The organism is Streptomyces sp. NPDC059989, from assembly GCF_042736975.1.
Lineage (GTDB): Bacteria > Actinomycetota > Actinomycetes > Streptomycetales > Streptomycetaceae > Streptomyces.
Genome location: NZ_JBHWUO010000007.1, coordinates 54,378 through 110,087 on the forward strand (window position 1 = coordinate 54,378; position 55,710 = coordinate 110,087).

Consider the following 55,710-nt stretch of genomic DNA (forward strand, 5'->3'; position numbering starts at 1 on the left):
CCCTCGACGCCGAGATCCGCAGGCTGACCCGACTGCGTGAGAGCCTCGCGCGGCGGGTAGCCGGAGGCTGATCCGACCGCTTTCCTCGCGTCACCCGTGTCCTGTCGCAGGGCATCTGTCAGATGGTGAGCCGTTGACCTGCTGGGATGCCAGGTCGTTCGAGAAGGCGGAGGCCCGGGGTTCTCGAACGACCTGGCATTCGCGGAAGTCGCGGGAGCACGCGCCGCCTGCGCGGTCTCGGACTGCCGGCTCAGACGAGGGCGGCGGCCAGCAGGGCGAAGGCGGCGACGATGACGGCGACGCGGACATAGTGGAAGCGGTCCCAGCGGTTGCTCTGCTGCTTCCAGTCCTCGGGCCGGTTCTCGGGGGTCCACGTCTTGCTCCGGTTGTTGATCGGTACGAGCAGCAGGATCGACATGATCACGCTGACGATCAGCAGCGCGCCGGCGGTGACGACGAGTCCGGCGCCGGGGCGGTGCCATCCGGCGATGGCCCAGACCGCGGCGAGGACGAGCGAGCCGATGTACCAGACCGGCATCACGGCGCCGAGCATCCGGCCCCCGTGGGCGCGGCCGAGCTGGCCGTTGTCGCCGGGGAGTGCGTCGAGGATCCGGTTGATGACGAAGGCGACGGAGAACTCCACCCCCACCATCACTCCGACGACCACGATGGTGACGACCTTGAGTGCGTCGAGCATGATGACCCCTCCTGGGATCTAGCGCCGCTAGCTGATGAGGCAACGCTAGTACTACTGCCGCTCGGTTGTCTAGCGGTGCTAGGATCGAATCATGTCGGTACAGCAACGCAAGGAACGCGAACGGGCGGACCGCGAGCGCCTCATCGTGGCGACGGCCCGCGAACTCGCCGAGCAGCAGGGCTGGGACGCAGTCACCACCCGCCGGCTCGCCGAGCGCATCGAGTACAGCCAGCCCGTCCTCTACAGCCACTTCCGCGGCAAGCGCGAGATCATCGGCGCCGTCGCCCTCGAAGGCGCCGCCGAGATGGCATCGGCGCTGCGGGCCGCAACCTCCGCCGCGGACGGCCCGCACGCCCGGGTCACCGCCCTCGCCCGCGCCTACCTCGACTTCGCCGAACGCAACCCGGCGGTCTACGACGCCATGTTCCAGCTCGACGGCGGCCTGGCGTTCGCGCAGGAGGACACCCCGGAGCCGCTGAAGAACGCCTTCGCCGTCCTTCTGGAGAACCTCGCCGAGGTCGCCGGGGACGGCGTCCACCCGGGGCTGTTCACCGAGGTGTTCTGGGCGGCCCTGCACGGGCTGGCCACCCTGACCCGGGCGGGACGGCTGCCGCCGTCGGAAGCCGAGCGGAGGATGGAGCTGCTGGTGGACCGGCTCGCCGTGGTCTGACACACCGTCCGGGCAGCCGTCGTCTTCCTGTCCCGTCGCAGTTCACCTGGCGGGTAGACGGCTGCTGACCTGCTCGCGTGCCATGTCGTTCGAGAACGTTGCCCCGCGGCATTCTCCAACGACATGGCTTTCGCGGAAGACTTGATGGTGAGGGATGTCAGCCCAGCCGTCCTGCTCGTCGGCCAGGCTGCCCGTGGTCGCCCGGAGGCGGTGCCGTAGTCGGTACACCTGTAAGGGAAACCGATGGCCCGGCGTCCATAGCGTGCGCCTCTGGCGGCGCGGGCCGACGCGATCATCTTCGGGGCCGGCGCGTCCTGGTGGTGGAAGCGGTGGGGGCTCTAGGAGCGCCATGCCGGAAAATGCGTGGGGAAAGGCCCTCCGGCTTCGCCGAGAACGCCGCCTCGGGAGCCTTCGGCGGGGCCTTCGCGCTGCTCCGCCCCCCGCGGCGGCCCTCCGGAACGGCGGCTTTGGCAAAGCCGTGGACGCGGCCACCGGGGACCTCGTCATACATGGCCTGACCTGCGCATTTACCTTCAGATGCCTAGGATGGGCACACATGGGCGACGCCGCGAAAGCAGCGTAGGCGCCTTCGGCGACCTCCGCCCGCAAACGTGCTCAGGACGGCCCAGGGAGGGTGCTTCATGACCGAGTCCGGCAACCCCAGTCAGCCCGCGAACGTGAACGAGTACGCCGGCACTCACATCCAGGTACTCGAAGACCGCGAGGCGGTACGCAGGCGCCCCGGCATGTACATCGGCTCGACCGGCGAACGCGGCCTGCACCACCTGGTGTACGAAGTCGTCTCGTACGCCGTCGACGAGCACCTGGCCGGCCACGCCGACGCCATCGGCGTCACGATCACCGCGGACGGCGGCATTCGCGTCGTGGACAACGGGCGGGGCCTGCCCGTCGAGGTGGAGGAGCCCACCGGCAAGTCGGCCGTCGAACTCGAACTGACGGAGCTGTCCTTCGGCTCAAAGAACCACACCGGCTATGGGGTCTCCGGCGGCCTCACCGGCCTGGGCCTGTGCGTGGTCAACGCGCTGTCGAGCCGCCTCACGGTCGAGGTCCACCGAGCCGGCCACCGTTGGACCCAGCAGTACGAGAAGGGCATCCCGGTCACCCCCTTGACGAGGCACGAGGAGACGAGCGAACACGGCACCACGATCGAGTTCCTGCCCGACGCCGACATCTTCGAGACCAGCCGGTTCTCGTTCGCCACGCTGTCGGAGCGCTTCCAGGAACTGGCCTTCCTCAACGGGGGCCTGGCCGTCTCCCTCACCGATGAGCGTCCGGAGCGCCCGGTTCGCCACCACCACGCGGACGGCCTTCGGGCCTTCGTCGCCCGGCTCAACCCCTACCCCGCGAGCCTCGTCCACTCTCCCTCCATCGCCTTCGAGTCGGAGAACGAGAGCAAGACGATCCTCGTGCAGGTCGCCATGCAGTGGAACACCTGGTCCCCGGGCGAGCTCCACTCCTTCGCGAACAGCACCCGCACCCGCGAGGGCGGAGCTCACGAAGAGGGCTTCCGTACTGCGCTCACGCACATCGTCAACGAATACGCGCGCCGGCAGGGGCAACTGTCCGCGGACGACGAGGACATCACGGCCGGGGCCGTCCACGAGGGCCTGACCGCGATCGTCTCCGTAAAACTCGCCCATCCCGTCTTCGAGGGCCCCACCAGGACCAGGCTCAGGAATCCCGAAGCGGACGCCTACGTCCAGGAGGTCGTCCGCGAACACCTCACCGACTGGCTGGACAACCATCAGAACGAGGCCACGTCCATCGTCCGCCACGTACTCCTCCATGCCCCTACCGGACGTCGGAGGTGCTGACGAAGGATGCCGGTCCACGGGGAGTCACGTCCCGGCTGAGCGGTGCACCGTCCTGCGTATCCGGTACGTCCGGCGGCAGCGGCCGCAGCGGCCCCGGGGGCCGCTCCGTGAGATCCTCCCCGCCGTTCCCACTCTCAGGCGGCGTGCCCCGTCGGGGTGCGTGGCGTGGGCCGCGCAGAGCCGGCCGGCGCCCTCGGGGTGACGTATGCCCACCCTCCAGGGGCCGCCGGCGGCGACGATGTCGCCGCCGGCGTTCAGGCAGAACCGCCGTACCCCGGCCGCCGTCAGCAGCTCGGCGGCGCGCTGCACCGACCATCCCTTGACGACGGCGCACGGGTCGAGTCCCCGGCCCCGCAGCCGTATGTCGAAGGCCCCGCCGCTCGCCCTGCGGTACTCCTCGCACAGCTCCAGGACATGGGCGAGGTCGGCGCTGACGCCGCCGGTGCTCAGCTCGCCCCGGTCCAGGCGGGACACCTCGCTGTCGGGCTTGAACGGGCTGAACCGGGCGTCGACTTCGCGCAGCCACGCGAAGACCGCGTCCGCGGCCCCCTCGGGGAGGTGTGCGTCGTCGATGCGATCTGCTCACCAACGCGGCCGTCCACACGCCCGCGGGGACGCGCGTGTCCGTGACGGTGGACGTGACGCGGGGGCCGCCCGGGTGGTCGTGGCCGACACGGGGCCCGGCATCACGGACGCCGACCAGCGCCGGATATTCGACCGGTTCTACCGCGTGGACAAGGCCCGCAGCCGCGAGAACGGCGGCAGCGGCCTCGGCCTCGCGGTGGCCCGCTCCCTGGTGAACGCGCACGGCGGCACCCTGACCCTGCGTAGCGAGCCGGGCGCCACCGCCTTCGTGTTGGAACTGCCGCGGTGATCATTTCGAAGGCTCCCCGGGCTCCGCTGCTACAGTGAGTAGCGGTTCTTTCCCTCTGAGTGTTCACTGGATGATCGACTACGTCTTCCCGTGCCCTGCTTGAGGTGCGCGGTCGACACTGCGGTCCCGGTCACCGGAAGGCGCGGTTCATGTCAGGTGGGTTCGGCGGGGCGTCCGTCATGGGCCGCATGGGCCGGCGGCGCTTCCTGGTCGTGTCGACGGCTGCCGTGGGGGTGCCCCTGCAGTTTTCCGGGGGCGCGTCCGGCGCTTCCCCGGGCCTGGTCCCGCTGGGCGCCGCCACGACGACGACGGTCGGGCTGACCGTCAACGGGGAGCGGCGGTCCGCGGTGGTGGACAACAGAACGTCGCTCCTCGACCTCCTGCGGGAGCACCTGGGGCTGCCCGGCACGAAGAAGGGCTGCGACCAGGGAGCCTGCGGGGCGTGCACGGTCCTGGTGGACGACCGCAGGGTGAACTCCTGCCTCACCTTCGCCGTCATGCACGACGGTGCGCGCGTCACCACCATCGAGGGACTCTCGCGCGGCGACCGCCTGCACCCCCTCCAGCAGGCGTTCATCGACCACGACGGGTTGCAATGCGGGTACTGCACACCGGGCCAAATCGTCTCGGGGGTGGCTTGCATCGCGGAAGGGCACGCCCGCTCCCGGGAGGAGGTCCGCGAGTGGATGAGCGGCAACCTCTGCCGCTGCGGCGCCTATACGAACATCGTCACGGCGATCGAGCAGACAACGGTCTCCCGTACCGGGACATCACCGTGTCCTCCGAAGGGCTACGGGTGGGTGCCCTGGTCCGGATGAGCGAACTCGCCGCGCACCCGGACGTACGCTCCCAATACCCCGTCATCGCACAGTCACTGGAACTGGGCGCCTCCGCGCAGCTGCGCAACATGGCCTCCATCGGCGGGAACCTCATGCAGCGCCCCCGGTGGCCCTACTTCCGGGACGTGCACTCGGCGTGCAACAGGCGGTCCCCCGGCACGGGGTGCGACGCCATCGACGGCGACAACCGGATGCAAGCGGTCCTGGGGGGCAGCGCGCACTGCCTGGCCACGCACCCATCGGACCTCGCCGTGGCGCTGGCGGCCCTGGACGCCGTCGTCCATCTGCGGGGCACGGACGGCGCCCGGGCGGTCCCGGTCGCGGAGTTCTTCCTGCGGCCGGGGAACACCCCGTACCGGGAACAGGATCTGAGGCCGGGTGAACTCATCACCTCCGTACACGTCCCCGCCGGCCCCCATACCCGGCGGTCGGGGTACCTGAAGGTCAGGGACCGCCAGTCGTACGAATTCGCCCTCGCGTCGGCGGCGGTGGCGCTGGACATCAGGGGCGGGGTGATCCGGGGCGCTCGCGTGGCCGTCGGCGGCGTCGCCACCGTGCCGTGGCGGCTGCCGCGGGTGGAACGGGCGCTGGTGGGCGGGCGTCCCGGCCGCGCGACGTGGACCGAGGCCGCCTCGCGCGCCGCTGACGGCGCACGGGCACTGTCCGGCAACGCGTTCAAGATCCAGCTCCTGGAGCGGACCGTGCGCCGCCAGTTGACGACGATCGGAGGCCGGTGATGGCCGGCGACGTCGCGGGGCAGCCGTTCTCACGCGGCGACGCCCGGCTCAAGGTCACGGGCGCCGCGACGTACGCCGCCGAGCACCGTCCGGAAGGTCTGCTGTACGGCGTCATCGTCAACGCCGCCGCGGCTCGCGGCAAGGTCTCCGCCATCGCCACGGACGCGGCCCGCGCCCATCCCGGCGTCCTGCACGTCCTCACCGACTTCAGCTCCTTGAACCTCGCCCACTCGGTGACCGAGCTGACGTTCTACGGCCAGCCGATCGCCGTCGTGCTGGCCACGACGGCGGAGGCCGCGGCCCACGGCGCCTCCCTCGTCGAAGCGGCCTACGACCGGCGGCCGACCCTCACCGACTTCGACGACCCCCGCGCAATGTCCGTCACGGCGCCGTCGAACCCGGACTACAGCCGCGGCGACCCTGACGGCGCCCTCGGATCCGCACACGCCAAGGTGGACCTCGAATTCACCATCAGCCGGGAGAACCACAACCCGATCGAGCTGCCCTCGACCATCGCGAGGTGGGAGGGCGACAAGCTCACGCTCTGGGACAAGTCCCAGTGGGTCCAGGGCGCGGCCCGCTCCGTGGCCGGCGCGCTCGGCATCTCCGAACAGGACGTCCGGGTGCACTGCGAGTACGTCGGCGGCGGGTTCGGCAGCGCCATCCGTGCCTACGACCACGTCGTCCTGGCCGCGTTCGCGGCGCGGCACGCCAGACGGCCCGTCAAGGTAGTGCTGTCGAGGCGCCAGTCCTACTACGGCACCGGCTACCGGCCCGCCAGCCGGCAGCGCCTCGCGCTCGGGGCGGGCACGACGGGACGCATCGAGAGCCTCATCTACGAGGTCCGCACGGAGACTTCGCGCTACGAGCAGTACGAGGAAGGCCTCACCGACCTGCCGAAGTTCTTCTACGGTGTCCCCCACACGAGGACCCGGTACCGGCTCACCGCCATCGACACCCAGTCACCCGCGTCCATGCGCGGCCCGGGCGTCGTCAGCAGCGCCTTCGCCCTCGAAACCGCCGTGGACCAACTGGCGCACGACCTGGGCATCGATCCCATCGAGCTACGGCTCCGCAACGAACCCACCCGCGACGAGGTGACCCGCCTGCCCTTCTCCACCCGCAGGCTGCGCGAGTGCTACGACCTCGGAGCCCGCCGCTTCGGATGGTCGCGGCGCGCTGCGGCACCCGGCGACCGCAGGGACGGCGACCTGCTGATCGGCATGGGCATGGCCACCGCCTCGTACCACAACAACCGCCGCCAGGTCGGGTCGCGCGCCCGGGTCGCGGTGGCGGACCCCGCCTCGCCCCTGTACCGAGCTGACCCCGCCAAGATCACCGTCCGCGACGGCCGGCTCAGCACCGGGGCGAACGGCGCCGCCGACAGCTACCGCGAGATCCTAGGCCGCGCCGGCCTGCCCGGCCTGGAGGCCACCGCCACCTGGGGTCCCGGCGACACCGACCAGAGGATCTCCAGCTACGGCTACGGCGCCGTCTTCGCCGAAGTGTCGGTCGACCCGCTCCTCGGGCTCGTCCGGATCCGCCGCATGTTCGCGGCCTACGACGTGGGCCGCGTGATCAGCCCCAAACTGGCCCACAGCCAGGCCATCGGAGGCATGGTGGGCGGGATCGGCATGGCCCTGCTGGAGGGCACGGCCACGGACCACCGCGACGGCCGGATCGTCAACGCGGGCCTGGCCGACTACCTGGTCCCGGTCAACGCCGACGTTCCCGAACTGGACGCCGCGTTCATCGACACCGAGGACCCCCTGGCAGATCCCATCGGGGTCAAGGGGCTGGGGGAGATCACCATCGTGGGAGTCCCGGCAGCCATCGGGAACGCGGTGTTCAACGCCACCGGCAAGCGTCTGACGGACCTGCCCATCAGGCTGGAGGCGCTGCTCTGAGCGGCGGAGGCGATGTGACGGAGCTCGACCCCTTCACCGACGTTCTCGACGGCCCGATGTACGTGGTCACTGCCGCATCCGGCGGCGAGCGGGCGGGCTGCCTCGTGGGATTCGCCTCGCAGTGTTCCATCGACCCTCCGAGGTTCGCCGTCTGGCTGTCGATCGCCAACCACACCTACCGCGTCGCGCGCGAGGCCGAGTACCTCACCGTGCACCTGCTCCACCGGGACGACCGGGCGTTGGCGGAGCTCTTCGGAGGGGAGACGGGCGACCGGGTGGACAAGTTCGCAACGGTCGTCTGGCATCCGGGAGAGGCAGGCAGTCCGGTTCTGGAGCAGCTCTCCACGTGGTTCACCGGCCGGATCGAAGGGCGGATCGAGGGCGGCGACCACGTGGGCTTCCTCCTGGCACCCGTGGCAGTGTGCCCGCAGAACGAGGGCCCGCCGCCCCCGCTGCTCCGGTACCGGGAGCTGCGTCATCTGGAGCCCGGTCACCCGGCCTGAGGCCACGGGCGGGGCTGTGATCGGGAGGGCACCAGCGCGATCCGCCGGACCGATCACGAGCCGCAACCTCGCCTCACCCGGACGGGTCGCAACGTTTCAACGGGGCCGAAGCGGTAAGGCGCCCCGTATGGTGCAAATCGGGTACACGATGATGACCGAGCAGGCCGGGCCCCGGGAACTGGTCGACCACGTGGTGGGTGCCGAGCGGGCCGGGTTCGACTTCTCCGTCATCTCCGACCACTCCTTCCCCTGGCTGGAGGCCCAAGGGCACGCGCCCTACGCGTGGAGCGTCCTGGGCGCCGCCGCGCAGGCCACCTCCCGGATCCCGCTCATGACGTACGTGACCTGCCCGACCTTCCGCTACCACCCCGCGGTGATCGCCCAGAAGGCGGCCACGATGCAGCTCCTGTCCCAGGGGCGCTTCCGGCTGGGCCTCGGCTCGGGCGAGAACCTCAACGAGCACATCGTCGGCGCGGGCTGGCCCGCCGCGCACGTCCGCCTGGACATGCTCGAGGAAGCGGTGGGGATCATCCGCTCCCTGTTCGCCGGTGGGTACGTCAGCCACCACGGCGCCCATTTCGACGTCGAGAACGCCAGACTCTGGGACCTCCCCGACGATCCGCCCCCGATCGGGATCGCCGTCTCCGGAGACCGCTCCTGCGAGATCGCGGGCCGCTACGGTGACCTGCTCATCGCCACCGAACCGAAGAAGGAGCTGCTGACCGCGTTCGGCGCGTACGGAGGCTCCGGCAAACCAGGGGTGGGCCAGCTCCCCGTCTCCTACGACCCCGACCGCGACGCGGCCGTGGCCCGGGCGCACGACCAGTTCCGCTGGGCGCTCGGCGGCTGGAAGGTCAACGCGGAACTCCCCGGTCCCGCGGGCTTCGCCCAGGCCTCGCAGCACACCCGGCCCGAGGACGTCGCGCATGCCATCCCCTGCGGCGACGACGTGGACGCCTTCGTCGATGCGGTACGCCCCTACGTCGATGCCGGATTCACCGAGATCGCCCTCGTCCAGATCGGCGGCGACCAGCAGGAACCCTTCCTGGACTGGTCGGCGACGAAGCTGCTGCCCGCCCTGGGGGAGCTGTGAGAACGGCCTTCTCCGCGAACGGGGCCGAGCGCAAGCAACGCTCGGCCGCTGAGCCCTGCGGGAGGCGGACATGAACCGTGCCGCTCTGTTCGACGTCGACGGCACCCTGGCCGATACCAATCACCTGCATGTCGTCTGCTGGTGGGAGGCCCTGCGACAGGCGGGCCACGACGTCGCGATGCACGACATCCACCGCGCGATCGGACTCCCCGGCGAGGACCTCCTCGCGCACCTGCTGGGCGAGGACCGGGACACGAGCGAGGACGACACGCTGAGCGCCGCCCACACCACCCTCTACGGCACGTACTTCGACCGGCTGCCCCCGCTGGACTCGGCAGCCGAGCTGCTGCGCGCGCTGGACCGACGGGGTTGGCGGGTCGTGCTCGTGACCTCGGCGAAGGATGCCGAGCTCGACGCTCTCAGAAGGGCCGTCGGCGCCGATGACGCCATTACCGCGACGTCGAGTTCCGACGACGTCGACGAGGGCAAGCCCGCACCGGACCCGGTGCAGCACGCCCTCGGCCTCGCAGACGCTCCCGCGCATGGCGCCGTATTCGTCGGCGACACCGTCTGGGACATGGAGGCGGGCTCCCGCGCCGGCGTCGCGTGCGTGGGACTCCTCTGCGGCGGCATCCCGCGGCGCGACCTCGAAGAGGCCGGGGCCCGAGCGGTATACCGGCACCCGGCCGACCTGCTCGCGCACATCGACACCAGCCCGTTCGCCGACAACCCCGACAAGCCCGACAACCCCGATGTGAATGAAGCCAGATGAGGCCCAGGATGGAGGCCAACCATGTCAACCAGCACGCTCATAGTCGTCATTGCCATCGCAGCCGTCGTCGTGATCGCGCTCGTGGCCGGATTGTGGATGGCGGCGCGCCGACGCCATCTGCAGAACCAGTTCGGACCCGAGTACAACCGCACGGTCGAGGCGGAGGGCGGCCGCATGGCAGCCGACCGCGAGCTGAGGGCACGCGAGGAACGCCACGACAAGCTTGAGATCAAGGAGCTGCCCGCTGAGCGGCGAGACCAGTACGCCGTCGAATGGAGCAGCGTCCAAGAGCATTTCGTAGACCGACCGGAAGGCTCCGTGGAGGAGGCCGACGCACTGGTGTCGCGACTCATGGCGGAGCGGGGGTATCCCACGGACGACTACCGCGGTCAGCTGCGTGACCTCTCGGTCGAACACGGCCGCACCCTGGAGCACTACCGGGCCGCCCACGACGTCAAGGTGCGCAGCGCTGATCAACGGACGACGACCGAGGAACTCCGAGGGGCGATGGTGCACTACCGCGCCCTGTTCGACGACCTACTGAGTGACCAGAGGAGCCGGTGAGATGCAGAACCACGCAAGCAGCAACGATCGAGTCGGAGACGCCGGCATCACGACGGAGGACATCGCCCATCCGGTGTCGGCTTCGGAGGCCGGCACAGGCACCGGCACAGGCACCGGCACAGGCACCGGCACGGACGCCGAATTCGGCGCGCCGGCCGACGGGCGGACGCCGCCCGTGTACCCGGGGGAGGCCACCGCGGAGGCGGCTGGCGAGGAGCGCGAGACCCGCGAAAGCGGGGAGGGTCTCCCGGCGGACAGCGGATCGGAGACCGGCTCAGGGCAGGCCGGTGTCGATGAGCCACTGCTGGGTGCCGAGGAGACCGCGGAGTACCACAAGGCATGGAGCGAGATCCAGGGCCGGTTCGTCGACGACCCGCAGGAGGCCGTCAGGTCGGCGGACGCCCTGGTCGCCGAGGTGATGCAGACCCTTGCCCGTTCGTTCTCCGCCCACAAGCAGGGGTTGGAGGAGCAGTGGAGCCAGGGCGAACAGGTCGCGACCGAAGACCTGCGACTGGCGCTGCAGCACTACCGGTCGTTCTTCAACCGCCTCCTGAACACCTGACCTACGTAGGCCCCGGGCCCGGCTTCCCTGCCGCGTGTTCGGTCAGGCCCGCTGCGCTTCACGGCGGGCTGTGCGCGCCGCGGGGGCCGGGGGCGGGTTGTCTTCGAAGAGGGCGAGGAGGCCGGCGATGTCGCGCCCCGCTTCGGCGGGGTGGCGGAACTTGGCTCCGGGAGTGATCCGGTAGTGATTGCGGCGCCCGGTGCGTACCCGGGTGAGGTATCCCTCCTGCTCCAGGTCGGCGACGATCGTCTGCACGGTCCGCTCGGTCAGTACGCAGGTCGCGGCGACCTCCCTCAGGCGGACCTCCGGATCCTTGGCGAGGACCAGCAGGACGCGCGCGTGGCTGGTCAGGAACGTCCAGGGGGCTCTGGGAAGTGCTTCGGCAGCCATGACTCCAGCATGCCTCGTTTTTGTATATACGTCCTGTTTTTCACGTAATTCTTGACGTATGCCCGTTCGGTGTCGACGATGCTGATGGAAGCACCAGCAGCCCCAGAGCGTGTGGGGAGGCAGCCATGGCCGCCATCGTGTGCGCCGGCCGACCGGACACCCCGGAAGCCGCCGGCCTGGAAGTCGTAGTGACGCCCGGTTCGCCATCAGGGACCGTCCGCGTCCGGGTGAGCGGCGAGATCGACTTCGACGACGCCGCACTCCTGCGCGAGGCCCTCCAGACCGCGCTCGTCTCCCACCGCGGCACCCTCCTCCTCGACCTGAGCCGGGTCACGTTCTGCGACTGCGCAGGCCTCAACGTCCTCTTGGCCGCCAGTGCGGCCGCGCTGAGTGCCGGCCGCCGCATGCGCATCACCCGGGCCGGCCGAGCCGTCGAACGGCTCCTCGATCTGACCGCAACCCGTCCCTTCCTCACATGACCGGGCCCACCCGAAAGCAGGTGGTCACCGTTCTGAATGAGGTGGCCCTCGACGGGAAGGCGCAGGGCGGGCCCAGCGGCCCGGCCACCGCGCACAACACGAGCTGAGGAGGTCGTCATGCCTCGTGGTTCCAGCCCCAAGCGGGAACGGCAGTACGAGCACATCAAGGAGAGTGCCGAGCAGCGCGGCGAGAGCACGAAGCGTGCCAAGGAGATCGCGGCCCGCACGGTCAGCAAGGAACGTGCCCGCTCCGGTGAGTCGAAGACGGCGAGCCGGTCCTCCACCCACGACATGTCGTCTTCCAAGCGCGGTGGGCAGCGCTCGCACAGCGGTGCGCAGGGTCCCACCAAGGAACAGCTGTACAACGAGGCCAAGCAGCGGGGTATCGAGGGCCGTTCGAAGATGGACAAGGCAGAGCTGAAGCGCGCCCTCGGCCACTGAAACGGCAGGGCGCGCATGATGAAGGAGGTCTGCTGTGACGGAGTTCGACATCTGGGGGTACCGTCCGGAGACGGGATACCAGCGCGGCACTGACATCGTCGGCTACAAGGTCGAGGCCACGGACGGCGGCATCGGCAAGATCAGCAAGCATTCGGAGGAGGTCGGTGCCTCCTACGTGGTCGTGGACACCGGGGTGTGGATCTTCGGCAAGCACGTCCTGCTGCCCGCCGGCACGATCAGGGTGATCGACATGGTGGAGGAGAAGGTCTACGTCGACCGGACCAAGGACCAGATCAAGGACGCTCCCGAGTTCGAGGAGTCCAAACACGGCGGCGAGCCGTCCTACCTGGAACAGTTCGGCCGGTACTACAACCAGCCGCACATGTAGGTCCTGTCCCGTTCGGGGTGTGCGCGGTCGGCGCGGATGGCCCTGAGGGGTCGGGGCCATCCGCGCCGCTTCTGGTGGTGCCGGGCATACGGTGGTGTCAGGCGTCGAGGCGGCGCTTGGCGAGCCAGTCGACCATCTCGGGGTCGTGGTGGTCGAAGAAGAGGGTGCTGCCGGTGTCGAGGGTGGCGATGGCCGCCATCTGCTCGTCGGTGAGTTCGAAGTCGAAGATGTCGATGTTCTCGGCCATGCGCTCGGCGCGGACGGACTTGGGGATGGCGACGACGCCGCGCTGGGTCAGCCAGCGCAGCACGGCCTGCGCGACGGACTTGTCGTACTCCCGGCCGATCCCGGCCAGGAGCGGGTTGCCGAACAGGTCGTTCTTGCCCTCGGCGAAGCCGCCCCAGGACTGCGTCTGCACCCCCCGTTCGCGCATGAGGTCCTGGTAGCCGGCGCGCTGGAAGAAGGGGTGGGTCTCGATCTGGTTGACCGCGGGCGTGACCTCGTTGTTGAGGACCAGGTCGATCAGCCGGTCGGGGTAGAAGTTGGCGACGCCGATCGCCTTCGCCAGGCCCTCACCGTTGAGGGCCTCCATGGCGCGCCACTGGCCGTACACGTCGCCGAAGGGCTGGTGCATCAGATACAGGTCGAGGTGGTCGAGACCGAGCCCGGTCAGGGAGGTCTCGAAGGCGCGCCGGGTGTTGTCCTCGGCGGGAGCGTCCTGGACCCACAGCTTGGTGGTGACGAAGAGTTCCTCGCGCGGGATGCCGCTCTTCTTGATCGCGCGGCCGACCGCCTCCTCGTTGCCGTAGGCGGCGGCCGTGTCCAGCAGGCGGTAGCCCGCGGCGAGGGCCTCGGTGACGGCCTGCTCGGTCTGCTCCGGCGGGATCTGGTAGACGCCGAAGCCGAGGATGGGCATCTGGACGCCGTTGTTGAGGGTGACGTACTGCATCGTTCTTCCGTTCTGCGGAGGTGCGGGAGCCTGGTACATCGACGACATCGAGCATCTCCGCAAGCGAGGGGAGGCTGGCGTTCCACCACCTTCGCGCCGTTTCCCGCTCCGTGGCAGGCCGGGCTGTTCGGGGGAGTGACGGGGCCCCCCACCGCGCTGCCGCCCAGGTCACAGCGGTGTGACACTGAACCCATGGCACACGAGCCCACCACCCCCGGCAACGAAGGCGGCGGCACGGAACTGGGCCGCTTCCTGCGGGCCCGCCGTACCCGGACACGCCCCGAACAGGTCGGCCTCGCCATCGGCGCGGGCCTGCGCCGCACCCCGGGCCTGCGCCGGGAAGAGCTCGCGACCCTGGCGGGGATCAGCATCGACTACTACGTGCGCCTGGAGCGCGGCAAGGAGACCCGTCCCAGCCCCGCCGTCCTCGACGCCCTCGCCCGCGCGCTCCGCCTCGACGACCAGGAACACCAGCACCTGCGCGACCTCGCCGTCCACGCCGCGCGCTACGCCCCCGAGCCGCCGCCCCCGCCCAGCCGTACGGTACGACCCCATCTCAAGCTGCTGCTGGAGACGATGCGCCCCAACCCCGCGTACATCGTCAGCCGCAGCATGGACTTCCTCGCCTCCAACCCCGGCGGGCTCGCCCTCTACGCGGGCCTGGCCGACTGGCCGGTCAAGCAGCGCAACCTCGCCCGCTACCTCTTCCTCCACCCCACCTCGCGCGAGCTGTTCCCCGACTGGGACCGTCAGGTCCGCGCCTGCGTCGTCCGCCTGCGCGCCACCGCCGGCACCATCCCCGACGCCCCCGACCTGACCAGCCTCGTAGGCGAACTCCTCGTCAAAAGCCCCGACTTCGCGCGGCTCTGGGAACGCTACGAGGTCACCGGCGACAAGCCCGCCCGCAAGACCTTCCACCACCCTCAGGTCGGCACCATGAACCTCACAGGCCAGTCCATGTTCCTCGACGGCACGCCCGGCCAACGCCTCGGCGTCTACACCGCCGAACCCGGCACCCCCGATCACGACGCCATGGTCCTCCTCGACATGGCCACACCCATGGCGGCCCCGCCCTCACAGGACGCACACCGCCGGCAGGCGTGACCACTTGTCGGACTTCTTCGAGGTCAGGGCACCTGACGGCGAAGCGGAAGGCTGTCCACCCGCACCCGGAGCTGTTCGCCTCCCTGCTCGACGGCTCGGCCTGGGGGCGGGGCGGGGTGCTCCCGGTCCGGGTCCGGGGCCCGGTCTCGGGAGCACCCCGTCGGCGTCAGGTCAGGGGCAGCCGGGGCCCGTTCCGGGGTTGGCGCAGACGTCGGTGCCGGGACCGCCGTTGTTGGTGTTCGTACCCGGGCCGCCGTCGAGGTTGTCGTTGCCGACGTCGCCGAACAGGAAGTCGTCGCCGGGGCCGCCGGTGATGGTGTCATTGCCCGGGGAGCCGCGGAGGACGTCGTCGCCCGCGCCGCCCGCGATGCGGTCGCTGCCGGGCCCGCCGGTGACCCGGTCCGCCCCGGGGCCGCCGCACACGAGGTCGTCGCCCGCGAGGCCGTTGATGGTGTCGTCGCCGCCGTGGGCGAGGATGACATCGCGTGCGGGCGTGCCGTTGATGTTGTCGTTGCCGGGGGTGCCGGTGATGGTGGGCTGTTGGCCGAAGCAGGTGACCGCGTCGACGGTGGTGGTCTCCGTCGCGATGTCGTTGGCCGGGGCCGGGTCGGAGACCGCACCGGCCACGCCCGCCGTGTCGACGGCGATGTCCTCGGTCGTGGCCGTGGCGGTGATGGTCCGCGCGGCGCTCGCTCCGGCGGTGAGGGCGCCGATGCCACAGGTGACGACGTCCGGGGTGGTGCCGGACGCGGTGCACCCGGGGGACGCCGAGACGAACTGCAGCCCGGCCGGGAGGGTGTCCTGGAGGACGACCCCCTCGGCCGTCTGCGGGCCGTTGTTCGTCGCGGTGAGCGTGTACGTCACGTTCTGGCCCTCCACGACGGGGTCGGAGCCCGCGTCGGACTTCGCGACGGCCAGGTCGGCGTCGCTCAGGTGGAGGTGCCCGATGAAGCTGGACGTCTCGGCGAACCAGATGTCGTCGTCCGGGCCCTTGGTGATGCCCCAGGGGCCGCGCTCCGAGGAGGGCAGGGGGAACATGGCGATGACGCCGGACGTGCTGATCCGCCCGATCTGCCCGCTGTTGCGTTCGGTGAACCACAGGCTGTCGTCCGGTCCGGCGACGATGTCCTGGGGCTGGGGCGCGAGGCCGTTGTCCGGTACGGCGTACTGGGTGATCACGCCGGACGGGGTGATCCGGCCGATCCGGTTGCCGCCGAACACGGTGAACCAGAGGTTCCCGTCAGGGCCGGCGGTGATGTCGGTCGGGCCTCCGCCGCCGGGGACCGGGAACTCGGTGACGACGCCGGACGGGGTCATGCGGCCGATGAGGTTGTCGCCGATCTCGGTGAACCAGAGGTTCCCGTCCGGCCCGGTGGTGATGTAGGACGGCTGGCCGGAGCCGGCCGGCAGCGGGTACTCGGTGACGGCGCCGGCGGTGGTGATGCGGGCGATCCGGTGGGCGTTCTGCTCGGTGAACCACATGGCCCCGTCCGGGCCGGTGGTGATGCCGGTGGGCTCGACGAACTGGTCGGGGAGGGGGTATTCGGTGACCGTGCCGTTCGTGTCGATCTTCCCGACCCGGGAGTCGAAGTGCTGCATGGTGAACCAGACGTTCCCGTCCGGGCCGGTGGTGATGTCGTGCGGGGTGCTGAACTCGCCGGGCAGCGGGTACTCGGCGATGAGGGTGCCCGTCGGGCTCATCCGGCCGATCTTGTTGCCGACCGCCTCGGTGAACCACAGGTTGCCGTCCGGGCCGGTGGTGATGCCGACCGGGGTGCTGGGGGTGGGTACGGGGTATTCGTCGATCCCGACGGCGGCCCGGGCCTGCGGGGCCCCGGCGACCAGAGGCAGCGCGGCGGCCATCAGGAGTCCGGTGAGCAGCACCCCCAGACCGCGCCGACGGCGGGGTTTCGGCTGCTGGGGCGTCCCTGGCTCTGGCGCGTTGCAGGTTGTGCGAAGCATGGCGAGCACCTTTCGGTCGCGTGGGAACGCGCCCGTCGTACCAAGGCCCGATCGTTTCTTCAGATGCGGCGGCACCTGCGGCGCGCCGGAGCTTCACCCGTATTTCACCCGATCGGAGCCATGCCGGCCGGTGGGGACGGCGAGTGGCTCCGCTGCATCCGACCAAGGAGCCGCCGCCCCAAAACCCGTTTGGCGGACCACGGCGACCGCTGCTACCTTCCCCAAGGCCGTGCTGGAGAACGAGGAGGTGGTACCCGTGAACGTATCGACATGGGTGCTCTCCTCCGGGGTCACGGTCGGGCGATAGGTCGTCCGGGAGCGCCGTTCAAGAGCACTCCCGAAGGGCACGACCATGCGATTCACTTCCGAACAGCGCCTCGACGACGGCGTCCTCGAACGCGAATTCACCCTCGGCGAGATCCCCGGCATCCTGTGGACGCCCGGATCCGCGCCGGCCCCGCTGATCCTGATCGGCCACAACGGCGGCTTGCACAAGCAGGAACCGCGGCTGGTGGCCCGGGCCCGGCACCTCGCGGCGGAGCACGGCTTCGCGGTGGCCGCCATCGACCATCCCGGGCACGGTGGCCGGCCCCGTTCCACCATCGATGAGCAGGCCCGAGCCGACCTCCGCCGGGCGATGGCGGCCGGCGAGCCGGTCGACGAGATCTTCGAGTCCTTCATCGTCCCGCTGGTCGAGAAGGCGGTGCCGGAATGGCGGACCACCCTCGACGCCCTCCTGTCGCTGCCCGAAATCAGCGGCCCGGTCGGGTACTCGGGGATGACCGCCATCGGCATCCGGCTGGCGGTGGTCGAACCGCGCATCCAGGCCGCCGGCTTCTTCGCCGGGGGATACGTGCCCCGCGCCCAGCGCGAGGAAGCCCGGCAGGTCACCGTTCCGCTGCAGTTCCTGCTGCAGTGGGACGACGAAGGGAACCCCCGGCAGCGGGCCCTGGACCTGTTCGACGCCTTCGGCACCAGGGAGAAGACGCTGCACGCCAATCTGGGCGGGCACGCCGGCACCCCCTGGTTCGAGGTGGACGACGGCGCCCGATTCTTCGTCCGGCACCTGAAGTGAGGCGGGGTCGTCACGCCGGCGGCCGACGCTAGTCGGTCCGGCCGGGATGCCGCCCATCGAGGACGGGTCCCGGCTGGGCCCGGCACCTGAAACGTTCCAGGTCAGATACGGTGCGGGCATGACGCTAGGGTTGCCCTCCGATGTTGCCGACGCACTCGACGTCCTTCTGGGGACGGAGGACGCGATCCACCTCGCGCTCCGCCGACAAATACCGCACCTACGGGTGTCCGGACGCTGCACATGCGGCTGCGGTACGACGTACTTCGACCTGGATTCGGACGCCGTAGCGGCCGCGCCGTCTCCCGCCGGCACGGTGGTGGCGGCCGAGGCGCAGCTCTACGACGCGGAAGAGCACTGCATTGGCGAGGTCCTGGCGTTCGCTCGGAACGGGTACCTGTCTTGGCTGGAGGTCTGCTCAATGAGCGACAGCACCGTGACGTTGGCTGACGCGCTGCGGCAGCTGCGCTCGTAGATGGCGGACGGCCGCGGTGATTCGATCGACGTCGGCGCGTTCCGCGGTGGGAAGCGGCAAGCCGACGGCCTCGCGTGTCGCGGCCGCCGTATCCAGCAGCCGGGCGGCTGTTTCGTGGTCGCCTGTGAGGGCGTAGGCGCCGGCGAGGCCTTCGAAGGCGCGTGCGAGAGTCCGTCGGTCGCCGGTGCGCTGGGCGTACTCCAGGCCTTCCTGGTGCAACGTCAGCGCGGTGTCGGCTTCGCCCCGCTGTTCGGCGATGAAACCCAGTTCGGCCAGGATGAACGCGACTCCGAGGTCGCCGTCCCAGCGGCGGCACCATTCGAGCCACGCGCGCAGGTGGGTTTCGGCGTCGTCCAGCCTGCCCTGGCGCCGCGCTACCAGAGCCAGGCCGACCTCCGCGAATTCCTCGCCGCGCTGGTAGGAATGCGCGGCCGCGAGCTGCTTGGCCTGTCTGTGAAGGGTTTCGGCGTGGTCGAGGTCGCCGATGAGCAGCGCGGTACGTCCCAGCCGCGCCAGCAATTTGGACGTCTCGTTCCACAGCTTCAGATGTTCCGCCAGCCCGAGCCCCTCCCGGCGCAGGTGTTCTGCCGTGTCGTAGTCGCCGGTGAATTCGGCAAGGTCGCCGAGGGTGACGATGGTCTGCAGCTCGCCCCAGCTGTCGCCGAGTTTCCGGAACAGCCTGCCGGCGTGCTCCGCGTCGGCACGCGCGGTGTCCGGCTTCCCCTGGTACAGGGCGACTTCGGCCCGGACGGAGAGGGCGGCGGCCGTTCCCCAGGGGTCGTCCAGGGCGCGGAATTCGGCATGGGCCTGGTCGGCGAGGGCGAATGTCGCCTCCGGGTCGCCGAACCCTACCTTGCTCAACGCGACGAACCACCGGGCCCGGGCCCGTCCGGCGGGATCGTCGCCCTGGTCGTAGAGGTCGAGCACGGGTTGGCTCTCGTTGTCGGGAGCGTCGAAGAGCAGCAGTGACATGCCGGCCCGCCAGGCGCGGGCCGAAGTCCTGAGCCTGGAGTCGCCCCCGGTCGACAGGGCGAGGTCGAGTGAGCGTCTGGCTTCGGCGAAGCGGCCGCGCAGGAACCAGAACCACCCGGTCGCGTTCACCAGCCGAAGGGTCGCGTCCGCACGGTCCCTGCGGACGCCGTGTGCGAGGGCGGCACGCAGGTTGGCGGCCTCGGCGTCCATGCGGTCCAGCCAGAGCCGCTGGTGGTGGCCCCGCAACCGGGGGGCGGCGTGTTCGGCGAAGTCGACGTAGCAGGCGAGGTGGCGGTCACGGACGCGCTGTTCGTCGCCGGACTCGACGAGCCGTTCCAGGCAGTAGGCCGCGACCGACTCCAGGAGCCGGTACCGGCCGTCGTGGTGGACGACCAGGGACCGGTCGACGAGCCGTCCGATCAGACCGAGGACGTCTTCGGTCCGCACGTTCTCGCCCGCGCACACCGCCTCGGCGGCCTGCAGGGTGCAGCCGTCCGCGGGCACGGCCAGTCGGCGCAGCACCACCTGCTCGGTCTCGGTGAGCAGTCCCCAGCTCCAGTCGATCATCGCGCGCAGTGTGCGCTGCCGGGCCGGTACTCCGCGTAGGTGCGCCGCGAGAACCCGGAAGCGGTCGTCGAGGCGGTCGGCGAGGTCTCCCACGTGCATGACGCGTACCCGGGCGGCGGCCATCTCCAGCGCGAGCGGGATTCCGTCCAGGCGGCGGCAGATCGCCGCTATGGCCTCCGTGTTGTCGGGCTCCAGGGCGAAGCCGGGGACGGCGGCCGCGGCGCGGGCCACGAACAGCCGCACGGCGTTCGACTCTTCCGGCCGGTCGGCGCCGGGTTCGGGCAGGTCCAGCGGAGGGACGGGCCAGGCGTGCTCGCCGGTGACCGCCAGCGGTTCCTGGCTCGTGGCCAGGATGCGGAGTCCAGGTGCGGCGCGGAGCAGCCGCGCGGCCAGCTCGGCGACCGGCTCCACGATGTGCTCGCAGTTGTCGAGTACGAGCAGCATGCGCCGCCCCGCGACGGCGTCGGTGAGCCGGTCGGCGAGCGGCCGGGCCGCGGCGTGGACGTCGTCCCGCAGTTCGAGCACCGCCGCGACGGCCTCGTGTAAGTCGGCGCCGTTGCGTGCGGCAGCGAGCTCCACCAGCCAGGCGCCGTCCGGGAGGGCCTTGGCCCGGCGCGCAGCCGTTTCCAGTGCCAGCCGGGTCTTGCCGACCCCGCCGATTCCGGTCAGCGTCACCAGCCGCTCGGATTCGAGCAGTTCGCCGATCCGGCGCACCTCCTCGGTGCGGCCTATCAAGTCCGTGAGCGGGGCGGGAAGGTTGCCTCGTGGCCGCTGTGCCGGAACCCCGGGGGCCAGGGCGGCGTCCTGCCGCACGATCGCCTGCTGCAGTTCGGCCAGTTCGCGGCCGGGGTCGAGGCCGAGGTCGTCGCGGAGCCGGTCGCGGAGCTCACCGAGGCTCGCCAGCGCCGCGTCCTGCCGGCCCGACCGGTACAGGGCGCGGACATGCGCCGAGCGCAGCCCCTCGTGCAGCGGATGGGCCGTGACCAGTTCCCCCAACTCGGCTGCCAGCAGACCGTGCTCGCCCAGCTCGAGGCGCGCCTCGGCGAGCTCTTCGAGCGCGACCAGTCGCTGTTCTTCAAGTCGGCGGGCCTCGGCCTGGACGAACTGCTCGTCCGCGCAATCCGCGAAGGCCGACGGCCCCCGCCACAGCGCCAGCGCCTCGGTGAGCAGCCCGGCCTTCGCGCGAGGATCGCCGGCGAGGGCCTGAGCCCGTATCAGGAGCGCTTCGAAACGCCCGGCGTCAACCGCGTCGCCGTCGACTCGGAGCAGGTATCCAGGCGGTCTGGACACCACCAGGTCACGGGAGCCCGGCTCGGCGTCCTGCAGGGTCCGCCTGAGCAGCGACACCTTGGACCGCAACGTGCGGACGTCGCCGGCCGGGGGCGCGTCGCCCCACAGGTCATCGATCAGCCGGTCCACCGAGACGACGTGCCCGCGCCGCACCAGCAGAGCCGTGAGCAGCGTACGGATCCTGGTTTCGCGCACCCGGACGAGTTGCCCGCCCTCCGTCCACACCTCCAGCGGACCCAGCACCCCGAAATGCATACGGCCACGTTACCCGTGAGCCGGCCGCAACCTTTCCGGAGACCGAGCGGAACCTCCCTCGCGCACAGTCGTCCCATGAACAACGAACCCGTCACTGTCATCGGGCTGGGGCTGATGGGCAAGGCCCTCGCCACCGCCTTCCTCACGTCCGGCCATCCGACGACCGTCTGGAACCGCACTCCCGCCAAGGCCCAGGACCTGGCGGCCCAGGGAGCCACCGTCGCTCCCACCATCGGCGACGCCATCCGGGCGAGCTCATTGATCGTCGTCTGCCTGACCGACTCCGCCGCCGTCCGCGACACGATCGGCCCGAACCAGGCCGAACTGGCCGGCCGAACCCTGGTCAACCTGACCTCCGGCACCTCGGACGAAGCCCGCGAGACCGCAACGTGGGCCACCAACTACCTGGACGGCGCGATCATGGCCATCCCCGAGGTGATCGGCCGCCCCGAGGCCTTCCTGCTGTTCAGCGGATCATCCGACGCGTTCGCCAACCACGAGGACACCCTGGGGCGTCTCGGCAACGCGGTCTTCTTCGGCGAGGACCCCGGCTTGGCCTCCCTCTACGACGTGGCACTGCTCGGCGTCATGTGGGGCACGCTGAACGCCTTCCTGCACGGGGCCGCCCTGCTGAGCGCCGCGAAGGTCGACGCGTCCGCCTTCGCGCCATTCGCCAACCAGTGGCTCTCCAGCGTGACGGAGTTCATCAGCGCCTACGCCGACCAGATCGATCGCGGCGCCTACCCGGCCGAGGACGCGGCCCTTGAAACCCATCTGGCCACGATGAAGTACCTGGTACGGGAGAGCGCGGCGGCGGGCATCGACACCGACTGGCCCGCCCGCATCCAGGCCCTGACCGAACGCGCCATCGACGCCGGCCGCAGCCCTGCCAGTTACGCGAGCCTCATCGAGGTCTTCCGAGGCCAGGCGTAACCCACGCTGGCAAGAGGCACGTGAGAGCAGGGGCCAGCGCGGGCGTGAGGGCGTCCGCGTCCCGTGCCCGCCACGGCGGCCCATGTGGTGGCGGACGGTGTGGCGGATGACGGGCCTGGGCCGGCCGCCGCTCATCTGACGGTCACGCGGACCTGGACGCGCCTTCGCCGCCACGCGGGAGCGCCTGCGGGCGTTTCCCGTCAACCCGTTTGTGCGGGGTACGCCCGGTCGAGTTCACGAGGTCTCGTTTACAGCCAGTGACGAGACCAACCGTGTGAGTATCCAGCGTGGCCCAAAGGCACATCTGTACGCGCCTTGGACCGGAAACCGACGTACGGAAGGAAGCGGTGTGGACTGGACAGGCTGTCGCACGGTCAGGAACCCCCGGCCACCTGGCGTTGACACCCTCCACTACACCCCGCGGAGCGGCCTCGAGATCGTCCCCGATCCGCGCCACCGCGCCATGGTTGCCAGTGTCCTCGCCTCCGGTCTCGTCGACGAGATGATCGCCCTCACCGAACCCTTCGACCCGCTCGTCGACCTCGACCAGGCCCGCGCCGACGCCGCGCTGCTCACCATCGAGTTCGCGGCGTTCGGCGTCACTGTCCCCGCCGCCACCACCAACAACATCACACTGATGCGCGCCCTGATGGTGCCCATCGCCGACGATGCGCTCGCGCTCGCCCTCGATCGCATCTGGGTATTCACCACCAATGTCGATGACGTGTGCTGCCACGACCCCGCAGAGGCCGAAGTCATCCTGCGGGGTGGCATGCTGCCCGGGCCATGCGCATCCTCGCCGAACGCCCGGTACATCAGGCATATGTTCGACGAGGTCGCGCGGTTCTGCGATCCGACGTTCCTCGCCGCCTTCAAGACCTTCTTCTACAACGCGATCACCGGCGTCCTCATGGAGGCGGAGTTCACGCCGGAGGCGTCCGACGAGATCGACAGCGACTTCGTCCGCGTCTTCAACGGCTTCTCCCAGTTCTGGTTCACCTCACTTCATTTCGCCGGCCCCTGCCTGAGCGCCCCCCGGAATCGGGCATTCTGGTCGGCGGCGCTGAGCTCCTGTGTCGCGTTCCTCAACGACGCCAACGACGTCCTGTCCTTCTACAAGGAGGCGGTGCACGGCGAGGACTTCCTCGCCAGCCGGATCTACCGCCGCTCGGTGAGCGAGAACATCCCCTACCTCGCCGCCTACCGCCGGAGCCTCGACAGCGGCCTGGCCGCCTACCGCCGCGTCCTGGACCTTGCCACGGACGAGCAGCGCCCGCACCTCAACCGCTATATGACGGCCTTCGCCTACTGGCACTTCCACTGCCGTCGCTACCGCTGGCACGACATCTACCCTGGGCTGACCCAGATCGACATCTGATCCGGTGGGGACTGGCAGTACGCCCACAACGTGATCATTCCTGCCCATTCCCTCTCATTGGACGAGGTACGGGAGCGCGCTCGGCGCAACCACCTGGAGATCGCGTATCTCGATGACGAGCTTGTGGGCTGCAGCACGGTACGCCCGCCGACGGACGAAACACCGGCGGCCACTGTCATCGCCCGCGTGCTCGCCGCTCACCGCAGGCGGGGGTTCGGCGAGGAACTCTATGCGCGCGGGCTCACCCGGGCCCGGCAACTGGGGGCCGAGGTGATCGAGACCGTCGTCCGGTCCTCCAACGAGGACGGACTGCGGTTCGCGCTCAAGCACGGCTTCGTTGAGACCGAGCGGTACCTGCTGCCCGGAGACACCATTCCCTGGATCGACTTGCGGCTCGCCTGACCGGGACAGACCGCGCCCTCACCGTCTGCGCAACAGACCGCTGCACCGGTACGCCGACACCAGAGCCGTGCCCCGTGCGTGTGGAGAGCCCTCCCGGCTGATTCCCGTCCTTCTGCGGCATCCGAGCTGCCAAGTGACGCCGAGGATCCTGCTGCTCCGCATATGCGCTGGCCCCGTTGGGCTGAAGGCGTGGAGACTCAGCTGCTGTGAACATGGGAATCTCTGGTTTCAAGCCGTCCTTCCTGGTCGGGATCAAGGCGGCTCAGCACGCGCACGCATCACGTCTGGCGACGCTCGCCGGTAGGCGGCTGACGGGGTTCGCCTTGGTGCGCTTCGCCGAGGACGGAGACTGGTTCGCCGACTGCCCGGTGGTGCTGGACTTCGACGGCGTCCAGGTGGAGGTCTGCCACTCGAAGCTCGACGAACTCTCGATCGGCTGGGGCACGATCGACACGGCAGCGGCCATCACCGGGTGGGAGTGGTCCGAGCTCACGCCCCAGTGGACTCACCATGACGAACGCCTGCAGCCGTTCGTCGGCCGGGAGCTGTGCGAGGTCGCGCTGCTCGAGTGGCGGCCGGCAGGCCGTGATGTGGCAGCCGGAACGGTGGCGGTGGAGTTCGTCTTCGCCAACGGCTGTCTGCGGATCGTCAACGGCCTCGACGAGAACCGCATCGAGGTCGGTCCGACCCAGCCGGATTACGTGCGGCACCGGCTGGGCCGCTGAGCGCTGCTGCCCTGACGGACGCGGTTGATCTCAATGACAGGCGCGTTCGTCGCCTTGGGCGCGGGGACGGGATCCCAAACGGCGGGACGGCCTAGAAGCGGATCACGTTCTCGCAGTTTGCGACGACGTCGCGGGTGGCCGAGTCCGCGATCACGGTGTCGAAGCCGGCTCCGCAGTCGATCCGGTCGTATCCGCGGTTCCGGCTGAAGATCGTGTCGTTGCCGCCGTTCCCCACGAAGGTGTTCTCCGACTGCGGGGTGGGCCAGCCGTTGGGATCGGACAGCTGGTCACCGCGGGTACCGCCACGGAGCCGGTCCTGCCCGGACCCGCCGTCGATGACCGCCGCAAGCGGCAGCGGAACGAAGAGCCCGAGGGTCACGGAGTCGTTTCCGTCGCCCGCCGACATCCTGAGCCTCGTCGCGGTGGCGAATGGCCCACAGTTGACCTGGTTGGTTCCGCTGGTCCGGCAGCCAAACCCGGGAACGATCCCGGCCTCGTCGAAGATCGAGACTTCGTTGAGGTACTCGACGACGAAGACCTCGTTGGAGGTTGCGGGCAGCGCGCTCCATTGGACCTCAGACCCCGCACGCTGCGCGAGAGAGGGAGCCGCTGCCGCCGGACCGGCGCCCAGCACGACGAGGGAGAGAGCGGCCGCGGCGGGACCGAGGAGCTTGGCCGGGCGCAGCATCAGGGATCTGTTCACCGTCCCACTGTGCTGCCCGCGCCCCGGGGCGCCCCTGAGCGACCCGGCCCAATGCTCCGATCGGCTGTGCCCCGTCACCCGAGGTTGTTGTCGTGGTTGATGCCGTGGTTGGCGGGAGGGTGGTGGAGATCGTACGTTGAGCAGGCCATGGCGAACACGATCTCGCCATGCACCCGTAGGCCATCCCGCTCGTGGTGCCCGCCAGCCAGCCGGTGCGGGGTTCGGCGGCGCCGTCGGCGAACTGCGTAGGGCGCTGCGGCGGTTGGAGACGAGGTGGCCTCCGCGCAACCACGCCGGAGACAGGCTGTGATGCGCCCATTTGAGCGAAGGGCCGTCCCGCCCGACCCATGTCCCCATCACCAAGTGACGCCGCCGGCGTTACGGAGATCATGGCTCACCACACTGTTGCCCGCATCGCCGCGGGCGCTTCCCTCACCGTCCTCATCGGGCTCTCGCCAGCGCCGGCCAATGCCGTCGGCTTCGGCAGCCTGCTCAAGTAGAAGACGATACGACTGTCATCTCGGAGCGCCCGGCGTCACCGGCCACTGCGTGGCTCATTGACGGCTCATCAAAGGGCCTGGTGAGAGGGGGTTTCCCAGGAGTTTCCCGTTTCCCGTCGCGATGGGCGACGCGCGCTTCCTCGACACGGAGGCGTGGCGGGGGACAGTCTCGGAGTGCCCGGCGGACGGCCGGTCCGTGCTCCGTACGACGAGCACGCCGCGAATACCACGACGAGCACCGACCGCGGGACACCGCGACGAGGACGGGGGACGGGCATGGCGCTGAGGAGAACGGTGCGGGCGGCGGCGGTGGCGGCGGTGACCATCCTGGCCGCGTGGGGAGGTGCTTGCGGCATTCCGGCGGCCGCGGCACCCGCACCGGCACCGAAGGTGGCGGAGTCGTGTGCCGTGCTCGCCCCTGGGGCCTCGGCGGTTGCGGAGGGGGCCGTACGGGCCGCATGCGAACAGATCGGCGTCTGGTACACCTGGGGCGGCGGCCACGGGCCGCAGCCGGGGCCGACGTACGGCCAGGTCGACCCGAGCGACCCGGACAGCGCACACGACCCGGAGCGACTGGGCTTCGACTGCTCGGGACTGGTCCGGTACGCCTACGCCCGTGCGGCCGGCGGTGACCCGCTGCCCGGCAGCGCGTACCACCAGTTCAACTCGCCACAGGTGAATCAGCGTTTTACGGCCGCCCAGGGGACCGCGCCGCTGCTGCCGGGGGACCTGCTGGCCTGGGGGTCGGGGGGCTCCGTCCACCACATCGCGATCTACCTGGGCGCGGGGAAGATGGTCGAGGCCCGGGAATCCGGCACCCGGATCACTGTCAGCGACGTACGGCTGGGCGGGGACTACGCGGGAGCGGTCCGCATCGCCGCGGCCGCGGCTCCCGGCACGTTCAGCACCTGGGGCACCGATGTGTGGACCCACAAGGAGCCGTCGACCACGAGCCAGCGGGTGCACCGGTTCCCCGGCCCGACCACGGTGCGCATCGAGTGCCAGAAGCACGCCGAACCGGTGACGGCGGAGGGCTACACCAATGATGCCTGGTCCTACCTGCCCGAGTACGGGGCGTGGATCACCAACATCTACATCAAGGGTGCCGCCTGGCTGGACGGCGTACGCACCTGTCCCTGAGCACCACCCGCACCACTGATCACACACACCCATCACCCGGCTCCTCAGGGAGCCCTTTCGAGGAGGAAGCATGTCCGCACGCAAGAAGATCGCCCTGGGTCTCGCCGCCGCCGCACTGGCGGGCGGTATGGCCACCGTGACGGGGCCCGCCCAGGCCACGCCGGCCACCGGCAAGAGCGCGGCCGCCGAATGCGGCGTCCGCGCCGACGGCAAGCTGTGGTGTGGCAACCGGGTCGGCGCCAAGGGCTACGAGCACCGCCGGTACAACTCCGCGGTGCGGGGGCCGCTGAACACGAGCCCCAGTTGGTTCCAGTGCTGGGGTCGCGGTGACCAGCACGCCGGCGGCAACAACGTCTGGTACTGGACCAAGCTGGACAACGGCCAGTGGGGCAACGTCGCGGCCGTGGACGTCCACACCTCGGTCGACCCCGCGCCGGGCCTGCGCGAGTGCTGACGCTCTGAAGGCCGCCACCTCCCCGCTGGGAGGTGGCGGCCTTCGCGCATCGCCCGACAGTCGCCAGAGCAACGACGGTGCCGCCGAGGGCGAGGGCGAGGGCGAGGGCGAGCGTGTGCGGCTACGGCGGCAAAGGCTTGTCCCGCACGCGAGGGTGATGTCCTCCGCAGTAGCGCAACAGCACTGGCGGTTGCTGCGGCTAGTGTGCCGAGGTGCGTCGATCTTTGGGGGATCAGTGGGCCGCAGCAGCATGCCGGTAGAGAATCGGGGCGACACCGAGCTCTGCCTATTCATCGAGCCGTACTGTGAGGACTACTGGTTGAAGCCGGGGGAGGCACTCACAGTCCGCTCTGAGGCGGAGGGCGTCGATGTTTGGTTCGATACCCATGTCTCGAAGGGCTGCGTCACCGTGTGGCTATATGAGGACGGCGACCCATTCAAGATCGTTGGCGACTACGCAGTCGTCGATGCGAGCGGAATCCAGCTGGATTCGGGGTATCAGAGGCCGCCTGGCCAGCGCTGGTCGGCTGGCGGCCCAATAATCGACTGACGCCGGCAGCCCCACGGTCGGCCTGGTCAAACCGAGGGTTGGCCCGTTGGCTGCGCGGTGTCGTGGACCAGCTCAGCAAGCTGGATCAGGAGGCCGTACGTCGCCATGCGCCCGTGGATGCGGATGAAGTACGACTGACTGGAGCACTTGAAGATCTCTCTTCGGCGCACCTTCCAGAGCTTGTGCTCGTACGTGCTTGCCGCCTGCAAGAGGGCCGTCTCCGCTTCCTCCGCGCTGCCGTCGAACTCCGTGAGGGTCCGTGCATCTCGATCTGCCTCGCTGACACCGGCGACGGGTATGGCCAGCACGATCCATCGGGACATCCTGCGATCCCTTCCTTCCCCCTGGCACCGCCTGCCGCGACGCGCACGGCATAGTGTGGCAGGCGCACGGTGACGCAAGGCGGCCTCCCCCGTGCGGGGGAGGCGGCTACGACCTTCGGACGATGTCCGGACACCGGATAGGTGGCGACGATCAAGGCGTATGCCATCACAAGCCGAGATCGGAGCCTCACCGTGCTGAAGTGGACCCTGCGGGCCACCGCTGTCCTCGCCATCGTGGCCGCAATCGCCGCCCCCGTGGCCGTGACCCCACCCGATGCGGTGGTCGCCACACCCGCCGTCGCCGTCGTAGTTGCCGCGCCCGCACCCGGCCGTGATGGCGCGGGGGCTGAGCCCACTTCCGCCGTGAGCGGGAAGGCGCGATTGGACCATCGTCAGCGGGCTCGTTGGAGCCTTCTTCGATGAAGGTCATCCGGATGTGGATCGTGTCCTCGGGGAACCCCGCTCTGTCGAGGTCCTCGTACCGCACGGTCGCCTTGCGGTCGTCAGAGCCGTCTGAGGGGCAGGCGGCGACAGCCGAGCGCAGCTGGGCGAAGGTTGCCGCGGCCCTGTCGCCGAATGGGACGCGAGGAGGGTCACCTGCGGGCTCCCGGGCTCGTCGGAGTCGAAGGTCTGGGCAATGGCGGCCTGGGCGCCCTTCTGGTTGAGCAGGGCCCACATGGTGGGGCACGGGGCCGGCGCCGGTTCCGTCTGGGGGATGGGCCTCAGCTCGGACGGGTGCACGTCCCGGATCCCGTGCTGGGGGTCCGGGACCCCGGCGGCTTCGCCCGGCTGCAGCACGAGCTGCCGCAACCGCGCGGTGTCCGGTACTTCGCCGACCGCCCCGCGCGTCGGCAAGGGAACGGAAGGGGACGGCGCCGGATCCGTCTGCGTACTTGAGGCGGCATCTTGCGTCCCTGCCGGTGCGTGGTCGGCAGTCACGGATGCCGGACCGCCGGAACAGGCGGAGAGCACAAGGCAGCTGGCGGCCACCAACAGGACAGAGACATGACGCTTGAACATGAAAGAGGCCCCCCGGTAACGAGTCGCTCAGATGATCCGCCCCGACCAGTAGCCGTGCCCCTTCCCCCCAGCCGTTCCCCCCGGCCCGGTCCCTCGGACGCTCAAAGGACGGTGTGGAACGTGACCGAGCCACTCCGCGAACAACAGCTGCGGAGCGTCGTTGCACCACAGAATTGTGCGGGCAAACCGGTGACGCATAAGACCCCATTGGCGGCTTCGGGTGCTACTCGGAGGCGTGGGACGGCGGTGAGGGGATCCGACGGGACCTGCGGCCGGCGGCCGGCGAGGAACTCACCGGAACCGGCCGGTGGATGCATCAGGTGACTGTCCGCGATGGGCAGGAGGTGCTCGCGTACGGGGATCATCTGCGGGGCGTCGCGACCTGCGGACGAGCCGACCGTACGCGCCCGAGCGTTCCCGGCCCCGCGTCGCGGACCGCGTCAGCTCGGCCGTGGCTTCAGGCACCGAATCTTCCGCGGATGCCGATCAGGGCGTCGTCGAGGGTTGCCGCAACGTCCTCGTGCCCAGTGAACCCGTCGTCGGTGCCCGGGTCGACGGTCCAGCCCCACCCGCTGCTGTCGTCTCCATCGATGGTGGCCGTGTGGTCGCCACTGTGCACGCTGATCGACAGGTTCCCGCCGGGAAAGGTGGTCACGTCGGCGTGTGCGGCATCCCCCAGGACGCGACGTACGGCCTCACGGGCAATCTGCTCGGTGGTGGTCATAGCGGTGCTCTCTCTTCGGCCGGCAAGACGATGGTCTCCATCAGACAGGGCCGCCGAGAAGATGCGAAGCGGCACGCCGAGGACGCACACAGGCCGGGGCTGCCCAGCTGGAGCACCGGGGGGGTGACGACGAGGCTCCGCGCGGCCTCGATCGTCGGCCCGTGAGAAGGGCGGTGTCAATGCCGAGCAGCACACAACGACCGACCGCGTCCTGCGTGACGCCTCGTCACGGGCCGGAGAGATCGCAGCGCGGTGAGGACGACCGGAATCTGACCATCGAGGCATTCCCCACCACCTGCTCAGGCCTGGGCCAGACTTGAGCACCGAGGTTTCCCACCTGCGGGCGTGGCGGCTTTCCACAGTGCATGGGAGGCTGGCCGGCCAGGTCGGGGTGGGACGAGGGCGGGCGGAGCTCGGATCAATCAGGTTCGACCAGGTCCTGGACCGTCTCGGGAACCGTTCCCCAAGATCCTGCGTGACCTCTTGATGGGTAGTCGGCTGGTGGAGGGGACCGGATGAGAACGCGGACGATGGTGAGCATGGCGGTATCGGCCTGCGTGGCGCTGATGGCGTGCGGGTGCGGTCCGGAGAAAACGAAGGAGGACGCGGACGCGAAGCCTTCGCACCCGTCCGCGTCCACACGGGCAAATGAGCCATTGGCCACGCCGTCCGCGTCCGCTGGGACGGAGAAGCCGTCTGCCACCCCGACCGGTAGCCAGCCCGCGCCGAGGACGAAGGAGCGGGCGATCCAGCGGTACGAGCAGTACCTCCACGCCCTCGGCCACGAGGACATCGGCACGGTCTGCGAAGTGGCCGGTCCCGGCGCGAAGAAGGCAGAGGACCAGGGATTCGGTCCGTGCACGTCGACGTACGTGATCGTGTTTCAGATGATTTCACCCGCGCAGAAGAAGGCCCTGCAAACAGCGACGGTCGATCCGCAGCGCATCGCCGTGCGCACGCCCGACAAGATCGAGATGCCGCTCGAAGCGGTCAGGGCATCCGCTACCTTCTCCGAGAGCGACCTCGGCAGCTACACCCTGGAGTACCTCGGGAACGATTACTACATCACTGACGGAACGTGACGCGTCGTGCGCGGAGCCGCCTGGTAGGAGCAGACCAATCCCACGGCTTTCATGTCCCCGGGTGAGGCAGTGCATCTGGGGCTGGTCGGTGTGCCGTCGTGCCTCGATGCGCGGGAGGGCTTTCAGTCCTCGGTGATACCGGTGTCCGAGTCCGTCGTCTTGGGTGATGCGGATGGTCTCCCCAGAGCGGGTGGCGCCGGCGAGTTCGGCCGCGATCCGGTTGTAGGCGGTGGTGGCCGGCGCCCAGTCGGCTTCCAGGACGGTGGCGGTGGCCCTGCCCGCCGTCGAGGACGTCAAGGAGGGCCACATCCAGGCCGCACTCTCCTGACGCTGTGCACTTCACGTGACTCCTCGACTACGTTCCATTACGGATGCTCGTATCTCCCCTCACGCAGCTCAGCCGACACGGCGTTTCAAGCCCTTCACTGGCTGACGGGCGTCCGGCCGCACTGGCATCGGCGGTAAACGGCAGACGGCGGTCGCCGGGACAGTGCCGCCGCCCTCCGGATTGCCCGAGCAGGTGCCCGCAGGCGGCTGTACGGGGCGCTCGCGGTGGCGGATCCCGCGATAGCGATGCGATGGAGTGCGGGGGCGAAGCGACACGGAGCGATGAGTTCTGGCGTCGCCAACGGTCTCTGATACATGGAGAAGATGGAGCACATCGATCTGGGAACGGCCGCGGAGCGGGTGGCACGGCTCGCCGAGGGCATCGGCGACGAGCGGCTCGGGGACCCGACGCCGTGTGCGGAGTACGGGGTACGGGAGGTGCTCGCGCATGTCGCAGGGCTGAGCGTGGCCTTCCGCGACGCGGCCCGCAAGGACTTCGGTCCGTCGACCGGCAAGCCGCCCGGCTCGGTCCGGCCGGTCCTGGCGGACGACTGGCGTACGGCGCTGCCGAAGGCGCTGGACGCGCTGGCCGCGGCCTGGCGCGAGCCAGGTGCTTGGGAGGGGGACACTCAGGCGGGCGGCGTCGAGCTGCCGGCCTCCGTCATGGGCATGGTCGCCTTGAACGAGTTGCTGATCCACGGCTGGGACCTCGCGCGGGCGACGGGCCAGGCGTACGAGGTGAGCGAGGAGGAACTGGCTGTGTCCGAGGGCCTGCTGACTCCAGAGGAAGACGCTCCGGCCGAGGAGGGATTCTTCGGCCCGATCGTCGCGGTCCCGCACGACGCGCCCATGCTCGACCGTGTGGTGGGCCTGAGCGGGCGCCGCCCGGACTGGCGTCCGCCGGCGTCGTGATCGATGAGCGACGTGTGATGTGCGGTGGTTGGCGACAGGTGATCGGCGGTAGCTTCCTGGTGTGCGGCGTGCGGCGCCGACGACCAGGCCGAGGAGCTGATGGCCGCCGCCCGCAGCGCCCCTTAACGTACCTGGAGGGGAATCCCTGTCCGCAGTGAGTGGCAAGCACCAGGGCGAACTGTCGCCGTCGTCAGAGTGTCGTCCGCCGGTGGACGTACCGTGCTGCAGCCCACGAGCGCGTATCCCGGGTGGGATCCGGGATCCCCCCTCTTGCTCCCAAGTCCACCGCACCCTTTACGCGGGCGCCGTCCGGGGCTTTGCTGGGAGGCATGACGGGCTGGGGCGGTGGCTTACGGGCACGGCGGCGAGCGACGAGCCTGCTGGTGTCGATGATGTTCCCCTTTGTGGTGGGTGGGCTGGCGTACGCATGTTCGCGTGGGCACGCCCTGGGCACGCTCTCCGGTGGGTGGGCGATCGCCGGCATCGTGGTGGCGGCGGCGCTGGGGGCGGTGGTGTTCCTCTTTGGGCTGGGCGGCGAGTCGTTCGCCGCTCATCTGGCGGGGCTGGCTGCCGTCATCGGGGTCTTCCTGGTCTCCGGCCATGTGGAGCAGGCTGTCCTCGAAGAGCGCGGGGTGGAGATCAGCTGCGTTGTACGGGACGTCGACAGGCGCGTCGAGACGAGCACGTCCACCGATGCCCAGGGGCACTCGACCACGACGACCAGCACGTACTACGACCACAAGCTCGATTGCCCGTTGGGTGGACCGGACGAGCTGAACGGCAGGAACTCCAAGCTGGCCGAGGTCGGAGCCGACCTTGCCGTGGTCTACGACCCCAGGGGCAAGGTCTCGCCGCAGCCGGCGCGATCCCTCGATCCGGCCGGCCTGCGCATGTGGGCGCTCATTGCGCTGGGCGCGTCGCTGTTGCTGGGCGTGGGCGCCGCCATCGACGACTGGTAAGGCGCCGGAACACGGCCTTTGCGGGCGGGGCGGGGTACCGGCAGCGCCGAACTCCCGGACGATCTCGCCCGTTCCGCTACCGCGCCGGACGAGGTGGACACCGCGCACGACCTGCGCATGTATCCCGCGACGTTCGCCATCGACTTCGCCCGTGATCAGCGGGCGACCCGGGTGGAGGTCGGCCGCGGTGAATCGCCCGGCCATGGAGGCAGTTGGGCGCACGGCGCCGGGGCAATGTGCTCGATGCTTGGGCTGCCTGGCTGGGCGCCGACTTGGTGCTGGGGTCATCGTTTGGTTTATGAGGGAACCCCAAGAGCCTCACGGGCATCTACCAGCTAGGACACGTTGAAGGGGTGGGCCGTGCTGGGTTCCGAGGTGAGTGCCAACGGCCGGGGGCGGGGCGTCCGTTGGTTGTGGGCGCCAGCGCTGGCAAATCTGCTGATTGGTGTGGTCGCCATCATTCCAGGCTTGTGCATCCGCTGGCTCACTACGGAGTACCCGTTGGTGGACTGCGGCCGTGGCATCGGCTGTGACAAGGAAGCGTCTGAAACAGCAACGGTCATGACGTACGGCGCCGTGCTCAGCGGGCTGTTCGTCCTGGGGATGGTGTTGGTCGTAGATGTCCTCATCCCACGACAAGAGGGCGGGCGACTTCACCAGTGGCTTGGCATGGCTGTGCTGGTCCCGGTTCCCTTCGCCGTCAGTCAGGCTCTGGTCTGGATATAGCGCCTGGCAGGGCTGCGGCAGCCGGCGAGCCAGGACTGTTGTAATTGACATACCAGGTGCGTTGCTGTCGAGGTGGTACGCGTACCACTTCTGGTCGTTCAGCCCCGTGCAGTTGTACTGGAAGACAGGCGCGCCGTCTGCGGACCCCTGGGCGGTGAGACACTTCCCGCTGTAGCCGTTTCGGATCTCCGCGGGAACGCTGCTGGAGTTGACGCTCCAGCTCTGGTCCTCGTAGTTCCCGCAGGTGGTCTGCGTTGCGCGGGACCCGTGGCTGCCGTTCGCCAGGACGACCAGTCTGTGATCTTTTCAGCCTCAAAGTGGTGCAGTGTGAGCGGCTGTCAGTGGCTTTCCGCGGCAACCGCGGGCACCTGCTCGTGCGTTCGGGGCCAAGGACCTGACGATGAATAACTCCGTGGTCTGACTGGATGGTTGGGGCCGCAGGCCGGGTGTGGCAAGAGAGGACAGAGGCTGTGCTGGTGGATACGTTCACCAAGTTGGTGCCGCACCTGGGCGAGCGGCAGCGGCGCCTGGCGCTGACGGCAGTGGTCCGGCAAGTGGCGTCATGTCCCTCTTGGTCAGGTGAGCCCGAGGAGATTGAGTGTCCGCTTGGGGTCACGGGCGTTGCGTCGCTGGGGGTTGGCGAGCTGTGCGGGGTTGGCCCGGTCGCCCCGTCGTGGTGGTGCCTGAAGGGGCGATCGGCCGCGGGCGTTCCTACCGGGAACGCCTGCGGCCGACCTGGTCGTTGACCTGGGCTCGGCCGCCCCTCCGATGGCCGGGCCGGCGTGCATGCCTGGTGTTGCCGGCGCCGGATGGTCGGGCTACGGGCCATCACCGTGTAGGTGGGATGTCGGCCGCCTGGCGGGACTGTCGGTGATCCATGGGCCCTGTGTCGGTGGCCGCTGGAACCGTGGGGTTCGAGTTCCGGCGGAGCAGTCGCAGCGCAGCCGCCTTCACCAGCAAGGGAGCCCCGTCGCCATGTCGTCCTCATCCTCCACCCCGCCGTGGAATGTCCAACGGCTGCCGCGTGCCGATGGCCGCGTCTTCCTGGTCACCGGCGGCAACGCCGGCATCGGGTACTTCGTCGCGGAGCAGTTGTCGGCGACCGGAGCCACCGTCGTACTCGGCAGCCGGAATCCCGCCAAGGCCGAGGCCGCCACGGCCTCGATCCGTGCGCGTGTTGCTGGTGCGCGGGTGCGGGCCGTACCGCTGGACCTCGCCGACCTCTCGTCGCTCGGAACAGCGGTGGAATCACTGGAGGTTGAGCGCCTTGACGCGGTAGTCCACAACGCCGGCGTCGCGCTCGACGACCCGCCGCGCAGGGAGACCGAGGGCGGTCACGAGCTCATGTTCGGCACGAACCACCTCGGGCACTTCGCCTTGACCCAGTGGCTGATGCCGCTGCTTTCTGCCGCGCCGGCAGCCCGCGTCGTGACCATGGGCAGCTTCGCGGCAAAGTCCGAGCGGCTCGACCTGGACGACCTGCAGTCCCGGAAGGGCTACCAGCCCAAGCGCACTTACGGACGCTCCAAGTTGGCGCAGATGTACTTCGGCGTCGAACTCGACCGCCGCCTGCGCGCTGCCGGCAGCACGGTGACGAGCGTGGTGGTCCATCCCGGCGGCGCGCTGGACTCCCTCACCCCGTCACGGCCGCCGGTTCATATGCGAACCACCGGCGCCCGGTTGAGCGCGGCGCCTGCGGCCCTCCTCGTCCAGGGCAAGCACGCCGGTGCATGGCCCGCAGTCCGAGCGGTGCTCGACCCGGCCGTGTGTGGAGGCCAGTTGTGGGGACCACGCGTCTTCGGCCTGCGCGGCGAGCCCCGGCATGTGCCGATGTGGAACCACCTCGCCGACACCTCCGTCGCGGCGCGGTTGTGGGACGCAAGCTGTGAGCTGACCGGCGTCGGCCCCGGTGTCATCCCCGGCTAACCCTGGGCACGCGCTGGCAAGCCTTGAGTACACCCAGGGCGGCCGAGCATCGACGAGGGCACGGCGCGATGTACGACGCCGCTGAACAGGCGGAACGTCGACGTGTCGCGGCTGCGGCCGCGGCAGCTGCCGGCCGGGCTGCCGCGGCCCGAGGCCGCCGACGGCCACCTGGTCCTGGCGGTGGACGTCACCCACTGTTTCCGGCCGGACGCGGCCAATGGAAGGCAGGCGACCACGACATCCTGATCGTCCTCGACGCCCGTTGCGACGCTCCGCTTGGTCAAACTGGTCGGGTGTGAGTTCGGGGCGTCTGGAACGATGCGCCCGTGCATGCTGATGATCAGGTTGGTGAGGGTGTCCCCACGGAGCTCGCGGCGTTCCTGCGGGGGTGCGGTCGACGGCCGCCCGGTGAAGATCGCTCCTTCCGTACCTGCACCTCTCAGCTTGCTGCTGAACCCGGGTGAGATGCTTCAGCTCATGATTGAGCCGCCTCTGATCGGCATTACGCCGGTGATTCCGCCCGTTGCCACCTCCTGGCAGCGCATCGACGTATGGCTGGCCCGGCATGCGCCCGCTCGACTCGCAGAGCTGCGTCCTCCGGCTTCGCCACATGCCATCGACCAGCTCGAAGTCGTGTTGGGCGTACGCCTTCCCACCGACCTCCGCGCATCACTGCTGTGCCACGACGGAGATTCGTCCCATCTCGGCATATTGCCATGCGGCCCGCTGTACTCCACGGATGCAATCGCCGATGTGAGACAGGGGCGCATGAGGATCTGGGAGGGCGAGGACGACCCAGACGAGCAGGAGACTCCGTGGTGGGGAACGCGATGGATCCCCTTCGCCGGCGGAGATGGCGATGAGCACTTCATCGATGCGGGTCCGGGCTTGTGGCATGACCATCTCGGTCGCGCCCCGCACGCCGACCATGCCTACTTCCTGGGGTGGCCGAGCCTTGGGTCCTGGCTCCACGAGGTGGCCGAGGCCATGGAGCAGCACGATCGGATCGACTGGCTCGATGCCGTCGCCCATCCCTCCGTCGACGAGGAAGGAGAGATCGACTGGTGAGCAGAGGGACGCGTCTGGTGGACTCGCGTATCCAGCTGTCGCCTGTTGGCTTGTCCATTTCAGGTTCGTCACTGATCGTGACACTCCTCGCGACGGAGTCGGAGTGTCAGAGGCATCCGGTTGGATGAGCGCGTGACTGTCTATGACGTAGCCCGCCAGCTTCCCGCCATCGCCGAACTACGGAACCTGTGCCGCTCACTTGCGATGCTCGATGCGATCCTGAGCCCGGACTGGGAAAGTCGGTACTACTCCTTCAACGCGGGTTGGGCTGCCGGCGAGGAGATGGCCTCGATGCGCAACGGATCGGGGGACGAGTACTCCATCGTGTTTTCGGCAGCCGGAGGTTACGTTCGTGGCTTCAGCCATGAATCGGCGATGAGCCCATATGGCAACGATGGTGAGCCTTGGCCGGGAGTGATCGACGAAGTCCCCGAGGCTTTTCGGCCCTTCGTGGAGGAGCCCGCGTTCACCGACGAGGACGGTGTGCCCGTCGTAACAGCCTGCCTGTGGCGAAGTGAGACCGACGCTCAATGGCGCCACGGGACGATCGACTTTCCCGAGGGCCGTGCCGATCCTGATGGGACGACCGGCCTGTTCCAGCTCCTGGTAGCGCGTTCCCCGGAAGCGTTCCAGCGCTTCGCCGAGGATTACTACGAGGTCAACGTGGACCTGGAAGCGGTCAGCCATGTGTATGCCTTGCGCCCGCTGGACCAGGAACTCGTATCGTCGCTGAACGCAGAGGTCGCCCTGGCGGACCTGGCCCAGGACATCTCCGAAATCGGCTATCCGCATCCCGATCCGCAGTCGATCTGACTGCTGCACCAGTCCCGGTGAGTTCGCCTGTTCAACTGTCAGCGGCGTGTCGCGGAGTCCAGCCGGATGGTGACCATAGGTGATCATCGGCGGCATATCGGGTCCAGTTGCTGCCAGTCTGTGCGGCGAGCCTGGCCCGGAGCGGTCCGATGTGCGGCGGGCGACGCCAGGGCGCTGTGATTCGCATAGGACGACCTTGCGCCGTTCGAGTTCGACGTCAGACGTAGGCTGCTGTCGGAGAACAAGGGGGAGACGATGACTGACGACCGCAAGACGACCGTGCCCGTGTGGACGCTGGCGACCGCTGATGTCCGAGTGCCAGGGTTGACCGCGGGCGAGTCGATGACAGCTGAGCGCCTGGCTGAACTGCGCGGAGTACTGGCCGTCCTGGCCGGCGAGCCGATCGTCACACTTGAGGTACATCCGCTGCCCGACAAGATCGACCGCGGTCGTGGCATCCCGCTCGACGCCGCGAGTCCCCTGGCGCAGCATCTGTCACAGTTCATCACGCAATCAGCGCGAAGTTCCCTTACGGTGGCCAGAGCGACCGCTTCCGGCGAGAGTCTGTATCGCATGGTGGTCCCGGCGAAGGTCGCCGCCCAGTTCGGGCAGGGCATCCTTCGCCCGATGGCGCCGAAGGGGGCGGCCGGTGGCATCTACGGTGAGCTGGTGAACTCGACGGGCAGGATCGCCTCCAAAGCGAGGTTCGTGCCGGTCGGAGGAGTGGCAGCGGCGGGCACGGTCGGTGGGGCCGGTGCGACCGCCGGGGCCGCGGCCGCCGGCGGCACGGCGCTCACCGTGGCCGCTCCGCTCGTGCTCATGGCCGTGGCGGTGGGAGTGAGCGCGCACGCCGACCACAAGCGCCGGCAGGCCATCGAACACATCACGAAACTGCTGGAGCAACTTCAGGAGGAGAAGCTCGACGACGAGCACAGCGAACTCGACGGCTGCCGGGACGCCATCGACAAAGCCACTGCCATTCTGCTCGACCAGGGCAAGCTCGGTGTCTCGCTGGGACTCGACTCGGCGGTGCATGCCATCAACACGGCGCTGGGCAAAGTCGACCGCCGCCTTGCCCGATGGCAGAGCGCGCTCGACAAACTGCCCGAGGGCGAGCCCGTCGAACTCGGCACGTTGACCAAGTCGTTCCCCGGCGTCGAAGACCATGGCGGCACGTTCCGCACCCACCTCGAGCTCGCTTCCCTGGCTATCGCGCTGAAGCGGCGGGTGGTTGTCCTCCAGGCCGTCGAGCACGCCCAGAGCGGCGCCGGCAATCCGTTCGAGAACTTCACCCGCGCACTCAAGCGCGATCAGCAGCGCCTCGACGAACTGGAGTCGAGCATCGCTGCTGTCCTGGTGCGCCTGTCGGCACTGGAACTGGCACGCCCCAACGGTTTGCTACCCGTCTTCACGACCGGTGAAGTCGATCGCCTCATGAGCGCGGCACACCGGATTCACAAGTTGGGTGACGGCGTCACGGTCAACAGCCGCACGACAGAGGTGGCGATTGAGATTGCCTGCGACAAGGACGGCTCGGTGGTCGTGTTCCCTGCGCTGCCCGCGTAGGCGCAGGCGCGCTCGCACTCACTTGGTGAGTCATGTGAGGTTGCCCGAAACCTCGAACGCGGTTGTGGCTCTCCTGGAGCGTGAGCCTTCTCCAACCTGACGGTGCCGGCCGTGTGTTGGACCGATCTGCGGAACGACGAAGCGCCTGGCAGGCGGGGTTCTCAACCAAGATCGCCCGTAGCCACAAGGATCTTCGTGTGCTTGTCCACCCGTCGTCGATCGACCTGTCCAGTCGCACCCTGCGGTACCTGACCGGACGACTCGCTGTGCGGCGAGCGGAGATCGGGACCAGGTGGCGGCGTCTGACCGCCGGCCGTCAGGCTCTCCTCGCCCTGGCCCATTTACGGTGCGGCGACACCTGTGCTCAGCTCGCCGCCGGGTTCGGTATCGGCATCGCGACCGCATACCGCTACATACACGAGGCCGTCTACGTGCTGGCCGCCCTTGCGTACACCCTGGCCGAGGCGATGCGCATCGCGCGGACCAAGGCGTTCGTGACCCTGGACGGCACCCTGCTGCCGATCGACCGGATCGCCGCCGACACCCCGTACTGCTCAGGCAAACACAAGCGCCGCGGCATGAACGTCCAAGTCCTCACCGACCCGTTCGGCCGCCTGCTGTGGGCCTCGCCCGCGCTGCCGGCTCCCCCCATGACCTGACCGCCGCCCGCACGGCATCGTCGAAGCACTCACCGATGCGAGTCTCAAATGCTGGGCTGCCAAGGCATACCAGGGCGCTGGCGGCTCCATCCGGGTACCCTTCCGCGGCCGCTGCCTCAAGGGTTGCCGCGCCGCCACAACAGCACGCACGCCAAGATCCGCTGCCTCGGCAAGCAGGCCGTGGCTGCCCTGAAAGGCCGGCGCCTCCCACGGCAGCTCCGCTGCAGCACCAACCGCATGACAGCGATCGTCCAGGCCGTCCTCGTCCTTCACCACGCGTCAGCGTGAGGTTAAAAGCTCACTGGGTAAAAAATAGTGCAAGGCCAGGCCCGCCTCAGTCGACCCGAGCCATCAACTTGGCCAAGCGCCGTCTGATTGAGGCGAGTTCGGCCGCGTGGCAGGATGCAGTCCCATGACGGACAACAGCCGGTCTTGGCCCAGCGGGATTCACGAGGATCAGATCGTCCAATGTGAGGTCACCGGACACCGCGGGCGCTTCGGTGTGGATGTCTCCATCGTCAAGCCTCAGCCGGGCGTCGCCGCCTTCATCGACTTCGTACTGCTGACCGACGAGCGCAGGCACCTGACCCCGGACGAGTTCCCGCCGATCGGGAGCCTGATCGATGCCGTGACCTTGGACGTTCACCCGAACGGCGAGCTACGACTGTGCGCGCGTCCCTCGTCAGTAGCACGTCAACGGATCCGGGACAGCTGGGGTGACGTCCAATCCGGGATGGACCCCTGACGACCAGCACCCGTGCCGCTCACAATTCCCTACGTTGTCTACGGGACCGGGAGAGCCCTGCGTATGGTCCGCCCTCGCAACGGTGCTGGGGCTGGGTATCGCCCTGCCCTTTTTCTGTCCGGTTAGTGATCACTGATGCGATGTGGGACCGGATCGAGCTGCTGGGTGCCTGCCGACTTCGATCCTGCCCATATCGAGGTCACGTTGATGATGGACGTCGATCCCGAGGGGATGGGGGAGAACGCCGTGTGCCGTACCGCTGCCACCACGGCCTGCGCGCCGTCCCGGAGCCGGTGAGCGGAGGGGACTTTCACTCGCTGTCCGTGCTGGGTACGGCCAGCGGGTTTTTGTGGCGGGTCTTCTCGAACCGTTCGAACTGCTTCTCGGCCGTCTTGTGGTCCTCGCGCAGCAGCACGATCGCGTCCATGTCCGTCTCCTCCACCGTGGCGTTGCGGGAACCGGCCTCGGCGGGGCACCAACACCACCATCGCTCCGCAGGCGACGAAGCCCCCTCGTTCAGGCATTGGACACACAGGCGCCCCAGCGCTCGCGGGTGCGGGCGCGGGCGCGGGCAAAGAGTCTGGCCGCACGTTACGCAACTGATCCAGGAGACCACCCTGAGCTGATCGTCCAGGGCGACTGTGACCCTGCTGCCAACGTCAGGGCCGACACCGGCCAACTCCAGCTGGGGCCGGTAGCGACACGTCTCCGATGGCATTGAGGGCCGCGCAGCGGCGCCCAGCCTGCGTCGCCCTGGACGGCCGAGCCCGGAGCGACCGTGTGATCATGGAGGTGTCGCATTCCTTCGCCCGCGAGGTGATCTTTTGACGAAGGTGGCATTGCGTCCCTACGCACTGTTGCCTCGGCAGTACGACGAACGGAAAGTGCTGGCCTCCACGATCGATCCGTGGGGCCGGGCTCTCTGGCTGATCTGCCCTGATACCCGTTTCCCCTACAGATGGGCCGGCCGGGACGTCCCGGCGCCCGCACATCTGCCCTTCGACGCCCTCGTCGTCATCAGCGACCGGGGTGAGGTCCGGGAACGGACCCTGCGCGGAGTGGCCGTGGACCCGGACGCCTTCGACGCCCTCCCGGGCGGTGGTTTCGTCCTCTCCGGCAACGGAGGGCCGAACGCTCGTTCCGGCCAGATCTTCGGCCCGGACGGCCGCTCTGGGCGCCGGTTCCCGCTGGGAACGCACCTCAAGCACCTGGTCGCGGACCGCCGGGCCGGCTTTTGGACCGGGTACGCCGACGAAGGGATATACAGCGAGGACCGTGTCAGCGCGGGCGGGCTGGTCCACTGGGACAACAGGGGCAACCGCGCCGGGGCCCTGCGCCCCGCGGCGCCTTACGACCACGTGGCGGAGGTCAACACCATCAACGTCTCCGACTCCGACTCCGACTCCACGGTCCACACCATGTACCGGCCCGGCGCACCGCTCGTCGAAACGGGGCCCAGCGGGATACTCCGTATCCGCGCCCTGCCGGTCTCGGCCCCGTTCGGCATGGCGATCCGCGGTGACCGGCTGCTCCTGCTCGGCGGGCGCGAGCGGGGCATCGACACCGCTACCGGCGTGGATGCCGTCCACCACCTGAGACTGACGGACGACGGAGCGGTCGTCACCGGCCGCGATGGCCTCGTCTTCCCGAACGGCGATCCCGTCAGACGCTACGCCCTCCCCGTTTGCCGGGGTCCACACCTCTCCCTGCGCACTCTCCGCACGCTGCGGCAGTGGTGGGTACTGACCGTGCCATAGCCCTCGGCTTGTACGGGGTGGTGGCGACCTGGCACCGAGGCGACACGGGTCGCCGAAGGCGTGCGGAAGCTTGAGCGCCGCAGCCGGCCAGACTGGCCGGCTGCGGCGCTCAAGTCATACGTGTGACCGAGTGCCGTAGTCGGCCCCTGAGCGTTCCGGTCGGCCCGGGTGAGTGCTGTGGAGGGCCCGCCCGGTCTGGTTCGCTGATCTCGTGATCCATTGCGGACCGAACCTGTCCGCAAGTAGGGGCATTTTCAGAAGTTGGCGGTGCGGCCGACCGGACTTCGAACGAGTGCGGGGGCTCCGGCGGGCACGCCGTGCGGCGCTGTGGCCGCACAGGCTCAAACTTCCTACGGAGAGGCGCAACCGTGCCCCACATCGTGCTGCTGGAAAAGGGCCTGAACCACGCCCCACCGGGTTGCTGAACAACCTCACCCCCCACCAGTACGGCCGGCCCAGGCTCGGACCTGGGCGCCCTACTTTGCCGACGGGGCCAGGTAGGGCGCTCAGTAACACCGCCTGGTGCCCTGTTCCGGCACAAGGTGATCAGTGACAGCAAGGTTCGAGTGGCGCGGGCCGTAGGGGCACTCATCGACTGTGGAGCGGGAGGGACGGGTAGCCGACCCTGTTCGTCAGAGCGCGATGCCCTCATTACGTAGATACTCTGGGAAGCGTGATCGAGTCTGGACGGCCGCGGCTTCGTAGGCGCCCCGGCCCGGGAAGACTTGTGCGGCTGTCGCCGGTCATACTGACCATCGTCATTGCCAGCCTGGCATACACCACGCCGCCGGAAATGGCCTTCAGTCGCCTCCTGCCCGCGGCGCCGGCCCTCGCGGCCGCCATGTGGCCGGTCCTCCCCACCGTCTTGCTCGGGACGGTCTGCCTCTTCCTGATGATCGGTCTCAGCCTCGTCTTCCCCGATCTGGGCACGTGGTGGACGGCTGCGGGGATCATCGCGGTCACCGTGGCCGCCGCGTACGGAAGCCATGTCCGGCTCCAGCGGGAACGCACGCTCTTCCAGGTACGGCTCGTCGCCGACGCGGCGCAGCAGGTGGTGCTGAGCCCTATGCCACGCCGCTTCGGGATGGTCGAGATCGAGTCGCTGTACCTCGCGGCCGCGGCGGAGGCCCGCATCGGCGGGGACTTCTACGAGGTGGTCGACACGCCTTACGGGGTGAGGCTGCTCATCGGTGACGTGCGGGGCAAGGGCCTGCCGGCAGTGGGAGCGGCCGCGGCGATCGTCAATGCCTTCCGGGAGGCGGCCTACGGCGAGACCGACATGGTCGACGTCGCACGCAGACTGGACGCCAGCAGCACCCGATACAACGCCGCCTTTCCCCCCGAGGGGCCGATGGAGCGCTTCGCCACCGCCCTCCTCGTCGAGATCCCGCACGGGGGCAGACGTATCGACATCCTCAACTGCGGACACCCCCCGCCACTGCTCCTGAACCGGGGGGAGCTCCGTGTCCTCGAGTCGGCCACCCCATCGCCGCTGCTCAGCCTGGCGGAGTTGATCGGCGATCAGTACACCGTCGACACCTTCGACTTCGCCCCCGGCGACCTGCTGCTTCTCTATACGGACGGGATCGCCGAGGCTCGTGCCCGTGACGGCGAGTTCTTCCCGTTGGCAGCTTGGATGCGTCGACAACCCCCGACGCCGCCCCGCGAACTGCTCACGGCTCTTCACCGCGATCTCCTCCGCTACAGCAGAGGCCGCCTTGACGACGACGTCGCGGCCCTCGCCGTACGCTTGAGTGAGCCCTGACTTCTGCCGCTTGTGTCCATCCGTGACGGGCCCACCGACGCCCCACGACGACTGGGCTCCCCTTTGGGAATTGCGAATGATTGCTGCATGGCCACCGCAGGCGCGCGCAGGTCGTCAAGCTGCGGCCGGTATGAGGGCCTGCGGCCCACGCCGAGCACCTTGTCGCTCTGCCGGGGTGGGAACAGGACGGAGACACTCTCACCCGCAGGTATCCGTGACCAGGACTCCCGCTACGCCAGCAGCCCCGTTCTCACGCATCAAGATCCGCACCGGGGCGCTGGTGTTCTGCCGCGGCGACGTTGCTCTCATCCACCGTGATCGCGCCGCTTCCATCCGCTACACCCCACCCGGCGGCAATGTCGAGGAGCACGGCGAAGACCTCACCTCCGCCCTGTGCAGGGAGCTCGCCGAGGAACTCGGCCTGGACACCGAGCAGGCCGACGGCAGTGACCTGCTGTGGGTCATCGACCAGCGCGTTACCAGGCCCGGCCTGACACCGCCCCCGCGTAAGCTCCACGTGATCTACTGCCTCCACACGACTCCCAACCTCCGGTGCGCTCCCGACGCTCCCGACATTGCCTCAACCGCAGCTCGTCAGGGTTCCGACCGGCCTACGAGCATGATGCGGTCGCGGAGTTGACCCTCTGCCCAGGCCCAGATCGACGCACAGGTCCATCCAGCCACTGCCACCAACCAGGGCTCGACTGAGTGACAGACACCTAGAGATTCCATAGCGGAGACGTGAGGAGCTCGTCCGCGCCTGAGACCAGGACGAAGCACAGGACCGCCAACTCGCCCCGGTCCAGGCGGCCGTCGTCCGATAACGGCATACGGAGCGCGTTCGGGCGCAGGCTGGGTCCACTTGACCAACGGCGCCCGCCAGGACGGTTGGATACGAGACTCAGGCACGGCGAGGCCCCCCTTCGACGACGCCGATCATAGGTACTGCGGCCACTAGAGGTGAGTCCTTCATCCGGATCACTCCGTGCCGGCCACTCGGTCAACTGCAGGTGGCCGGCTGGGCCACGACCGAGGGGACCCAAGCATTGCGAGCACAACGACCCCGCAAGGCCGCTGTCACGCCGACCATGCACGAGGTCGTTAGTCGGGGAGGACCACGGACACCAAATAGACGCTCACGCGGTCCCCCTGCTCGTCGACGAGCAGATCGAAGGTGGGATTCTTGGGCGTGGTGAAGGTCGTGTGCATGCGGTACGACCGCCCGGGCGTCAGCTTCAGCCCGAGCGCCTCCATGGTGTCCTCCGGGAACGGCGTCTTGGCCGGTGGAACGCGCTTCCCGTCGAGGATGGTCTCGCCGTAGGGCCACGAGGTGGAGTACGCGAGCTCGACGCCGTGGTCCGTGAGGTACTCGTCCGCACAGGACTTCGACGCGGTGAAGCTCAGTGTCATCTGCGGTCCGAACATCTTGGAACCGGAGAAGCGCACGTCTTCCGTTTCACAGGCCGGAAGCTGCAGTCCGAACGTGTCCAACATCTCCTGCTGTGAGGCACCGCAACCGGACAGCAGGAGACCGGCCGCGGCCGCGGCGACGGCGGAACGGATCACCGTGCGTGTGCGCATCGAGCCCCCTTCCGTCCGCAGCGACCATGCATGCACCCTCTGAGATTCCTCCACCACAACCCACCCCTGAACGTGTTCAACTGAACGTGTTCAAGGTACATCATGTCGAGGCTCTACATTTCCGCGGATGTCGCTTGGCCCTCCCCGAGCCTGAAGCCGCCTGTGACTTGAGGCAACGCCTGGCCGCAGCTCGCGGCCGAACCGCCCCGACCTGGCCGCCCGTCCTGGCGGCGGCGCGTGCGATGGCACACGGGGCTGACGGTGAATGACTCGGCGCCGACGGGGGTGGGGGGTGCGTCTCGGCAACCCCGCGAGCTGTCAACGGGTTGCGTGGCAGAAGTGGATGACTTGTCCGTGCAGACCGTTGCCGGTGACCGCGATGACGCCGGTCCCGGCACCCAGGGAGGGTGCCGGGACCGGCGTCATCGGGCGGGAAAGCGATCAGGCGGGGCGGCCACCGAAGGGGGCGCCGGTGCCGTAGTACGTGCCCAGCTCCTCGCGGTAGCCGGCGTTGTCGAGGTGCTTGTCCCGGTGGAACTCCGGGGCGTTCTTGATCTGTTCCTTGGTGCGGTCGACGAAGATCTTCCGCTCCTCAGGGTCGACCTTGACGACCGTGCTCGCCGGCAGCAGGACTTCCTTGCCGAAGATCCATACTCCGGTGTCCACGACCAGGTAGGCGTCACCGACCTCGTCGGAGTGCTTGTCGACCTTGCCGATACTGCCGTCGGTCGCCTCGACCTTGTATTCGGTCAGGTCCGTACCGGCCAGGTGGCCCGCGGTCGGCTGGTAACTCCACACATGTTCAGTCACGCGAAAACAACTCCTCCGGTCAATGGGGGGCGGCGGGGAAAGGATGCTCCGCCGATCCTCCTTGTTCCGTACGGTGTGTTCGGCGGATGTGCTGCGTTCCGCCTGGACTTCGTCTGCCCCGCTTTCACTGCTCCACGCACCCGGATCGAATGCGGACCGGGGCGGTCGTCGATCGTTGGAGGTGAGCAGGTTCCCTGCTGCGTCACGGCGACCGCCCCGGCTGCTCTCCGGGTACCCTTGAAATCCGCTTTTAGCAGTTACGGGTTCACAAGGTCTGTAGACGCGACGACATGGCGGTGGCCGGCCGCCCTGAGGAGGGGGGCCGGCCGCCGCCATGCATTATCTGAACTGGGCTGATGTCGTGCGACTACCAGCGATACCAGCGGCCGCTACCGCCCTTTGGCCGGGCGACGAATCCGATCAGCCACAGGATCAGGACTGCGATGGCCACCCACCAGAGAATCTTCACCGCGAAACCCGCGCCGAAGAGGATCAGGGCCAGCAGAAGAACGATAAGCAGGGGAACCATAGTTATCAACCTCCGAACCATCATCTGCCCGACCGCATCCAGGGCATGCATTCGATTCCTATTTGTTTCTTATCCCTGCCGCTGGGCATGAGAACTTGCCCGTTTTCCGCGGCAGTTCGTGATGGCACTTCGATGGGAGTGTGTCGGTGGCCGGCACGTCCGGTGAGACGCTGCCTTATCTCGCTTGGTCCAATCGGCCGCCTCTATGGGTTCCAACAGCTGAACGGGACCGTGGACTTCGAACTCGGCGACGCCGACAGGCTCCTGCGCGAGACGGTCTACGAGGAGCAGGCCGCACGGGTCGGGCGAGACATCGGCGACGAGCTTGCCGGCGGGCGCGCACGTTCCCACGGCCTGCCGGTGGGCCACGTACCCACCCATCGCACCGCTGACGGCCACGGCCGACCACATGCGGGCCTTCGCCGAGCGGCCGTGGAGCCGCGCCGTCAGGGACGCGGTGTAGCAGGCCGCTGCAGCGACGTTGGAGAACGCGTGTGCCAGGCCGGCCCTGGCCTGTTCGGGCGGCAGGTCCGCCCAGTCCACCCAGCCAGCCATCGCTGCCCGGGCTACCCCGGCCAGTCCGACGGCGGTCAGGGTGGTCGACGCGCGTCGTGCTCAAGCCGGTTCAGGTCGTCAGCCGCCATGCCGAGCGGTATCGACCGCTGTTGTCGTCCAAGCGGCGGATGGCGACGAGCTGCTCGGTCGAGTTCGAGGCGTGGTCGACCATGCGATGTCTCGTTCCGTCGGGCTCATGGGCGGGGGTACTTCTGGTCCTTCTGGTCGCGGGCGCGCCTCTCGGCGCCCACGAAGAGAAGCGAATCCGTGGATCAACTCGCCGGGTAAGGGGCTGCCTTGAGACGGCGGGCGAGGTGGGCCGTGTTCGCGGCGAGAGTGGCCGCGGTGGCGGCGGTCTTGGCGGGGGTCTTGTCGAGGTCCTGGTAGTCGGTGCCCTGCATGGCTTCGCCGACCCAGTAGGTGACGGCGTTCGGGGCGAGGGAGAAGCCGACGTCGTTCAGGCCCTGGAAGAGGTCGGCGGCGACCTTGTGCGCGCCGTCCTCGTTGCCCACGACACACACCGCGGCGACCTTGCCGTAGGTGAGCATGCGGCCCTCGTCGTCGGTCTCGGAGATCTCCGCGTCCAGCCGCTCCAGGACCCGCTGGGCGATGCTCGACGGGTGGCCCAGCCAGATGGGCGTGGAGACGATCAGGATGTCGCAGCCCAGGACCGTGTCCCGGATCTCCGGCCAGGCGTCTCCGTCGCCCATGTCGGTCTTCACACCGGACTTCACTTCGTGGTCGGCGATCCGGATGGTCTTCCCGGTGACGCCGTGCTCGGCGAGGGCGGCCATGGTCTGCTCGGCCAGCAGCTGAGAACTCGAGGGAGCGGGGGAGGGGAAGAGGGTGCAGACGAGCGCGACAGCGCGGAGCGGGGTGTGATGGTTGGGATCCATGCAGTCCGGCTACCCGCGCACCTCTCTTTGATGTCGCAAGCGATGCGGCTCATCCTTTTTGGCTCAGTCCGAGACGATGCGGAAGCCGCGGCAGCGTGCCCCTGCGTCCTGGTCCGATATCCCGCCGGCTGCTGCGCGATCTCCCGGGTGAGGAAGAAGTTCAGGATGGTGCGGATGGCGGCGATGGCTGCCAGCTGCCCGATCTCTGTGAAGCTGGGCGCGGCCGCCGTGCGCAGGACGTCGCCCGCGAGCTGGAATTCCAGGCCGAGGATGAGGAAGCGGCCCAGGCTGAGTCGGATCTGGTTGAACTCGCTGATGAGCGATCGCCTGCGGATTCCGGTCGTGGCGAATCGCGCGACCGCCCACACGGCCTCCGCGAAGATGACCAGAGCGCCGGCCGCCTCGATGGCATGGACGAGCCACCCGATGGCCTCCCGCACCGCGGATTCGGACAAGAGTTCCTCTGGCAGTGTCATCCGGTCCGCGTACCCACTTGCAGCCGAGAAACGGTGGCTGGAACATGCGTGCGAGCAGCCCGCGGGTGCGCATGAAATCGAGGTTCCGAAGCATGCGCGGCGTATGGAATGCGTGGTGTACGAGGAGCGGTCGGGCCGGTCGGAGACGGTCGAGTGCGGACTTGAAGACGAGGCCTGCCGACTGGTGCTGAAGCGGCTGCGCGGGCTGGGCGACGGCGAGTTCGGCTGGGTGCGTCTGGTCGACCCGGCCGAAAGGGAGCTCGTGCAGTTGGCCGAGGAGCTGGGCCTGCACCCCCTGGCCGTCGAGGACGCCGTTCAAGCGCGCCAGCGGCCGAAGAGAGAGCGCTTCGGCGACGTGCTGGCCGTCGCGCTGAAAACTCTCTGGTACGTCGAGGAGGAAGCGGCGGTGGAGACCGGCGAGTTGATGCTCTTCGTCGGGCCCCGCTACGTACTCACTGTCCGTCATGGCGAGGTGGATCCCGCAGCCGAAGCAGCCCGCAGGCTGGAAGTAGAGCCGTCCATGCTGCGCTTTGGCCCGTTGTCGGTTCTGCATGCCGTCCTCGACGTCGTCGTCGACGCCTACAGCGAGGCCGCCGAGACGGTGCGCGCCACGCTCGACCGGCTGGAGGACCGCGTCTTCTCGTCCTCCCGCATCGACCACACCGAGGACATCTACTCCCTGAAACGGGAGGTACGCGAGTTCCGTGACGCCGTACAGCCGCTGGTCCCGGTCCTGCCCGGCCTGCTGAGCGGTCTGGCCGAGGGCGAGCGTCCGGCGAAGATCCTGCCCTACTTCCGGGACGTGGCCGACAACCTGCACCGCACCGACACCGAAGTGCGGACGCTCGACGAACTGCTCAACTCGGTCCTCGACGCGCAGCAAGCCCGGGTGGGCACCTGGCAGAACGACGACATGCGGCGCATCTCCGCCTGGGCCGCGATCTTCGCGATCCCCACCATGGTCGCCGGTGTCTACGGAATGAATTTCGAGCACATGCCGGAGCTCGGCTGGAGCTACGGCTATCTCTTCGCGCTAGGCCTCATGGCGATGGCGTCAGGCTTCCTCTATCGCTCCTTCCGCCGCAATGGCTGGCTTGGGAAATCCGGATCCGCGAGACGCGCCTCGCACGAGGGAATGAGCTTCCGAGTGCCGTACCGGCATGAGTGGCGCCGGGGTGGAAAGCCGCTGGGTATGACACCCTCACCGAACCGGGGCCAGGGCAGCGACCGTGAACGCGCCGATGCCGAGCGGAACGCCGCGGCCGGCCCGAGCGGGCTGGTCGAGGAGCGGGCCCCGGATCAGCCCTCGGACCTGCCGGCGCGCTCCTGGAGGGCGGTACTGCGCGGCACGGTCAAGGAGTTCCGGAACGACGAGCTGGCCGACCGCGCCGCGGCCCTGACCTACTACGGGGTGCTGGCGCTCTTCCCCGCCCTCCTGGTTCTCGTCTCCCTGCTGGGCCTGGCCGGTGAGTCGACGACCGAGCGGCTGTTGCACAACCTGCAGCAGCTGACTCCCGGCTCCGCCCGGGACGTGATCAGAGACGCGGTCGAGCAGCTGCAGGGCCACAGCGGCGTCGGGTCGCTGATGGCGATCGTGGGTCTCGTCGTGGCGCTGTGGTCCGCCTCCGGCTACGTGGCCGCGTTCATCCGCTCGGCGAACGCCGTCTACGACATGCCCGAAGGCCGACCGGTGTGGCAAGTGCTGCCGCTGCGCCTGGCGCTCACCGTCGCGCTGATGGTCCTCGCCTGCGCCGGCGCGCTGATCGTCGTCTTCACCGGTGGCCTGGCACGGCAGGCGGGGACCGCCCTGGGGATCGGCGACAGCGCCCTGACGGTGTGGTCGATCGCGAAATGGCCGGTCCTGGTGTTCCTCGTCACGATCATGATCGCGCTCCTGTACTGGGCGGCGCCGAACGCCAAGGGCCGCGGATTCAGGTGGGTGACGCCGGGCAGTGTCCTGGCCCTGGTGATCTGGATGATCGCCTCGGCCGGCTTCGCCTTTTACGTCGCGCACTTCGCTTCTTACAACAAGACGTACGGCACGGTCGCCGGTGTGATCGTCTTCCTGGTCTGGCTGTGGATCACCAATCTCGCGATCCTCCTCGGGTTGGAGTTCGACGCGGAGCTGGCCCGCCAGCGGGCGATCGCCGGCGGCCTGCCCGAGGACGAGGAACCGTATGTCCAGCCCCGAGAAACCCGCGCCTGGAGCGAGCAGGACCGCCACCGCATGGAGCAGTGATCGCGACAACGGTGTGCGCATCGCAAAAGGGGAGACTCCGCATGCGCCCGATGGAGCGGCAGGTGCAAGTCATATTCCTGCCGAAATTCTGCCGAAGGGTCAAGGAGCGCTTTTCCCCATGTTTGCCGGTGGGGACGGAATGCGGCCGCTGGGGAACCGAGAGGTTCGATATTGTCTGATCCTCTGAAGATCGACGAGAATTTGACTGGGCCCCTTCGTCGAGGGCAGTCGCTGGATGTCGGCAATTGCAGCGGTCCGCTCCGCGGGCCGCATTCGAATCCGGAGGTGCCCGTTGCCCGGTACGACTCTGTCCTTGCCCGCGCTGCCAGCCCCGCTGATGTCCCTGCCGGGCGTCTACCAGCCACAGTCGGACACCCTTCTCCTCGGGGAGGCACTCGCCCATGAGGAGCTCGGGCCGCGGACCGACGCGCTGGAGATCGGTACGGGCACCGGTGCGCTGGCCCTGCGCGCCGCGGGCAGGGGAGCCCGGGTCACGGCGGTCGACGTCTCCTGGCCCGCTGTGGTCACGGCGCGGCTGAACGCCCTGCGTCTGCGACTGCCCGTGCGCGTCCTGCACGGCGACTTCGCGGCACGCACCGCGGGGCGCCGTTTCGACCTGGTCGTCGCGAATCCGCCATACGTCCCCGCCCCTGGCGACCGGCTCCCGTCGCACGGGCCGGAGCGTGCCTGGGACGCCGGCCCCGACGGGCGCGCGGTCATCGACCGGATCTGCGCGAGAGCCCCGGCCCTGCTGCGTCGTGGGGGTGTCCTGCTCATGGTGCACTCGGGGATGTGTGGGGCCGAGGAGACGCTCGACCGCCTGACCGGAGCGGGGCTGGCCGCAGGGGTCACCGCGAGGGCCTCGGTGCCGTGGGGCCCGGTCCTGCGTTCGCGACGGGCCTGGCTGGAGCAACAGGGTCTGGCCGCCGAAGCCGAGGAGTGGGAAGAGCTGGTGATCATCCGTGCCCAGTCCCTCTGACAGCGCCCAGGCCCGGACCTCCCTACGGGCGGACGCCCGCCGGATGTCCGTGGACCCCCAGGGCCCGGTCCTGGTGGAGGGCCCGGTCGAGATCGTCCTGGACGACGGGACGGTCGCCCGGTCCGACCGCTTCATGGTCGCGGTGTGCACCTGCCGCCGAAGCCGCACCTACCCCTGGTGCGACACCAGCCACCGCCGTCGTGAGCGAGCCGACTCGCCGCCCGAAGACAGGAAAGCCCGATGACCCCGGCCGGCCCGAGCGCGACGGCAACCGCCGGCCCCCGCCTGGTCGAGGGGCGGGGCGAGCTGTCCGGCGCCGTGGCGGCGGCCCTGAGACACGGCGGCCCGCCGGTGTACGCTGCGGCTGCCGTGCTGAAGGCAGACCCGTGGGGTGAGGACCTCCAGCTCGCGCTGTACCTGCTGTACGAGCTGCACTACCGCGGCTTCGACGGCGTGGACGACGAGCGGGAATGGGACCCGGACCTGCTGCGGCTGCGCCAGTCGCTGGAGACCCGCTTCCTCCACGCCCTGCGCACCGAGCTGCCCGACGCTCCCCGATCGGTCGAGGAGGCCTTCGCCCCGCTCCTCGTCGAGCCCGCCGACCCCTCGGGCGGCGTGAGCCGCCTCCTCGAAACCGAGGGCCGGCGCTGGCAGTTGCGCGAGTACGCAGCCCTGCGCTCCCTTTACCACCTCAAGGAGGCGGACCCGCACGCCTGGGTCATCCCCCGGCTCACCGGGCGGGCCAAGGCCGCCATGGTCGCCATCGAGTACGACGAGTTCGGCGCCGGCCGGGCCGAGCGCATCCACGCACGGCTCTTCGCGGACCTCATGGCCGACCTGGAGTTGGATGCCGCCTACGGCCGGTACCTGGACTGCGCGCCGGCGCCTTTGCTGGCAACCGTGAACCTGATGTCCCTCTTCGGGCTCCACCGTGCCCTGCGCGGCGCTCTCGTAGGCCACTTCGCGTGCGTGGAGGTCACCTCCTCGCCGGGGTCCAGGCGCATGGCCAAGGCCATGCGGCGCGTCGGAGCGGGGCCTGCCGCCGAGCACTTCTACGCCGAACACGTGGAGGCCGACGCCGTTCACGAACAGGTCGTACGCCACGAGGTCATCGCAGGCCTGCTGGCCGACGAGCCGGGCCTCGAGGCGGACGTTGCCTTCGGCTGCGCGGCTACCGTCCTGCTGGAGGACCGCCTCGCGATCCACATCCTCGAGGCCTGGGATCGGGGGTGCAGTGCGTTGCATTCGCCCTTGCCGGGGCCGTGAGGGGCGGGCCCCGCCAACGGCATCGGCACGTCGGCTACGTCACGCCAGTCCCGCTGCTGATACGGCGGTTCCGGAGCCGACGCGACCACTTGGGCGAACGGTGGGACGATGGCAGGACCAGCGGTAGAGGCGCTTGCACCCGTGCGCGCTCCGTTTCGCACGCCCGGTGCTTCCAGGTCCGAGCTGAGCTCCGGCACATGATGGGCCTCGCCCGCTGATCCGCGGTGGTCCCGGCACGCTCTCCGTTCCGGCAGAAGGACTTCTCTCATGGCCGTCCGAAACCAGCTGATTCACCGGCCCCCGCACGCCGTGTGGGCGGTGCTTGCCGATCCGACCCTGTACGGGGAATGGGTGGTGGGCCCGTCCGAGTCCTCACCGCTCGATCAGGCTTGGCCCGAGGTCGGCTCCCGGCTCCGTTACACCGTGCGGCTGGGGCCCTGGGCGGCAGAAGGGGTGACGACCGTACGCCACCGGGAGCCGGGCAGGGAGCTGGAACTGGAGGCGTCGCTCAGGGCTCTGGGCACCGCGAGGATCTTCCTCCAGCTGCGGCCGTGGGGCGAGGACACGCTGGTCGTCTGTGACGAGCACCCATTGCGCGGCTTGGGCGGCGCCCTGCACAACCCCGCCATCGAAGCCCTGCTCCAGCTCCGGCATCGAGGGATGCTGGCCCGCCTGGCCAGGATCGTGGAGCAGGAGCACGCAGGGGCAGGGGCAGGGGCCCGCCATGCCTGACGCGGTGGTGATCGGCGCGGGCCCGAACGGGCTGGTGGCCGCGAACCTGCTGGTCGACGCCGGCTGGAGCGTGGAAGTCCTGGAGGCACAGCCGGAGCCCGGTGGCGCGGTACGCAGCGACCGCGGTGTTCACCCTGACTACGTCTCCGATCTCTTCAGCGCCTTCTACCCCTTGGCCGCCGCCTCCCCGGTCCTCGCCCGCCTCGACCTCGCCGCCGAAGGCCTGCGCTGGAGCCATGCCCCGTCCGTCCTGGCCCATCCGTTGAGGGACGGCAGGTGCGCGGTGCTGGAGCGTCGCGTGGAAGGGACCGCGGCCGGGTTGGCAGGATTCGCGGCGCCCGACGGGGACGCCTGGCGGGACATGTACCGGGTCTGGAGCCGTGTCGGTCCTGACCTGGTCCAAGCACTGTTCACCCCATTCCCCCCGGTCCGGTCCGGCCTCCGGCTCGCGGCGAAGCTGCGGGCCGCGGGCGGACTCCGGCTGGCCCGGAACCTCGCCCTGCCGGTGCGCCGCTTCGGCGAGGAGGAGTTCGCCGGAGAGGGCGGCCGGCTCCTGATGGCCGGCAACGCCCTCCACGCCGACCTGGCCCCCGAGGCCGTCGGCAGCGGCGGCTTCGGCTGGCTGATGTCGATGCTCGGCCAGAGCCACGGCTTTCCGGTACCCGTCGGAGGGGCCGGTGCCCTGACCGCGGCGCTCGTGAGGCGCCTCCAGCGCCGCGGAGGCGTTCTGCGCTGCGGGGAACGCGTTGCCTCCGTCGTCGTACGCGGTGGCGCGGCGGTCGGGGTCAGGACCGAGGGCGGGGAGACGGTCGACGCGCGCCGGGCCATCCTCGCCGACACGTCGGCACCGGCCCTGTACCGGGACCTCGTCGGCGAGGAGCACCTTCCGGCCCGCCTGCTGCGGGACCTGGAACGCTTCCAGTGGGACTTCGCGACCTTCAAGGTCGACTGGGCGCTGACCGGCCCGGTGCCGTGGACGGCGCCGCAGGCCGCCGGAGCGGGGACGGTCCACGTGGCCGACGGCATCGACGGCCTGACCCGGTTCGCCTCGCAGATCGCCATGGGACAGGTTCCCGACGAGCCGTTCGCCCTG

Annotated in this window: 53 protein-coding genes and 8 pseudogenes (2 of these 61 running past the window's edge); 46 read left to right on the top strand and 15 right to left on the bottom strand. The window is 69.3% G+C overall.

Annotated features, from left to right (window positions below; genetic code table 11):
- Nucleotides 1-71, top strand: partial view of a MerR family transcriptional regulator gene (locus tag ACFWBN_RS08500; RefSeq protein ID WP_385172591.1) — the end only. It extends 313 nt beyond the left edge of the window; only the last 71 of its 384 coding nucleotides appear in the window; its start codon lies beyond the left edge, outside the window; the stop codon is at nt 69-71.
- A gap of 179 nt (nt 72-250) precedes the next feature.
- Here ACFWBN_RS08500 and ACFWBN_RS08505 read toward each other — a convergent pair whose 3' ends face one another.
- Entirely contained in the window at nt 251-697 is a 447-nt protein-coding gene (locus tag ACFWBN_RS08505) for an anthrone oxygenase family protein (protein ID WP_385172594.1), read from the bottom strand.
- Nucleotides 698-788: 91 nt separating this feature from the next.
- Here ACFWBN_RS08505 and ACFWBN_RS08510 point away from each other — a divergent pair, with 91 nt between their 5' ends.
- Nucleotides 789-1,367 carry a TetR/AcrR family transcriptional regulator gene (locus ACFWBN_RS08510; RefSeq protein ID WP_385172597.1) on the top strand — a complete coding sequence of 193 codons (579 nt, stop codon included), beginning with the start codon at nt 789-791 and terminating at the stop codon, nt 1,365-1,367.
- 641 nt (nt 1,368-2,008) lie between these two features.
- On the top strand, nt 2,009-3,202 hold the full coding sequence (locus tag ACFWBN_RS08515) for an ATP-binding protein (protein ID WP_385172600.1): 1,194 nt from the start codon (nt 2,009-2,011) through the stop codon (nt 3,200-3,202).
- 78 nt (nt 3,203-3,280) lie between these two features.
- Here ACFWBN_RS08515 and ACFWBN_RS08520 read toward each other — a convergent pair.
- Nucleotides 3,281-3,775: pseudogene (locus ACFWBN_RS08520) on the bottom strand (FAD:protein FMN transferase); the annotation flags it as partial.
- A 2-nt stretch (nt 3,776-3,777) separates the two neighbouring features.
- Between ACFWBN_RS08520 and ACFWBN_RS08525 the strand changes: the two are divergent.
- The 9 genes and pseudogenes from ACFWBN_RS08525 to ACFWBN_RS08565 all read left to right on the top strand — a co-directional run.
- Nucleotides 3,778-4,076: pseudogene (locus tag ACFWBN_RS08525) on the top strand (sensor histidine kinase); the annotation flags it as partial.
- A gap of 188 nt (nt 4,077-4,264) precedes the next feature.
- A pseudogene (locus ACFWBN_RS08530) lies at nt 4,265-4,759 on the top strand ((2Fe-2S)-binding protein); the annotation flags it as partial.
- On the top strand, nt 4,672-5,652 hold the full coding sequence (locus tag ACFWBN_RS08535; protein WP_385172603.1) for an FAD binding domain-containing protein: 981 nt from the start codon (nt 4,672-4,674) through the stop codon (nt 5,650-5,652). The pseudogene ACFWBN_RS08530 and the gene ACFWBN_RS08535, both read left to right, overlap by 88 nt.
- Nucleotides 5,652-7,559 (top strand): xanthine dehydrogenase family protein molybdopterin-binding subunit, encoded by a 1,908-nt coding sequence (locus ACFWBN_RS08540; RefSeq protein WP_385172605.1) that lies wholly within the window; start codon nt 5,652-5,654, stop codon nt 7,557-7,559. Before ACFWBN_RS08535 ends, ACFWBN_RS08540 begins: the two co-directional genes overlap by 1 nt.
- 14 nt (nt 7,560-7,573) lie before the next feature.
- Complete coding sequence (locus tag ACFWBN_RS08545) at nt 7,574-8,062, top strand: flavin reductase family protein (RefSeq protein WP_385172610.1); 489 nt, start codon at nt 7,574-7,576, stop codon at nt 8,060-8,062.
- 127 nt (nt 8,063-8,189) lie between these two features.
- Nucleotides 8,190-9,155 carry an LLM class F420-dependent oxidoreductase gene (locus ACFWBN_RS08550; RefSeq protein ID WP_385172613.1) on the top strand — a complete coding sequence of 322 codons (966 nt, stop codon included), beginning with the start codon at nt 8,190-8,192 and terminating at the stop codon, nt 9,153-9,155.
- 70 nt (nt 9,156-9,225) lie between these two features.
- Nucleotides 9,226-9,927: an HAD family hydrolase gene (locus tag ACFWBN_RS08555; RefSeq protein ID WP_385172615.1), complete on the top strand. Its 702-nt coding sequence runs from the start codon at nt 9,226-9,228 to the stop codon at nt 9,925-9,927.
- A 21-nt stretch (nt 9,928-9,948) separates the two neighbouring features.
- Nucleotides 9,949-10,491, top strand: a complete 543-nt coding sequence (locus tag ACFWBN_RS08560; RefSeq protein WP_385172618.1) for a hypothetical protein — start codon at nt 9,949-9,951, stop codon at nt 10,489-10,491.
- A 1-nt stretch (nt 10,492) separates the two neighbouring features.
- Nucleotides 10,493-11,053, top strand: a complete 561-nt coding sequence (locus ACFWBN_RS08565) for a hypothetical protein (protein ID WP_385172621.1) — start codon at nt 10,493-10,495, stop codon at nt 11,051-11,053.
- Between the two features lie 42 nt (nt 11,054-11,095).
- Here the strand turns inward: ACFWBN_RS08565 and ACFWBN_RS08570 are convergent, their stop codons facing one another.
- Nucleotides 11,096-11,443: a helix-turn-helix transcriptional regulator gene (locus ACFWBN_RS08570; protein WP_385172624.1), complete on the bottom strand. Its 348-nt coding sequence runs from the start codon at nt 11,441-11,443 to the stop codon at nt 11,096-11,098.
- 125 nt (nt 11,444-11,568) lie between these two features.
- Here ACFWBN_RS08570 and ACFWBN_RS08575 point away from each other — a divergent pair, with 125 nt between their 5' ends.
- The 3 genes from ACFWBN_RS08575 (at nt 11,569) to ACFWBN_RS08585 (ending at nt 12,751) form a co-directional block, all read left to right on the top strand.
- Nucleotides 11,569-11,922, top strand: a complete 354-nt coding sequence (locus ACFWBN_RS08575) for an STAS domain-containing protein (RefSeq protein WP_385172626.1) — start codon at nt 11,569-11,571, stop codon at nt 11,920-11,922.
- 117 nt (nt 11,923-12,039) lie between these two features.
- Nucleotides 12,040-12,363 carry a plasmid stabilization protein gene (locus tag ACFWBN_RS08580; RefSeq protein ID WP_385172629.1) on the top strand — a complete coding sequence of 108 codons (324 nt, stop codon included), beginning with the start codon at nt 12,040-12,042 and terminating at the stop codon, nt 12,361-12,363.
- Nucleotides 12,364-12,397: 34 nt separating this feature from the next.
- Complete coding sequence (locus ACFWBN_RS08585; RefSeq protein ID WP_385172632.1) at nt 12,398-12,751, top strand: PRC-barrel domain-containing protein; 354 nt, start codon at nt 12,398-12,400, stop codon at nt 12,749-12,751.
- 97 nt (nt 12,752-12,848) lie between these two features.
- On the opposite strand, the gene ACFWBN_RS08590 is transcribed toward ACFWBN_RS08585, so the two are convergent.
- Nucleotides 12,849-13,700, bottom strand: a complete 852-nt coding sequence (locus ACFWBN_RS08590; RefSeq protein ID WP_385172636.1) for an aldo/keto reductase — start codon at nt 13,698-13,700, stop codon at nt 12,849-12,851.
- Nucleotides 13,701-13,892: 192 nt separating this feature from the next.
- Here ACFWBN_RS08590 and ACFWBN_RS08595 point away from each other — a divergent pair, with 192 nt between their 5' ends.
- Entirely contained in the window at nt 13,893-14,804 is a 912-nt protein-coding gene (locus ACFWBN_RS08595) for a helix-turn-helix transcriptional regulator (RefSeq protein WP_385172639.1), read from the top strand.
- Nucleotides 14,805-14,975: 171 nt separating this feature from the next.
- On the opposite strand, the gene ACFWBN_RS08600 is transcribed toward ACFWBN_RS08595, so the two are convergent.
- A complete protein-coding gene (locus ACFWBN_RS08600) occupies nt 14,976-16,766 on the bottom strand; it encodes a hypothetical protein (protein ID WP_385172645.1) in 1,791 nt (596 codons plus the stop codon).
- Nucleotides 16,767-17,118: 352 nt separating this feature from the next.
- Here ACFWBN_RS08600 and ACFWBN_RS08605 point away from each other — a divergent pair, with 352 nt between their 5' ends.
- The gene (locus tag ACFWBN_RS08605; RefSeq protein ID WP_385172648.1) at nt 17,119-17,841 is read left to right on the top strand and encodes a dienelactone hydrolase family protein; all 723 of its coding nucleotides are present in this window, start codon (nt 17,119-17,121) and stop codon (nt 17,839-17,841) included.
- Between the two features lie 118 nt (nt 17,842-17,959).
- Nucleotides 17,960-18,313: a hypothetical protein gene (locus ACFWBN_RS08610; RefSeq protein ID WP_385172651.1), complete on the top strand. Its 354-nt coding sequence runs from the start codon at nt 17,960-17,962 to the stop codon at nt 18,311-18,313.
- Here the strand turns inward: ACFWBN_RS08610 and ACFWBN_RS08615 are convergent.
- Nucleotides 18,257-21,397, bottom strand: coding sequence for a BTAD domain-containing putative transcriptional regulator (locus ACFWBN_RS08615; RefSeq protein WP_385172654.1), 3,141 nt, complete (start codon nt 21,395-21,397; stop codon nt 18,257-18,259). The genes ACFWBN_RS08610 and ACFWBN_RS08615 overlap by 57 nt on opposite strands.
- A 75-nt stretch (nt 21,398-21,472) precedes the next feature.
- Here ACFWBN_RS08615 and ACFWBN_RS08620 point away from each other — a divergent pair, with 75 nt between their 5' ends.
- The 4 genes from ACFWBN_RS08620 (at nt 21,473) to ACFWBN_RS08635 (ending at nt 24,835) form a co-directional block, all read left to right on the top strand.
- On the top strand, nt 21,473-22,330 hold the full coding sequence (locus ACFWBN_RS08620; protein ID WP_385172657.1) for an NAD(P)-dependent oxidoreductase: 858 nt from the start codon (nt 21,473-21,475) through the stop codon (nt 22,328-22,330).
- A gap of 463 nt (nt 22,331-22,793) precedes the next feature.
- Nucleotides 22,794-23,708 (top strand): hypothetical protein, encoded by a 915-nt coding sequence (locus tag ACFWBN_RS08625; protein ID WP_385172660.1) that lies wholly within the window; start codon nt 22,794-22,796, stop codon nt 23,706-23,708.
- A 30-nt stretch (nt 23,709-23,738) separates the two neighbouring features.
- Nucleotides 23,739-24,110, top strand: coding sequence for a GNAT family N-acetyltransferase (locus ACFWBN_RS08630; protein ID WP_385172663.1), 372 nt, complete (start codon nt 23,739-23,741; stop codon nt 24,108-24,110).
- A 212-nt stretch (nt 24,111-24,322) separates the two neighbouring features.
- Complete coding sequence (locus ACFWBN_RS08635) at nt 24,323-24,835, top strand: hypothetical protein (protein WP_385172666.1); 513 nt, start codon at nt 24,323-24,325, stop codon at nt 24,833-24,835.
- A 91-nt stretch (nt 24,836-24,926) separates the two neighbouring features.
- Here the strand turns inward: ACFWBN_RS08635 and ACFWBN_RS08640 are convergent, their stop codons facing one another.
- Nucleotides 24,927-25,538 carry a hypothetical protein gene (locus ACFWBN_RS08640; protein ID WP_385172668.1) on the bottom strand — a complete coding sequence of 204 codons (612 nt, stop codon included), beginning with the start codon at nt 25,536-25,538 and terminating at the stop codon, nt 24,927-24,929.
- A gap of 776 nt (nt 25,539-26,314) precedes the next feature.
- Between ACFWBN_RS08640 and ACFWBN_RS08645 the strand changes: the two genes are divergently transcribed.
- The 3 genes from ACFWBN_RS08645 (at nt 26,315) to ACFWBN_RS08655 (ending at nt 28,182) form a co-directional block, all read left to right on the top strand.
- Nucleotides 26,315-27,178, top strand: a complete 864-nt coding sequence (locus ACFWBN_RS08645; protein ID WP_385172671.1) for a C40 family peptidase — start codon at nt 26,315-26,317, stop codon at nt 27,176-27,178.
- Nucleotides 27,179-27,248: 70 nt separating this feature from the next.
- Nucleotides 27,249-27,632, top strand: a complete 384-nt coding sequence (locus ACFWBN_RS08650; protein ID WP_385172674.1) for a hypothetical protein — start codon at nt 27,249-27,251, stop codon at nt 27,630-27,632.
- Nucleotides 27,633-27,867: 235 nt separating this feature from the next.
- Nucleotides 27,868-28,182: a hypothetical protein gene (locus ACFWBN_RS08655; protein WP_385172677.1), complete on the top strand. Its 315-nt coding sequence runs from the start codon at nt 27,868-27,870 to the stop codon at nt 28,180-28,182.
- 26 nt (nt 28,183-28,208) lie between these two features.
- Here the strand turns inward: ACFWBN_RS08655 and ACFWBN_RS08660 are convergent, their stop codons facing one another.
- Nucleotides 28,209-28,505, bottom strand: coding sequence for a hypothetical protein (locus ACFWBN_RS08660; RefSeq protein ID WP_385172680.1), 297 nt, complete (start codon nt 28,503-28,505; stop codon nt 28,209-28,211).
- A 1,477-nt stretch (nt 28,506-29,982) separates the two neighbouring features.
- The gene (locus tag ACFWBN_RS08665; RefSeq protein WP_385172683.1) at nt 29,983-30,249 is read right to left on the bottom strand and encodes a hypothetical protein; all 267 of its coding nucleotides are present in this window, start codon (nt 30,247-30,249) and stop codon (nt 29,983-29,985) included.
- A gap of 539 nt (nt 30,250-30,788) precedes the next feature.
- Here ACFWBN_RS08665 and ACFWBN_RS08670 point away from each other — a divergent pair.
- From ACFWBN_RS08670 to ACFWBN_RS08685, 4 genes are all read left to right on the top strand, one after another.
- Entirely contained in the window at nt 30,789-31,331 is a 543-nt protein-coding gene (locus ACFWBN_RS08670; RefSeq protein WP_385172686.1) for a hypothetical protein, read from the top strand.
- A gap of 642 nt (nt 31,332-31,973) precedes the next feature.
- Nucleotides 31,974-32,570 carry a TIGR03086 family metal-binding protein gene (locus ACFWBN_RS08675; RefSeq protein ID WP_385172688.1) on the top strand — a complete coding sequence of 199 codons (597 nt, stop codon included), beginning with the start codon at nt 31,974-31,976 and terminating at the stop codon, nt 32,568-32,570.
- Nucleotides 32,571-32,953: 383 nt separating this feature from the next.
- Nucleotides 32,954-33,529, top strand: coding sequence for a hypothetical protein (locus ACFWBN_RS08680; protein ID WP_385172691.1), 576 nt, complete (start codon nt 32,954-32,956; stop codon nt 33,527-33,529).
- Between the two features lie 360 nt (nt 33,530-33,889).
- On the top strand, nt 33,890-34,255 hold the full coding sequence (locus ACFWBN_RS08685; protein ID WP_385172693.1) for a hypothetical protein: 366 nt from the start codon (nt 33,890-33,892) through the stop codon (nt 34,253-34,255).
- 78 nt (nt 34,256-34,333) lie between these two features.
- Here the strand turns inward: ACFWBN_RS08685 and ACFWBN_RS08690 are convergent.
- Nucleotides 34,334-34,549 (bottom strand): annotated as a pseudogene (locus ACFWBN_RS08690) (RICIN domain-containing protein); the annotation flags it as partial.
- Nucleotides 34,550-35,230: 681 nt separating this feature from the next.
- Between ACFWBN_RS08690 and ACFWBN_RS08695 the strand changes: the two are divergent.
- The 10 genes and pseudogenes from ACFWBN_RS08695 to ACFWBN_RS08740 all read left to right on the top strand — a co-directional run bounded on the left by ACFWBN_RS08695 (nt 35,231) and on the right by ACFWBN_RS08740 (nt 45,194).
- On the top strand, nt 35,231-36,181 hold the full coding sequence (locus ACFWBN_RS08695; protein ID WP_385172696.1) for an SDR family NAD(P)-dependent oxidoreductase: 951 nt from the start codon (nt 35,231-35,233) through the stop codon (nt 36,179-36,181).
- Between the two features lie 41 nt (nt 36,182-36,222).
- Nucleotides 36,223-36,394 (top strand): annotated as a pseudogene (locus ACFWBN_RS08700) (transposase); the annotation flags it as partial.
- A 264-nt stretch (nt 36,395-36,658) separates the two neighbouring features.
- A complete protein-coding gene (locus tag ACFWBN_RS08705) occupies nt 36,659-37,249 on the top strand; it encodes an SMI1/KNR4 family protein (RefSeq protein WP_385172701.1) in 591 nt (196 codons plus the stop codon).
- A gap of 132 nt (nt 37,250-37,381) precedes the next feature.
- Nucleotides 37,382-38,062: a hypothetical protein gene (locus tag ACFWBN_RS08710; protein WP_385172704.1), complete on the top strand. Its 681-nt coding sequence runs from the start codon at nt 37,382-37,384 to the stop codon at nt 38,060-38,062.
- Nucleotides 38,063-38,317: 255 nt separating this feature from the next.
- The gene (locus ACFWBN_RS08715) at nt 38,318-39,628 is read left to right on the top strand and encodes a hypothetical protein (RefSeq protein ID WP_385172707.1); all 1,311 of its coding nucleotides are present in this window, start codon (nt 38,318-38,320) and stop codon (nt 39,626-39,628) included.
- A gap of 197 nt (nt 39,629-39,825) precedes the next feature.
- A pseudogene (locus ACFWBN_RS08720) lies at nt 39,826-40,575 on the top strand (transposase family protein).
- A gap of 124 nt (nt 40,576-40,699) precedes the next feature.
- On the top strand, nt 40,700-41,032 hold the full coding sequence (locus ACFWBN_RS08725; RefSeq protein WP_385172710.1) for a hypothetical protein: 333 nt from the start codon (nt 40,700-40,702) through the stop codon (nt 41,030-41,032).
- Between the two features lie 833 nt (nt 41,033-41,865).
- Entirely contained in the window at nt 41,866-42,789 is a 924-nt protein-coding gene (locus tag ACFWBN_RS08730; protein WP_385172713.1) for a hypothetical protein, read from the top strand.
- Between the two features lie 727 nt (nt 42,790-43,516).
- Entirely contained in the window at nt 43,517-44,554 is a 1,038-nt protein-coding gene (locus tag ACFWBN_RS08735; protein ID WP_385172715.1) for a PP2C family protein-serine/threonine phosphatase, read from the top strand.
- A 130-nt stretch (nt 44,555-44,684) separates the two neighbouring features.
- A complete protein-coding gene (locus tag ACFWBN_RS08740; RefSeq protein WP_385173088.1) occupies nt 44,685-45,194 on the top strand; it encodes an NUDIX hydrolase in 510 nt (169 codons plus the stop codon).
- A gap of 461 nt (nt 45,195-45,655) precedes the next feature.
- On the opposite strand, the gene ACFWBN_RS08745 is transcribed toward ACFWBN_RS08740, so the two are convergent.
- The 5 genes and pseudogenes from ACFWBN_RS08745 to ACFWBN_RS08765 all read right to left on the bottom strand — a co-directional run.
- Nucleotides 45,656-46,135 carry a hypothetical protein gene (locus ACFWBN_RS08745; RefSeq protein ID WP_385172718.1) on the bottom strand — a complete coding sequence of 160 codons (480 nt, stop codon included), beginning with the start codon at nt 46,133-46,135 and terminating at the stop codon, nt 45,656-45,658.
- A 441-nt stretch (nt 46,136-46,576) separates the two neighbouring features.
- The gene (locus tag ACFWBN_RS08750; protein ID WP_385172721.1) at nt 46,577-46,945 is read right to left on the bottom strand and encodes a PRC-barrel domain-containing protein; all 369 of its coding nucleotides are present in this window, start codon (nt 46,943-46,945) and stop codon (nt 46,577-46,579) included.
- Nucleotides 46,946-47,312: 367 nt separating this feature from the next.
- Entirely contained in the window at nt 47,313-47,498 is a 186-nt protein-coding gene (locus ACFWBN_RS08755; protein WP_385173090.1) for a hydrophobic protein, read from the bottom strand.
- A gap of 803 nt (nt 47,499-48,301) precedes the next feature.
- Nucleotides 48,302-48,925 carry a flavodoxin family protein gene (locus ACFWBN_RS08760; protein WP_385172724.1) on the bottom strand — a complete coding sequence of 208 codons (624 nt, stop codon included), beginning with the start codon at nt 48,923-48,925 and terminating at the stop codon, nt 48,302-48,304.
- 197 nt (nt 48,926-49,122) lie between these two features.
- Nucleotides 49,123-49,401: pseudogene (locus ACFWBN_RS08765) on the bottom strand (DUF1622 domain-containing protein); the annotation flags it as partial.
- A 103-nt stretch (nt 49,402-49,504) separates the two neighbouring features.
- On the opposite strand from ACFWBN_RS08765, the pseudogene ACFWBN_RS08770 reads away from it, so the two are divergent.
- The 7 genes and pseudogenes from ACFWBN_RS08770 to ACFWBN_RS08800 form a co-directional block, all read left to right on the top strand.
- Nucleotides 49,505-50,473: pseudogene (locus ACFWBN_RS08770) on the top strand (magnesium and cobalt transport protein CorA); the annotation flags it as partial.
- Between the two features lie 120 nt (nt 50,474-50,593).
- Nucleotides 50,594-51,640: a YihY/virulence factor BrkB family protein gene (locus ACFWBN_RS08775; protein WP_385173093.1), complete on the top strand. Its 1,047-nt coding sequence runs from the start codon at nt 50,594-50,596 to the stop codon at nt 51,638-51,640.
- A 337-nt stretch (nt 51,641-51,977) separates the two neighbouring features.
- Nucleotides 51,978-52,619, top strand: a complete 642-nt coding sequence (locus tag ACFWBN_RS08780) for a HemK2/MTQ2 family protein methyltransferase (protein ID WP_385173096.1) — start codon at nt 51,978-51,980, stop codon at nt 52,617-52,619.
- On the top strand, nt 52,603-52,863 hold the full coding sequence (locus ACFWBN_RS08785) for a CDGSH iron-sulfur domain-containing protein (RefSeq protein ID WP_385172727.1): 261 nt from the start codon (nt 52,603-52,605) through the stop codon (nt 52,861-52,863). The genes ACFWBN_RS08780 and ACFWBN_RS08785 overlap by 17 nt, the downstream gene beginning before the upstream one ends.
- Nucleotides 52,860-53,885, top strand: coding sequence for an iron-containing redox enzyme family protein (locus tag ACFWBN_RS08790; RefSeq protein ID WP_385172730.1), 1,026 nt, complete (start codon nt 52,860-52,862; stop codon nt 53,883-53,885). Before ACFWBN_RS08785 ends, ACFWBN_RS08790 begins: the two co-directional genes overlap by 4 nt.
- A gap of 267 nt (nt 53,886-54,152) precedes the next feature.
- Entirely contained in the window at nt 54,153-54,617 is a 465-nt protein-coding gene (locus ACFWBN_RS08795) for an SRPBCC family protein (RefSeq protein ID WP_385172733.1), read from the top strand.
- A protein-coding gene (locus ACFWBN_RS08800; RefSeq protein WP_385172737.1) for a phytoene desaturase family protein crosses the window boundary here: on the top strand, nt 54,610-55,710 show its 5' portion. It continues 489 nt past the right edge of the window; only the first 1,101 of its 1,590 coding nucleotides appear in the window; its start codon is at nt 54,610-54,612; its stop codon lies off the right edge, out of view. The genes ACFWBN_RS08795 and ACFWBN_RS08800 overlap by 8 nt, the downstream gene beginning before the upstream one ends.

Coding starts and splice junctions, on each gene's coding strand:
- ACFWBN_RS08795 (WP_385172733.1), top strand. CDS start 54,153: ATGGCCGTCCGAAACCAGCTGATTCACCGGCCCCCGCACGCCGTGTGG.
- ACFWBN_RS08505 (WP_385172594.1), bottom strand. CDS start 697: ATGCTCGACGCACTCAAGGTCGTCACCATCGTGGTCGTCGGAGTGATG.
- ACFWBN_RS08515 (WP_385172600.1), top strand. CDS start 2,009: ATGACCGAGTCCGGCAACCCCAGTCAGCCCGCGAACGTGAACGAGTAC.
- ACFWBN_RS08610 (WP_385172651.1), top strand. CDS start 17,960: ATGACGCTAGGGTTGCCCTCCGATGTTGCCGACGCACTCGACGTCCTT.
- ACFWBN_RS08565 (WP_385172621.1), top strand. CDS start 10,493: ATGCAGAACCACGCAAGCAGCAACGATCGAGTCGGAGACGCCGGCATC.
- ACFWBN_RS08560 (WP_385172618.1), top strand. CDS start 9,949: ATGTCAACCAGCACGCTCATAGTCGTCATTGCCATCGCAGCCGTCGTC.
- ACFWBN_RS08635 (WP_385172666.1), top strand. CDS start 24,323: ATGGGAATCTCTGGTTTCAAGCCGTCCTTCCTGGTCGGGATCAAGGCG.
- ACFWBN_RS08740 (WP_385173088.1), top strand. CDS start 44,685: ATGAGGGCCTGCGGCCCACGCCGAGCACCTTGTCGCTCTGCCGGGGTG.
- ACFWBN_RS08645 (WP_385172671.1), top strand. CDS start 26,315: ATGGCGCTGAGGAGAACGGTGCGGGCGGCGGCGGTGGCGGCGGTGACC.
- ACFWBN_RS08780 (WP_385173096.1), top strand. CDS start 51,978: ATGTCCCTGCCGGGCGTCTACCAGCCACAGTCGGACACCCTTCTCCTC.
- ACFWBN_RS08755 (WP_385173090.1), bottom strand. CDS start 47,498: ATGATGGTTCGGAGGTTGATAACTATGGTTCCCCTGCTTATCGTTCTT.
- ACFWBN_RS08715 (WP_385172707.1), top strand. CDS start 38,318: ATGACTGACGACCGCAAGACGACCGTGCCCGTGTGGACGCTGGCGACC.
- ACFWBN_RS08625 (WP_385172660.1), top strand. CDS start 22,794: ATGGTTGCCAGTGTCCTCGCCTCCGGTCTCGTCGACGAGATGATCGCC.
- ACFWBN_RS08575 (WP_385172626.1), top strand. CDS start 11,569: ATGGCCGCCATCGTGTGCGCCGGCCGACCGGACACCCCGGAAGCCGCC.
- ACFWBN_RS08620 (WP_385172657.1), top strand. CDS start 21,473: ATGAACAACGAACCCGTCACTGTCATCGGGCTGGGGCTGATGGGCAAG.
- ACFWBN_RS08590 (WP_385172636.1), bottom strand. CDS start 13,700: ATGCAGTACGTCACCCTCAACAACGGCGTCCAGATGCCCATCCTCGGC.
- ACFWBN_RS08725 (WP_385172710.1), top strand. CDS start 40,700: ATGACGGACAACAGCCGGTCTTGGCCCAGCGGGATTCACGAGGATCAG.
- ACFWBN_RS08705 (WP_385172701.1), top strand. CDS start 36,659: ATGATTGAGCCGCCTCTGATCGGCATTACGCCGGTGATTCCGCCCGTT.
- ACFWBN_RS08595 (WP_385172639.1), top strand. CDS start 13,893: ATGGCACACGAGCCCACCACCCCCGGCAACGAAGGCGGCGGCACGGAA.
- ACFWBN_RS08675 (WP_385172688.1), top strand. CDS start 31,974: ATGGAGAAGATGGAGCACATCGATCTGGGAACGGCCGCGGAGCGGGTG.
- ACFWBN_RS08670 (WP_385172686.1), top strand. CDS start 30,789: ATGGCGGTATCGGCCTGCGTGGCGCTGATGGCGTGCGGGTGCGGTCCG.
- ACFWBN_RS08580 (WP_385172629.1), top strand. CDS start 12,040: ATGCCTCGTGGTTCCAGCCCCAAGCGGGAACGGCAGTACGAGCACATC.
- ACFWBN_RS08615 (WP_385172654.1), bottom strand. CDS start 21,397: ATGCATTTCGGGGTGCTGGGTCCGCTGGAGGTGTGGACGGAGGGCGGG.
- ACFWBN_RS08775 (WP_385173093.1), top strand. CDS start 50,594: ATGACACCCTCACCGAACCGGGGCCAGGGCAGCGACCGTGAACGCGCC.
- ACFWBN_RS08600 (WP_385172645.1), bottom strand. CDS start 16,766: ATGCTTCGCACAACCTGCAACGCGCCAGAGCCAGGGACGCCCCAGCAG.
- ACFWBN_RS08535 (WP_385172603.1), top strand. CDS start 4,672: ATGCGGGTACTGCACACCGGGCCAAATCGTCTCGGGGGTGGCTTGCAT.
- ACFWBN_RS08760 (WP_385172724.1), bottom strand. CDS start 48,925: ATGGATCCCAACCATCACACCCCGCTCCGCGCTGTCGCGCTCGTCTGC.
- ACFWBN_RS08550 (WP_385172613.1), top strand. CDS start 8,190: ATGGTGCAAATCGGGTACACGATGATGACCGAGCAGGCCGGGCCCCGG.
- ACFWBN_RS08660 (WP_385172680.1), bottom strand. CDS start 28,505: ATGTCCCGATGGATCGTGCTGGCCATACCCGTCGCCGGTGTCAGCGAG.
- ACFWBN_RS08650 (WP_385172674.1), top strand. CDS start 27,249: ATGTCCGCACGCAAGAAGATCGCCCTGGGTCTCGCCGCCGCCGCACTG.
- ACFWBN_RS08745 (WP_385172718.1), bottom strand. CDS start 46,135: ATGCGCACACGCACGGTGATCCGTTCCGCCGTCGCCGCGGCCGCGGCC.
- ACFWBN_RS08540 (WP_385172605.1), top strand. CDS start 5,652: ATGGCCGGCGACGTCGCGGGGCAGCCGTTCTCACGCGGCGACGCCCGG.
- ACFWBN_RS08605 (WP_385172648.1), top strand. CDS start 17,119: ATGCGATTCACTTCCGAACAGCGCCTCGACGACGGCGTCCTCGAACGC.
- ACFWBN_RS08570 (WP_385172624.1), bottom strand. CDS start 11,443: ATGGCTGCCGAAGCACTTCCCAGAGCCCCCTGGACGTTCCTGACCAGC.
- ACFWBN_RS08790 (WP_385172730.1), top strand. CDS start 52,860: ATGACCCCGGCCGGCCCGAGCGCGACGGCAACCGCCGGCCCCCGCCTG.
- ACFWBN_RS08665 (WP_385172683.1), bottom strand. CDS start 30,249: ATGACCACCACCGAGCAGATTGCCCGTGAGGCCGTACGTCGCGTCCTG.
- ACFWBN_RS08555 (WP_385172615.1), top strand. CDS start 9,226: ATGAACCGTGCCGCTCTGTTCGACGTCGACGGCACCCTGGCCGATACC.
- ACFWBN_RS08510 (WP_385172597.1), top strand. CDS start 789: ATGTCGGTACAGCAACGCAAGGAACGCGAACGGGCGGACCGCGAGCGC.
- ACFWBN_RS08695 (WP_385172696.1), top strand. CDS start 35,231: ATGTCGTCCTCATCCTCCACCCCGCCGTGGAATGTCCAACGGCTGCCG.